The following is a 56260-nucleotide window of genomic DNA, read 5'->3' as shown; positions in this document are numbered from 1 at the left end:
TCCTGGTTGAGAACGCGCTGTTCGCCACCCTGGACCCAACAGTCCGCAAGGCCGAAACCTCCGACGGGCTGGGCTACACCCTCGCCGACACCGTGGGATTCGTCCGCTCGCTGCCCACCCAGCTGGTGGAAGCCTTCCGCTCCACCCTGGAAGAAGTCGCCGACTCGGACCTGATCCTGCACGTCGTCGACGTGTCCCACCCCGATCCGGAAGGCCAAATCGCCGCGGTCCGGGAGGTCTTCAGCGAAGTCGACGCCCGCAAGGTGCCCGAAATCATCGTCCTGAACAAGGCCGACGCTGCCGATCCGTTCGTGATCGAACGGCTAAAGCAGCGCGAGCCGCGGCACGTCGTGGTCTCGGCCCGCACCGGCGAAGGCATTCCGGAACTGCTGAAGGCCATCAGCGAGGGCATCCCGCGGCCCAGCGTCAAGCTGGAGCTGTTGATCCCGTACAACCGGGGGGACCTGCTCAGCAAACTGCACGAGACCGACGCCGAGATCATTAGCCTGGACCACGAGGAGACCGGCACCCGTGCCGTGGTGATGGTGCGCGAGGGACTCGCGGCCGAACTGGACTCTTTCGTCAGCAATGACTGAACCGGCGGAAGACAGCCCGTCCGGCGAGCAGTTCGTGGTGGAACTGCTCGACCGGGCGGTCGCGGGCATGGGCGGCCAGAGCCGCGACGGCCAGCACGAGATGGCCCGGCAGGTGGCCCGGGCGATCGAAACCGGCGACCACCTGCTGGTCCAGGCAGGCACCGGCACGGGCAAGTCCCTGGCCTACCTGATTCCGCTGATCGCCCATTCGCTGGTCAGTGACAAACCGACCCTGGTCTCCACCGCCACCCTGGCACTGCAGACCCAGATCGTCGGCCGGGACCTGCCGCGGCTGCTCAAGACCATCACCCCGGCGTTGGACCGGCCCGTGAAGGTCGCGCTCGTCAAGGGCCGCTCCAACTACGTGTGCCGGCACAAACTCGACGGCGGCTTCCCGTCCGAGGAACCGTCCGAGGGCCAGCTGTTCTCCCTCGGCGAGGACACCTCTGTGCCGCACTTCGCCGCCGCCATGGGCGGCCCGTCGTCCCAGCTCGGCAAGGAGGTGGTCCGGCTCCGCGAATGGGCCGAGGACACCGTGACTGGGGACCGCGACGAGCTCATGCCCGGCGTAACCGACCGCGCCTGGCGGCAGGTCTCCGTCACTTCGATGGAATGCCTGGGCGCGCAAAAGTGCCCGTTGGCCGCCGAATGCTTCAGCGAACTGGCCCGGCAAAACGCCGCCGACGCCGACGTCGTCGTCACCAACCACGCCATGCTGGCCGTCAGCGCGTTCGAAGGCCTGGCGGTGCTGCCAGAGTACGACGTCGTCGTGGTGGATGAAGCGCACGAACTGCAGGACCGCGTCACGGGCGCCGTGTCCGGGCAACTGTCCGTGGCCATGGTGCACGCCGCAGCGTCCGGCGCCCGCAAGCACACCGGAATCACCGTGGACGCGCTCAACAACGCCGCGTCCAACCTTGAACTCGCCATTGAGGGCGTGCCCAGCGGACTGATGCCGAACGGCCTGAACAGCGAGCAGCTCGACTGCGTGGACCAGTTGCGCGACGCCTGCCGCGCCGCGCTCTCCGACTCCAAGGGGGACAGCGCCAGCACGGCCGACGGCGGGCGCCAGCTCGCTCGGTCCCGCCTGATGGTGATCCTGGAACTGTGCGAACGGCTGCTCGCAGCCAAGGAGAACCGCGAAGTGGTCTGGTTCTCCCGCAACAGCAGCTTCGACCCGCAACAGGGCTACTCGCAGCCGGACGACTCGGCGCCAGCGCTGATCAACGTGGCCCCGCTCAGCGTCGCCGGGCGGCTGCGGGAGGGATTGTTCGCCGACCATACCGTCGTCCTGACCTCGGCAACGCTGGCGATCGGTGCGGCCTTCGAACCGGCCGCCGGAGGCCTCGGCCTGGTGGGGCCGGGGGCTCCCAGCTGGACCGGCGTCGACGTCGGGTCCCCGTTCGAATACCCGAAGCAGGGGATTCTCTACGTCGCCAAACACCTGCCCAAGCCCGGCCGCGGAACATCCCCGGAGGCCCTCGACGAGCTGGAGAAACTGATCCGCGCCTCCGGCGGTGGGGCCTTGTGCCTGTTCTCTTCCCGGCGCGCCGCCGAAGAGGCTGCCGATGCGATGCGGCCCCGGCTGGGCCTGCGCATTCTCTGCCAAGGCGAGTCGACCATGACCGGGCTCGTGAAGCAGTTCGCCGACGAACCGGATACCTGCCTCTTCGGCACCATGTCGCTCTGGCAGGGCGTGGACGTCCCCGGAAACTCGTGCCGCCTGGTGGTGATCGACAGGATCCCGTTCCCGCGCCCCGACGACCCGCTGATGACTGCCCGGTCCCGCGCCGTGGCCCAGTCCGGCGGAAACGGCTTCATGAGTGTTTCGGCCACCCACGCTGCGATCCGGCTCGCCCAGGGCGCCGGGCGGTTGATCCGCTCGACGTCGGACCGGGGCGTCGTCGCGGTCCTGGACTCGCGGCTGTCCACCGAGCGCTACGGCGGGTTCCTCCGGGCCGCGCTGCCGCCGTTCTGGCCCACCACCGACCAAGCAGTAGCCCTCGCCGCCCTCGAACGCCTCGGCTCCGAGGCCCCTGCCCCGCAGCCCGCCACGTAGGGTACGCCAAAGGCCCCGCCCGGTTTCCGGAGGGGGCCTTTGTGGCGGTGCGGCGGGGGAGTGCTACAGGGAGCGCAAGACCGAGACGACCTTGCCCATGATGACGGCATGGTCGCCCAAGATCGGTTCATACTGGGTGTTCTGCGGAAGCAGCCAGGTGTGGCCGTCGCGCTGCCGGAACGTCTTGACTGTGGCTTCGTCATCGAGCAGCGCGGCAACGATGTCGCCATTGATGGCGTCGTTCTGGCGCCGGACCACCACCCAGTCACCGTCGCAAATGGCGGCGTCGATCATCGAATCGCCGGCCACCCGAAGCATGAACAATTCGCCGTGGCCCACCAGCTGGCGCGGCAGGGGCATCACGTCCTCCACCACCTGGTCGGCAAGGATCGGACCGCCGGCGGCGATCCGGCCCACGAACGGCACCATTGCGGTGTCCGTGGCGCTGGCAAGCTCCGAGACGGCGAGGCCACCCACAGCCCGCAGGCCGCCGGGCTTCCCCACTCCGGAAATCTTCGTGCTGCCCTCATCGAGCGTCAGCGGCATCAGCACTTCCATGGCACGGGGCCGCTTAGGGTCACGCCGCAGGTAACCGAGCTTCTCCAGCTGGGAAAGCTGGTGGGTGACGCTGGAGAGGCTGGCCAGCCCCACCGTGTCGCCGATCTCCCGCATCGAGGGCGGGTACCCGTTGTCCGTGACGGAACGCTGGATGGTCTCCAGGATCTTCTTTTGCCGGACGGTAAGGCTCTTGGGCGCCCGGGCGGTCTGGGGGCTGCGCTGGGCGGCCCTCCCACGGGCGGCTTGTGCTGCCATCTTGGCCACGCCTTTCCATTTCCGCCCGGCCGATGTGGTGGCCGGAATCAGTGGGTCTGCAAAAAGTCAGACCCCGCTGGTCAACTGCTGTTGATCAACTCGAGTGGTTGTCCTGTGCTTCAAAAATAGGCCAGCCGCCAAGGTTTTTCAAACATTTGTTCTAGTGAGTCTCGACAATGTTCGTTCATAAGTGCTAAAACAGAACCAGCAGGGTTCGAAGATATGTTCGAATCTGAGTGCGGGGAGTGAACCGCGAGGTTCGGCCCTATGTTCGAAGTTTGCGATGAATGAATATGTTTCGAAGGTTTGCGTTCGATGGTTCGGTCGGTTGGCGGCAGGTAAGTGGAGTACGCCGGGCGGCACAGATAAGTCCAGGAGGGCTCAGTTCATGTCAGCAGTAAGCGCAATTCCCGGTTCGCTGGTATCCGCTCCCGTCCGTGCCGCCCATCCCAAGGCGGTCAGGGTCCAGGCGGCCCCATCCGATCAAGCCCCATCCGACCAAGGCCCATTCGATCAGGCCCGGTCCACGAGGGCGCAGTTCGAGTCGTTCGGCCCGCATAACATTTTCGATCGCGATACCGACCGCCAGCGTGCCGTCCGCCACGACGCAGGCAGCCTGGCCCTCGTCGGCCGGAAGCCTGCGCCCACTGCCATGGCACAGGCTCCGCTGCGGCTCACCCGCCGGGGCCGGTTCGTCTTTTTCGGATTGCCGCTGATGCTGCTGGCGGTCCTCCTGCTTTCACTCGCCGGCTTCCTGAATGCTCCGGCCAAGGCCGCCGACTCGTCCGCAGGGCTCTCGCTCACGCCGACGGTCACGGTCACAGTCCAGCCGGGGGAGTCACTGTGGGCGATTGCAGGCGCCGTGGCCCCGGAGCGTGATCCCCGCGACGTCGTGGCGGACATCGTGCAGCTGAACAACCTCGGCGATCCCCGCGTCATCTCCGGACAGCAGCTCTTTGTGCCCACCAAGTAGGCGGCGCCCGGACCGGGATTCCGGGCGAGCCGCCCCGGCCGGCGTGAGTCGGCCGCGCACGTCGGGCGCTGCCGGTCACAGTTTCGGGTCCGGCGCCGTACACGCTTAAACTGGGACGGTGACTGACCAGCTAGAGCGACTCAACCGACTGCCCCTCCGGACGAATCTGCGCGGGTTGCGCCCTTATGGCGCACCCCAGCTGGATGTCCCTATCCTGCTGAACGTCAACGAGAACACCCATGGCGTTCCGGCGGACGTCCGCGCCGCCATCGTCGCGGCCGTCACCGAAGCCGCAACCGGGCTGAACCGGTACCCCGACCGCGAGTTCACCGAACTGCGCGAAGGCCTCGCCGAATATCTCGGCCACGGACTGGACGCCACCAACATCTGGGCAGCGAACGGCTCCAATGAAGTCCTCCAGCAAATCCTCCAGGCCTTCGGCGGCCCGGGCCGCACCGCTCTCGGATTCCCTCCCACGTACTCCATGTACCCACTGCTGGCTGCCGGCACGGACACCGAATACATCGTCGGCGTCCGGGCCGAGGACTACGGTCTGAGCGCCGAATCGGCGGCACGCCAGGTCCGTGAACTGAAGCCCAACGTCGTATTCCTCTGTTCCCCGAACAATCCCACCGGCACCGGCCTGGGGATTGACGTCGTGGAGGCCGTCTATGAGGCCGGAGAAGCCAGCCAGAGCATCGTGATCGTCGACGAGGCCTACCACGAATTCGCCCACGATGGGACCCCCAGCGCCCTCACGCTGCTGCCCGGCCGCGAGCGGCTGATCATCTCGCGCACCATGAGCAAGGCCTTCGCCCTGGCCGGCGCGCGGCTGGGCTACATGGCGGCAGCACCGGAGGTCACGGATGCCCTCCGGCTGGTCCGGCTCCCGTACCACCTGTCCGCCATCACCCAGGCCACGGCACTGGCCGCCCTGCGACACCGCGTTGCGCTGATGGCCGACGTCGAGGACATCAAGCGGCAGCGGGACCGGATTGTCGCGGAGCTGATCCGGCTGGGGCTCAAGCCGGCCGCCTCCGATTCCAACTACGTGTTCTTCGGCGGCCTCGAGAACCCGCATGAGGTCTGGCAGGCACTCCTGGACGCCGGCGTGCTCATCCGCGACGTCGGCATCCCCGGCCACCTGCGGGTCACGGCCGGGACTGAGACGGAAACCACAGCCTTTCTGCAGGCGCTCGAACGGATCCTGACCAGCCGGGATGTACAGTCCGCCTAGACTTAACGCAGGACCCACGCACTGCGCCCTGTTCGCCGGGCGCCAGCCTTCATCCAAAGGACACCCCCACATGAGCAACACCGGATCAGCCGCTGCCGAGGCCCGTACAGCCCGCCTGGAACGGACCACCAGCGAGTCCTCCGTGCTGGTCGAAATCAACCTGGACGGGACCGGCGTCTCGGACATCAGCACCTCCGTGCCGTTCTACGACCACATGCTGACGGCCCTGAGCAAGCACTCCTTGATCGACCTCACGGTCAAGGCCACCGGCGATACCCACATCGACGTCCACCACACCGTCGAAGACGTTGCCATCACCTTTGGCGAGGTCCTGCGCACGGCGCTGGGAAACAAGGCGGGCATCCGCCGCTTCGGCCAGGCCTCGATCCCGCTCGACGAGGCGCTGGCGCACGCCGTCGTCGACGTGTCCGGCCGCCCCTACCTGGTCCACGCCGGCGAGCCGGCGGGTCAGGAGTACCACCTCATCGGCGGCCACTTCACCGGGTCGCTGACCCGCCACGTCTTCGAGGCCATCACGCTGCACGCCGGCATCTGCCTGCACATGAACGTCACCGCCGGCCGCGACCCGCACCACATTGTCGAGGCCCAGTTCAAGGCCTTCGCCCGGGCGCTCCGGGCCGCCGTGGAGCCGGACCCCCGGGTCGAGGGCATTCCCTCCACCAAGGGTGCCCTGTGACCGGCAAGGTGCTCCAGGACGGCGCCGTCATCAACCCGCATGCCACCCGGAAGCCGGCATCGCCGGATGGCAAGCCCACCGTGACCGTGCTCGACTACGGTTCCGGTAACGTCCGCTCGGCCGTCCGCGCGCTCGAACGCGCCGGGGCCGAGGTCATCCTCAGCGCCAAGCCCGCGGACGTGCTCAATGCCGACGGGCTCGTCGTGCCCGGCGTCGGGGCCTTCGAAACCGTCATGAAGGAACTCAAGGCCGTCGACGCCTTGCGGATGATCGGCCGCCGCGTTGCCGGCCACCGGCCCGTGCTCGCGATCTGCGTCGGGCTGCAGGTCCTCTTCGAAACCGGAGTGGAACACGGCACCGTCGCCGAGGGCATGGGGGAGTGGCCCGGCACCGTCGAGCTCCTGCCGGCCGAGGTCGTGCCGCACATGGGCTGGAATACTGTCACTGTGCCCGAGGGGTCCCGGCTGTTCGCCGGCGTTGAAAACGAACGCTTCTACTTCGTCCACTCCTACGGCGTCCAGCACTGGGACTTCGACGTGGTCCAGCCGCGCATGGCTGCCCCGCTCGTCACCTGGTCCGAGCACGGCGCGCCGTTCATCGCCGCGGTGGAAAACGGCCCGCTGTGCGCCACGCAGTTCCACCCGGAGAAATCCGGCGACGCGGGCGCGCGCTTGCTCCGCAACTGGGTGGACAGCCTGCGGGCGGGCGCCAAGGACGGCGCCGCCGCGGGCGCCGCCCCGGAAGAGACCGCCTAGATGTGGTCCTTGGTTCTGATGGGCCTTGCCGGCCTGCTGGTTGGCGGCGCCCTGTCCTTCCGGCAGCAGAAGAGCCCGCTGTGGGTCCAGATCGCGTTCTATGTCCTGGCCGGGATGTCGTTGCTGGCCGCCTATCTCCTGACGCTGCCGGCCAATTGAGCCCGGTACACTCCTGACCGCCCAACACCATGAGGACCCCACGATGACCACCGAAACCCCGCTTCCGGTACTTGAGCTGCTCCCCGCCGTCGACGTCGTGAACGGGCAGGCCGTCCGCCTGGTCCAGGGCGAAGCCGGCAGCGAAACGAGCTATGGCACGCCGCTGGAAGCCGCACTCAACTGGCAGGACCAGGGTGCCGAATGGGTCCACCTGGTCGACCTGGACGCCGCCTTCGGCCGCGGCTCCAACGCCGACCTGCTCCGTGAGGTCGTGGGCCGGCTCGACATCAAGGTAGAGCTCTCCGGCGGGCTCCGGGACGACGAGTCCCTCGAAAAAGCCCTGGACCTCGGCGTGGCCCGCGTGAACCTGGGCACCGCGGCGCTTGAAAATCCCGAATGGACCGCCCGGGTGATCGAGCGCTTCGGCGACAAGATCGCCGTCGGCCTCGACGTCCGCGGCACCACCCTCGCCGGCCGCGGCTGGACCCAGGAGGGCGGCGACCTCTGGGACGTCCTCGGCCGACTGGAAGAGGCCGGCTGTGCCCGCTACGTCGTCACCGACGTCACCAAGGACGGTACCCTGCAGGGGCCCAACGTCGAACTGCTGCGCCAAATGGTGGAACGCACCGGCAAACCCGTTGTGGCGTCCGGCGGCATCTCCAGCCTCGAGGACCTCCTGGTCTTGCGCTCTCTGGTCCCGCTCGGCGTCGAGGGGGCCATCGTCGGCAAAGCCCTCTACAACGGCAACTTCACCCTCCCCGAAGCCCTCGACGCCGCCGGCCGCCGCTAGGCCCGCCGCCGCCATGGAGCACAGTACCCCGCCCGGTGGGCGCCCGCTGCCCGGCCACATCGCCGCCGCCCTCGCCGGCGCCGGAGGAGCGACGGACTCGGCCGGCCAGCCTTGGGCCGGCCGGAGCCTTAGCGGCGAAGACGCCAAGATCCACAACTTCGAGGACGACGACGGCGCCCCCGACGCCGGCTACCTCGCGGCGCTGGCGGCCCTGGAAACCGGCGGCGGTGACGAGGCTGCGGTGGTTGCTTCGTTGGCCACCGCTCGCGTCTTCGTGCCGATCCTTGCCCGGCTCGCCGAAGAAGGCGATGCCGTCGCAGGCACCCACGGCGAGGAGTTGCACGGCGACAAACAGGCCGACATGGCCCTTGTAACACTCCGGTCCGCCGACGGCCGGACGGTGCTGCCGGTATTCACCTCGGCCGCGGCCCTCGCCGCCTGGCACTCGGAGGCCCGGCCCGTCGCGGTGTACGCTGCGCGCGCTGCCCTTTCCGCCGTCGCCGAAGGCGCCGAACTGCTCGTCCTGGATCCTGGTTCCGCAGCCACTTTCGTGGTGCGCCGGCCCGCCGTCTGGGCCTTGGCGCGGCAGCAGGAGTGGACACCTAGCTACAGCGACCCGGCGGTGGAAGAAGCCGCACGGGCCGCGACGGCCGGCTTTCCGGTGCTCCGGCACGTGGAAATCCGCCCTGGCGGCGGAGTGGCGTCGGCGCAGGCCGGCGGCAGGCATCTGCCCGGCGGCGGTGCGGGCCCGGAACTGCGGCTGGTGCTGTACCTTGAGGACGGGCTCGATGCCGCCGCGGTGCAATCCCTGGTGGCGGCACTCAACAACGACTGGGCCCGGAATGAGATCTTCGCCGAACGGGTTGACTCGATCGAAATCAAGTTGCAGCGCGCAGCACCATAGCCTCCGGCCGGCACGGAGACCGGCCGGTGCTGTCGCGGGCAGTACAAGAAGGAATGCAGTCCCGTGAATTTCGCGCTATACCGTGACCTGCTGGCAGTCAGGCCCATCAGGAACCTCCTGCTCGTCGGCATGGTCGCCCGGATCCCGCACTCAGTCGCGGGCGTGCTGCTGACCCTGCACATCGTCCTCACCCTGGGTCAGGGCTACGCCGCGGCCGGTGCGGCCGCCGCCGTCATGACGATCGGCATCGCCGTGGGCGCCCCCTGGCGCGGTCGCCGCGTAGACACCGTGGGGCTCCGCCGGGCCCTCATCCCGTCGGTTGTGTCCGAGACCGTCATCTGGTCGATAGTGCCGCACGTCAGCTACGAACTGTTATTGCCGCTGGTCTTCGTCGGCGGCCTGCTCACGCTGCCGATCTTCAGCGTCGTGCGCCAGTCCTTGGGCATCCTGGCCCGCGGTGAACAGCGCCGGACGGCCTTCGCCCTGGACTCAATCAGCACCGAACTGGTGTTCATGATCGGCCCTGCAGTGGGCGCCATCGTCGCCACCGCGGGCTTCTCCGTGCTGGGACTGACAGTGGTGGGCGTCGCCACCTCCCTGGCGGGCCTGTTCTTGATCTGGATCAACCCGCCCACCCGCAGCGCCCAACCCGACGCCGAGTCGGAGGCCGAGTTCGAAGCGGCCCAGCAGGAAGGCGCGGAGGCCGCCATTGTTGCCGCGGCGCCCGCCAACCTGCAAGAGGCAGCGGCAGAACTGGCCCCGCTGGCGGCCGCAGAACAGCGGCGGCAGGCCCGCCTCGGCCTGCGGCACAAGGTAGCCCGCAACTTCAGCTGGTTCACGGCCGCCGTGGCGGCGGTCTTCGCCGTGGCGGCCGGTGCCGGCATGGTGCTCAGCGGCAGCGACGTCGGGATCGTCGCCGCCCTCCAGACCGGCGGCCACCAGTCCGAAATCGGCATCGTTTTCCTCTTCTGGTGCGGGACGTCGGTGCTGGGCGGCCTGGTCTACGGGGCCATGCACCGGCCCGTCTCACCGATCCTGCTGCTGCTCGGCATGTCCGCGCTGACCATCCCGATGGCGTTCGCGCGGGACACCTGGACGCTCGCACTGCTGTCCCTGCTGCCGGGCCTGCTGTGCGCCCCGGTACTCTCGGCCGCGTCGGAAAAGGTGGCGGCACTGGTCGAAGAGGGCCGCCGCGGCGAGGCGATGGGCTGGTACGGCTCGGCCCTCACCGGCGGGGTCGCATTCGGCGCCCCGCTGGCCGGGCTCTTCATCGACGGCGTCGGCCCGGGGGCAGGTTTCGTCTCGGTGGGGGCGGCCGGCGTCGTACTCTGCCTCGCGTGTCTCGTGCTGCAGCGCCGCCGCCGGAGCCGACTCGCCGCAGCCTGAGCAGCACGGCGCGGGGCGCGCTGCGGGGCGGCAGGCCAGTTAACGACGGCGGCGGGCGGACCGATCCGGTCCGCCCGCCGCCGTTGTCTGCCGCTATTAGTTGACGGCGCCCGTGTACTTCTCGCCTGGACCCTTGCCGGGCGCGTCCGGGATGGCGGATTCTTCGCGGAAGGCCAGCTGCAAGGAGCGCAGGCCGTCACGCAACGGCCCCGCGTGCTGGGAGCCGATCTCGGGGGCGGCCGCCGTGACCAGCCCGGCCAGCGCGGTGATCAGTTTGCGGGCCTCGTCCAGGTCCTTGAGTTCCTCGGCGTTGTCCTCGGCGGCGAGGCCGAGCTTCACCGCGGCGGCGCTCATGAGGTGGACGGCAGCGGTGGTGATGACCTCGATCGCGGGGACCTCGGAGATGTCCCGGATCTGCTGGGAAACGTCGCCCTGGGCGTCGGCAGGCTGGTAAACGTGTGAATTACTATCTGTTGTGCTCATGCTGGTAAGCTTGTCACAGACCGACTGGATGTCGTTATTCTGCTGGAAGCAAAAGCTCAGCGTTGAAGCCAAACGTTGAACCGCTCACGCACCTGTGCGTTGAACGGGCTTTTTTCTGTAGAATAGTTTTCCAGTTCGCAAGCGGAGTTCTCTCCCACCCGCGTCAGCCGCGAGTATTCCTCAGGAATCAAGGTTGCCGGGTACTGGTCGGGCATTCGCCCCGGGCATCATGCCTGGCGGTGGACGCATGCCGCCTCGTCAAGAGGCCGGCAGTTCCGATCTTCGAGGCCTCCGATTGCACCGGCAATTGGGGGCCTTCTTCATTTGCCGGCTGAGCACCCCTCACGAACACAGGAGCTTTAACATTAGCGAGCCAAGAATCAATGAGCGTATCCGCGTCCCCGAGGTGCGGCTGGTCGGCCCTGCAGGTGAACAAGTGGGAGTTGTCCGTATCGAGGATGCCCTGCGTTTGGCTGCCGAATCCGACCTTGATCTCGTTGAAGTTGCACCGCAGGCAAAGCCTCCGGTGTGCAAGCTGATGGACTTCGGCAAGTACAAGTACGAAGCCGCCGTCAAGGCACGCGAGGCCCGGAAGAACCAGACCAACACGGTCCTGAAGGAAATCCGGTTCCGCCTGAAGATCGACACCCACGACTACGAGACCAAGCGCGGCCACGCACTCCGCTTCCTCGGCGCCGGGGACAAGGTCAAGGCCATGATCCAGTTCCGCGGCCGTGAGCAGCAGCGCCCCGAGATGGGCATCCGCCTGCTCCAGCGCTTTGCCGACGACGTCGCCGAAGTGGGCGTCGTGGAGTCCAGCCCGCGCATCGATGGCCGCAACATGGTCATGGTCGTGGGTCCGCTGAAGAACAAGGCCGAAGCCAAGGCAGAGGCCCGCCGCGCCACGCAGCGGGCAGAAGCCAAGGCCGAGAACGAAGCCAAGGTAACGGGCCGCATCGACACGGCAGGCGGCGACGCGCCCCTGACGCAGTCGCTCGCCGACCTTCTTCCGGAAGGCTTCCAGGTCCGGACCGAGGCCGAAACGCCGGCGGCAACTGAGACGGAAGCGCCGGAAACTGCTGCTCCCGCCGCAGAGACGCCCGAGGCCGAGGACGCGGTAGCCGAAAAGGCTCCGGCCGAAGCCGCCCCGGAACAGCCGAAGCAGGAAGCCCCCAAGGCTCCCAAGGCGGCTGCTCCGAAGCAGGAGGCTCCGAAGGCCGCGGCTCCCAAGGCTGCTGCTCCGAAGCAGGAAGCCCCGAAGGCCGCGGCTCCCAAGGCTGCTGCTCCGAAGCAGGAAGCCCCGAAGGCAGCCGCTCCCAAGGCTGCTGCTCCGAAGCAGGAAGCCCCGAAGGCAGCCGCTCCGAAGGCGCCTGCGGCGGAGGCAACGCCGGCGGCAGAGAAGCCGGCTCCAAAGCCGGTTGCGGCACCGAAGCCGGTTGCCCGGCCTGCGGCTCCGAAGCCTGCGGCACGGCCGGCGGCCCCCAAGGCCGCCCCGAAACCGGCCAGCAAGAAGACCAACTAGTTCACGGCTGCCGGACAGAAATGTCCGGCAGTAAGCAACCAGCACGCCGCCCGCAGGGGTGGCTGCGCGAAAGACTGCAGACCTGGTCTGCGGATACGTAAGGAGATCGGTTCCCATGCCGAAGATGAAGACCCACAGCGGTGCTAAGAAGCGCTTTAAGCTGACCGGTAGCGGCAAGCTGCGCCGCCAGCAGGCCAACCGCCGCCACTACCTCGAGCACAAGTCCTCCAGGCTGACCCGTCGCCTCGCCGGCGACAAGATCGTCTTCAAGGGCGACGCCAAGGTCATCCGGAAGATGCTCGGCATCTAAGTTCCAAGTTCGGGATTGCTTGCCATCCGGCAGCGGTCCACTACCAAAACGGCTTCTCAGGCCAGCCGGTTATCCGGCAGTAGACGCTTGGGATCAGATATTTTCGAAGGAGTACGCACGTGGCACGTGTGAAGAGGGCGGTCAACGCCCACAAGAAGCGCAGGGTTATCCTCGAACGCGCAAAGGGCTACCGGGGACAGCGTTCACGCCTGTACCGCAAGGCGAAAGAGCAGCTGCTGCACTCGTTTGTGTACAGCTACGGCGACCGCAAGAAGAAGAAGGGCGACTTCCGCCGCCTGTGGATCCAGCGCATCAACGCTGCATCCCGCGCCAACGGCCTGACCTACAACCGCCTGATCCAGGGCCTCAAGGCCGCTGAGGTCGAGGTTGATCGCCGTATGCTGGCCGAGCTGGCCGTCTCCGACGCCAACGCCTTCGCCGCGCTGGTCAAGGTCGCCAAGGACTCGCTGCCGGCCGACACGTCCGCTCCGGCCGTCCAGGCCGAGGCTGCCGCGGCCCCGAAGGCTGCGAAGAAGCCCGCCGCGAAGAAGCCGGCTGCCGCAAAGGCCGCCGAGTAGCAACGGACTCAAAGCTAGGCCGTTCTAGAACCGCTCGCGAGAGCAACTAAGGTTCTACTATGAACGAATCCGGGCGCCCGCAAGACTTTCCACTCTCCAACCCCCGAGCCGATCGGGTGAGGAAGGTGGCACAGCTTGCCGGGCGCCCGGCCCGTTTAAAGCGCCGCGAATTCCTGGCGGAGGGCCCGCAGGCTGTACGTGAGGCCCTGAAGCTGCATCAGAAGCGGCTCGCCGCGGGGGAACCCGGGATCGTCTACGAGGTGTACGCCAGCGAGTCCTGCCTGGACCGGCACCCGGAACTGGAGACCCTCGCAGAAGGCACCACGGCCTACCTCGCCACCGACGAGGTACTCGCCGCGATGGCGGACACGGTCACCCCGCAAGGCATACTCGCGGTCTGCGGTTTCCTGGACGTCGGCCTCGATCAGGTGCTGGACGCGGCTCCGCAGCTGGTCGCGGTCCTGTGCCAGGTCCGGGATCCCGGAAACGCGGGAACGGTGCTGCGTGCCGCCGACGCCGCCGGCGCCGGCGCCGTGGTCCTCACCGGGTCCAGCGTGGACATCTACAACCCGAAGGCGGTGCGTTCCACCGCCGGCTCGCTCTTCCACCTCCCCGTTGTCCTGGGCGCAGACCCCGCGGAAGTCGCGGCACGGTGTAAGGAGCGGGGGATCGGCGTCCTGGCGGCGGACGGTTACGGCCAGTTGAACCTGGACCGGTTGCAGGACGAGAACACAGCGCGGCGCCTGGGCCTATCCGACGCCGGCTCCGTTTACGCACTGGAGCAGCCGACGGCGTGGCTGTTCGGCAACGAGGCGCAGGGCCTGTCGGAGGAGGAACTTGCCCTGGCAGACCACCGGGTGGCTGTTCCGGCTTACGGGGATGCGGAAAGCCTCAACCTCGGTACTGCGGCGACGGTCTGCCTCTACGCCAGCGCCCGGTCCCAGCAACGCCCGGCTCAGGCTTAGGGCCAAGAATTAAGCAGGAACGGCAGCGGGGCCGCACCAATCGGTGCGGCCCCGCCGTCGTTCCTTCACCGTTGCGGCACTGCTGCCGGGGCGGTGACTTGGGAGATTATGTGGTCTTGTTACGTCCGGTCACGGCGCCGTAGATGCCGGCGACTACCAAGCCGCCAACAATGGCCAGGATCCAGGAACCGAGATTCCAGAATTCCATCTTGCCGCCGCCGAAGAGCAGGTCGCCGATCCAGCCGCCGACAATGGCTCCGACGACGCCGAGGATGAGGCTGGTGACCCAGCCGCCGCCGACCCTGCCGGGCATGACTGCCTTAACAATTGCACCTACTATGAGTCCGAGAATGATCCAGCCTAGAAAGCCCATGTCTCCTCCTACATATTCTTCGGCATTCACCTTAGGAATCCCGAGTATGGCTTCAAGCTAACACACGGCGTTGGCCCATGTCAGCAACATCACACTCAATCGTTACCTGCCGCGGGGGCCCCGCCGCGGTGCGGTGCCGGGCCGCGAAAGGGTACGGTATTCCTTGCGGTCCCGGGCATCCCACGGTGACCGCGGCCATCCCGAAAAATCTCCAGAGGAGAAGCTCTCTTGTCTGCAAACGGCGGTACCAAGGCGATTGTCGCGGCGCTAACCGCCAACCTGACAATCGCCGTCCTGAAGTTCGTCGCGTTCGTCCTGACGCTGTCCTCGTCCATGCTCGCCGAGGCCATCCACTCGGTCGCCGACTCGGGGAACCAGCTGCTGCTGCTGGTCGGCGGCAAGCGCGCCACAAAGGAAGCGAGCGCGGAGCACCCCTTCGGCTACGGCCGGGAGCGGTACATTTACGCATTCATCGTCTCGATCGTGCTCTTCAGCGTCGGCGGCCTGTTCGCGCTGTACGAGGCTTGGGGCAAGCTCCAGGACCCGCACGGCATCGAAGGGGCCTTCTGGTGGGTTCCGCTGGCGGTGCTCCTTGGCGCGATCGTCGCCGAATCCTTCTCGTTCCGGACCGCCATCAAGGAGTCCAACCCGCTGCGCGGCAAGCAAAGCTGGATCCAGTTCATCCGCAACGCCAAGCAGCCCGAACTGCCCGTCATCCTGCTGGAGGACTTCGGCGCCCTCCTGGGCCTGGTCTTCGCGCTCTTCGGGGTGAGCCTGACACTGGTCACCGGCAACGGCATCTGGGATGCCCTGGGCACCGGCATGATCGGCCTGCTGCTCGTGGCGATCGCCGCGGTGCTGGCAGTGGAAACCAAGTCCTTACTCCTCGGGGAGTCCGCCACCAAGGCGGACGTCGCCCGGATCCGCGGTGCCATCGAATCCGACGGCACCCGCATCATCCACCTCAAGACCATGCACCTGGGCCCGGAGGAACTACTGGTGGCGGCCAAGATCAGCATCGGCGCCGCCGACTCGGGCCGGCAGATCGCGGCAGCCATCGACGCCGCCGAGGTCCGCATCCGCGAGGCCGTGCCGACGGCACGAGTGATCTACCTGGAACCCGACCTGGAACGCGTCAGCGCAGGCTAAGAAACCAGGACCTACAGGGGCCGCCGGGCCGGGGGCGCGCCGTGCGGGCTACCCGACCAGCGGCCTCCGGCGTTCCACCGCACCGCTGAGGAACGCGACGCCGAGGCCCAGGATGGCGAGCACCGCCCCCACCAGGGCCGGGGCCACGTAGCCCCAGCCCCAGGCGATGACAAGGCCGCCGAGGAATGCGCCCAGGGCGTTTGCGACGTTGAGGGCCGCATGGTTCAGCGACGAGGCCAGCGACGGCGCACCGGGGGAGGCATCCAGGAGCCGGGTCTGCAGCGCCGGAACCAGCATGGAGCCGGCGGCGCCCACGACGAAGACCATCACGTAGGCGGACCAGGGCCAGTGCACGGCCACCGCGTAGACCACCAGCGCCACGGCTACCCCGGGCAGGACCCAGTAAATGGTGCCCATGACGGACTTGTCCGCGATCCGGCCGCCGACGATGTTGCCTACCACCATGCCGACGCCGTAAAGCGCGACGACAAGCGGCAGCCATTCGGCGGGAATGCCGGCCACCGAGGTCATGGTGTGGGCGATGTAGGTGTAGGTGGCGAAGAATCCGCCGAAGCCGACCACGCCGATCAGGACGGCGAGCCAGACCTGCAGCCGCTTGAGCGCCGCGAGTTCTCGGCGGATGCTGGCGTCTGCGTGCGGCTTCTGGAACGGCACGAACTTCCAGAGCATGGCCATGGTCGCGATGCCGATCAGGGCAACCAGCAGGAACAGCAGCCGCCAGCCGAAGCTCTGGCCCAGCCAGGTCCCGAACGGCACGCCGACGACGTTGGCGACGGTCAGGCCAGCCATCACCATCGAGATGGCCCAGCCGCGCTTGGTGGGGGCCACCAGGGAGGAAGCAATGACCGCGGCGACACCGAAGAAAGCGCCGTGGGGCAGGCCGGCGGCGAAGCGGGACACCAGCATGGTGCCGTAGTCCGGGGCGAGGAAGGAGCTGAAGTTGGCGAGGCTGAAGAACAGCATGAGGCCCAGTGCGAGGTACTTGCGCGGCAGCTTGGCGCCGACGGCGGCCAGCACCGGGGCGCCGACCACGACGCCCAGGGCGTACGCGGAAATCAGGTGCCCGGCCTCCGGCGTGCCGATGYCGAGGCCGTGCTCCACCTCCGGGAGCAACCCCATCATGGTGAATTCCGTGGTGCCGATGCCGAATCCGCCCATGGCGAGCGAGATGATGGCGAGGGCGAGGTGGCGGGTGCCGGTCTGGGGCGTCGCGGGGGCGTCTTTGGTGGTGGTCATCCGTCTGCTTTTCGGAAGGATCCCGGCTGGAGCCAGGAGAAGGTCGCTTCCATTGTCCCCCAAGGTCCCCCTCCGGTACCGGCCGGAGCGCCCCTAGACTGGTGGACGTGACTGAACTTATCAACGTTGTTGGCGGCGCCGTCGTGGATTCGCTGGCCGCCCCCCGGGCGCTCCTCGCGGCGAGGAGGACGGCGCCGCCCCAGTTTGCGGGCATGTGGGAGTTTCCCGGCGGCAAAGTGGATCCCGGCGAAACCCCGGAACAGGCCCTGCACCGTGAGTTGCGGGAAGAACTCGGCGTCGAGGTCGTACTGGGGTACGAGCTGACGGCCACCGACCCGGCGGGATGGCCGCTGAACGGGCGGGCTGTGATGCGGGTGTGGTTCGCCGAGCTGACGGCCGGCACCCCGAGGCCGCTGGAGGACCACGACGAGCTGCGTTGGGTGGCGCTCACGGATCCGGCGGAGGTCCTCGGCCTGCCTTGGATCCCTGCCGACCTGCCGATCGTGGAGGCACTGTTGGCGGCCGTCTCGGCGCAATCCTCGCCAAACTAAGCGGTCTGTGGCTACGCTGGGGCCAATCGGGAGGAGCTGGGCGTGCGGGTCGGTGTCAGACGGGAACAGCGTGCGGGGGAACGCCGGGTTGCGGCGACACCGGAAACGGTGCGGCAGCTGACCGGCCTTGGGCTGGCGTTAATCGTGGAATGCGGTGCCGGCGTCGAATCCGGATACGCCGACGCGCACTACGAAGCCGCCGGTGCCAGCCTCGTCCCGGAGCTTCCGCTGGGGGCCCTCGATGTCCTGCTGCACGTGCGCCCGCTCGCGCCGGAAACCGCCGACGCGCTGAGACCCCGGACAATCACCATCGGTTTTGCCTCCCCGGCGTCGGAACTGCAGACAGTGGGCTCCCTCGCCGCCGCCGGCGTGACCTCTTTTGCCCTCGAGCTGGTTCCGCGGATCTCCCGCGCCCAGTCAATGGACGCGCTCAGCTCGCAGTCCCTTGTGGCCGGCTACCGGGCCGTGCTGGAGGCGGCCATGCGCTACCCGCGGTTCTTTCCGCTCTACATGACCGCCGCCGGGACCATCCCGCCGGCCCGGGTGCTGGTCCTGGGCGCCGGCGTCGCGGGGCTGCAGGCGATCGGCACCGCCAAGCGGCTCGGCGCGCGGGTGTCGGCCAACGACATCCGTGCGGCCTCGGCCGACGAGGTTGCCTCGATGGGCGGGACCTTCATCAATCTGGAGCTGGACAGTCACGCCGCGGACGCCTCCGCTGAGGGCGCCGGCGGCTATGCCCGTGAGCTCGGCGAGGACCGCGCGGTCCGGCAGCGCGCCCTGCTGGCCCCGCACGTTGCCGCCGCGGACGTGCTCATCACGACGGCGGCGATTCCAGGCCGGGCGGCCCCGCTGCTCGTCACCACGGCGATGGTGGCCGGCATGCGGCCAGGCTCCGTCGTGGTGGATCTCGCCGCTGAGTCCGGCGGCAACGTCGAGGGCGTCGTCGCCGGCCGGGACGTCCTGGTCCCGGTGCCGGGCGGCGCCGTGACGCTCGTGGGGTTGCAGGACGCGGCGTCGTCGGTGGCCTCGGACGCCTCCCGTTTGTACGCCAAGAACGTCGCGAACCTGCTCGCCCTGATGACGGCCGACGGCACGGTGACGCCGGATTTCGACGACGACGTCGTCGCCGGTGCCTGCCTGACCCACGACGGCGCCGTCCGGCACGCCGGCACGGCGGCAGCTATGGAGGCCCACAAGTAATGGATACGGTCACGCTCCTCACGGTGGTGGTGCTCGCCGTCTTCGTCGGCTTCGAAGTCGTCTCCAAGGTGACCAGCAAACTGCACACCCCGTTGATGTCGGGCGCCAACGCGATCCATGGCATCATCCTCGTCGGCGCGATCATCGTGGCGGGCCAGGCCGCCGATCCGTGGCTGCTTGCCGTTGCACTGCTCGCGGTAGTCCTCGCTACCGTCAACCTGGTCGGCGGCTTCGTGGTCACCGACCGGATGCTGGAAATGTTCGGCCCGCGAAGAGCGGCCCCTCCGGGGGCCCCTGCCGGGACCGGCCGGGAAGGGGAGCGGCATCCATGAGCATCCTCGAGCCGGGCTGGACGGCGCTGCTCTACTTGCTGGCCGCGGTCTGTTTTATTCTCGCGTTGAAGGGTCTCAGTTCGCCGCGGACCGCGCGGCGCGGCAACGCGATCGGCGCTGCCGGCGCGGTGGTGGCCGTGCTGACGGTGTTCCTGTCCGCCCGGTTGGAGAACGTTCCGCTGATCCTTGCAGCCATCGCCGTCGGCACCGCCCTGGCCGTTCCGGTGGCCCGGCGCGTGCAGATGACCCAGATGCCCCAGCTGGTCGCCTTGTTCAACGGGGTCGGCGGCGGCGCCGCCGCGCTGGTCGCGGTCCTGGAGCTCGGGCATAGCGGGGATTCCTGGGTGCGGCTGGCGATTGCGTTTACGATGCTGGTCGGTGCCGTCTCCTTCGCCGGCTCGGCCGTCACGGTAGGGAAGCTGCAGGAGCTGATCAGCAGCCGCCCGCTGTTGTTTCCAGGCATGCCCGCGGTGATGCTGCTGGTCCTGGCGGGCGCGCTGGCCACGGGCGGCGTCGTCGTGCTGACCGGTTCGTCCGGCTGGGCCGTCGGACTGCTGGTTCTTGGCCTGGCCGCCGGGCTGCTGCTCGTACTCCCGGTCGGCGGCGCGGACGTGCCGATTGTGATCTCGCTGCTGAACGCCTTCACCGGCCTCGCAGTCGCGTCGTCCGGCATCGTGCTGGGCAACGTGCTGCTGCTGGTGGCCGGTACGCTGGTCGGCGCAAGCGGCACCATCCTGACCAAGGTGATGGCCTCCGCCATGGGGCGGGGCGTGGCCGGCATCATGTTCGGCGCCTTCCGGGGCGGGTCCACAGCAGGCTCCACCACGCTCAGCGACCGGCCCGTGCGCTCCGCCTCGGCGGAGGATGTGGCCGTCCAGCTCGGCTACGCCCAGCGTGTGGTGATCGTGCCGGGCTACGGCCTCGCCGTTGCGCAGGGCCAGCACACCGTGGCCGAGCTCGCCGCCGCCCTCACCGCCAGGGGAGTCGACGTCGTGTTCGCCATCCACCCGGTCGCCGGCCGGATGCCGGGGCACATGAATGTGCTGCTGGCGGAAGCGAACGTGCCCTACGAAACGCTGCGGGAACTCGACGAGGTCAACCCGGAGTTCGCCAACACGGACGTTGCCCTCGTGGTGGGGGCGAACGACGTCGTCAATCCGGCCGCGAAAACGTCACCGGGGTCACCGATCTACGGGATGCCGATCCTGGAAGTAGTCCAGGCCCGGCAGGTGGTCTTCCTGAAGCGCTCGATGCGCCCCGGATTTGCCGGCATCGAAAACGAACTCCTGCACGACGCGCGGACCACCCTTTTGTTCGGAGACGCCAAAGATTCGCTCTCTAAGGTACTCGGCGCCGTCAAGATCCTCTAGGGCACGAAGCCGCGGTGCTCAGAACAGGGTGGGCTGAGCGGCCCCCGTGCCGGGGGCGGCATGGGCCGCAGGCACCTTGCCTGCGAACTCTCGCTGCGCGGCCGGGTCGGGGATGCTGCCCGCAGGGTACTGGGCTTCCTCGTCGCGGGGATCATCGTTCAGGTCCCGGTGGCTGAAACCGGCGGAGCCGAGGAAGCCGTCCCGGGACTTGAAGAACCGGATCCGGCCGGCGAGCCAGGCCCGGTATTCCTTGGAGGCGTAGGAACCGCTGCCGTACAGCCGCCGGTACTTGCCTTCGAGCTGCGGGTGCTCCTTTGCGATCCACTGCATGAACCACTCCCGGGTGCCAGGCTTGAGATAGAGCGCTCCGGCCGTGACGCCGGTGGCACCGGCCGCCGCGAGCGCGCCGAAGAGCGAATCCAGCGCCTCGTCGGAGTCGGAGAGCCAGGGCAGGATGGGCATTGCCATCACCCCGCAGGGAAGCCCTGCTTCACGCAGCCGGGACACCAGCTTCAGCCGGGCTCGAGGCCCCGGAGTTCCGGGCTCCACCGCCTCGGACAGCCCTTCATCGGTCATCGCCAGCGAGATCCCCACACCCACCGGGACCTGGGCTGCCGCGTGCTTGAGCAGCGGGATGTCACGGGCCAGCAGCGTGCCCTTGGTGAGGATGGACAGGGGAGTGCCGGAATCCGCCAGGGCGCCGATGATGCCGGGCATCAGTTGGTACCGGCCTTCGGCGCGTTGGTACGGGTCCGTGTTGGTGCCGAGGGCGACATGCCGGCGCTGCCAGGAGGGTTTGGCGAGCTCCTTGCGCAGGACCTCGGGGGCGTTGATCTTGACCACCACCTGGCTGTCGAAGTCCAGGCCGGCGTCGAAGTCCAGGTAGGTGTGGGTTTTGCGGGCGAAGCAGTAGACGCAGGCGTGGCTGCAGCCGCGGTACGGGTTCACCGTCCACTCGAACGGCATCCGGGAACCGGCGGCCACCTTGTTGAGCACCGATTTGGCGGTGACCTCATGGAAAGTGACCCCGGTGAACTCGGGGGTGGAGACGGAGCGCACCAGTCCGGCCAGTGGCAGCAACGCGGGAGCGGCCGGGCCCGCTCCGGAGGGCGAGCCGCCTGCGGGGGGCTCGCCAGCCACGGCATCGGCTGGTTTGAGTGCCTGCGCGTCCCATCTCATGACTATATTCGAATATATGTTCGATCATAAGTCAAGGACCTCAGGTCGAAGTGGCGGTGCCGGCGCAGAACGTGGCGTTGCTAGGCTGGGCCCATGATTCTCCTGACCGGGTTCGAACCGTTTGGCGGCGAAACCACCAATCCCTCCTGGACGGCGGCGCGCGGAGCCGCGGCCTTGCTTCAAGCCGAGGGGCACGAGGTCGCGGCGGTGGAGCTGCCCTGCGTCTTCGGGGACGCCATCGCCGTCCTGCAAACGGCCTTGTCGGAGCACCACCCGGAGCTCGTCGTCTGCGCGGGCCAGGCCGGGGGCAGGGCCCGCATCTCGCTGGAACGGATCGCGATCAACTGCGATGACGCACGGATCCCGGACAACGCGGGCAACGCCCCAGTCGACGAGCCGGTGGTCCCAGGCGGACCCGCGGCCTACTTCAGTACTCTGCCGGTGAAGGCGGTCCTGGCGGCGCTGGGCTCGGCCGGCATTCCCGCCGAGGTCTCGCAGACAGCCGGGACCTACGTCTGCAATCATGTCTTCTACGGCCTGATGCACGCCCTCCGGCTCGCTCCCGCCACCCGCGGCGGCTTTGTCCATGTCCCGTACGCGCCGGACCAGATCCCGCCGGATAGCGGCCTGGCCTCGCTGCCGCTGGAGCAAATGACGCAGGCGCTCGCCGTCGTCGTCCGGGCCGCGCTGGCGACGACGGCGGACCTCAAGCTCGCCGCCGGCGCGACACACTAGGGCGATCCGCGGGGCTGCAGCTCAGTCGAACAGCTCCCAGACGACGGCGACGGCAGCGGTGACGCTGGAGCCGCCCGCTTCGACGGTCAGCGGCTCCGATGCCACGGCGCGCTGCATCGCGGCGAGCGGAACCGGCGGCCCCATGCAGGACTGCTGGGTTACCGAGAGGGCGCTGCCCAGCCGGGCACCGGCCAGCGAGGCGAAGTGTTCGGCGGCCGTGCGGGCGTCGTGCCATGCCGCCTCCCGGGCCTGGGCTTGGACCGCAGTGGGATCCGCAAAGCCGAACTCCAGTCCGTTGAGGCGTACGTCGTCCCCGCCGGCGGCCACCGCGGCGGCAATGAGCCCGGAGGCTGCAGGCAGGTCGCGAAGCCGGACGGYGAGCGTGCTGGAGGCTACATATCCGGAGATCAGCTGGCCGCGGCCTTCCTGCCAGCTGACCTCGGCCCGGACGTTCAGCCCGGAGGTGGTGATGTCTGGATTTCCGACGCCGTGATCCCGGAGGACGGCCGTGATCGCGGACGAGGCGCGGGCGGCATCCCGGTACGCCGCGTCCACGCCCGGGCGCCGGCATTCGACGCCGAGGGAAAGCGTCAGCAGATCCGGCGCGGCCTCCGCAGTGCCGGAGCCGGTAACCGAGATGGACCTGGGATTTTCCGTCATGTTATGCCTCGTTCCGTTCGGCGGCCGTGCCTGGCCGTGCCTGCAGTGGGCGTGGGCGAGTGTCCGGATGACTTCCTGGGTGGGCTGGCGGGTAGCCGCCGGCCTGGAGCCCGGCGTGCCGCTCAAAGAAATTGGCCGATCCGGGGTTGCCTGTCCGCACCAGGGACCAGGCCGCCGCCAGGAAGTACAACGGAAGAAACGGCACCCCGAGGCACCAGGCGTACTGGGTGGCGTGCCGATCTTCGTGTCCCAGCAGTTCCGGGTTGCCCATGGCCTCCGCCGCCCCGGCGCGGAAGATCACCACATTGCCCACGGTGAACGCCGCCGCGAACGGCAGGCGCCAGCGGTAGCCGGCGGCCAGGAGCAGGCCGCGCGGACCGGGGCGGAGCCCGGTCCGGGCGCAGGCGGCCAGCAGCAGCCCCAGCGGCGTCGATGCGTTCAGCAGGTTGGCAAGCTGCCGCAGCCGCTGTCCGGGAGTCATGAGGCCATGCTAGCGGGGCACCTGCCCGCGGGATACGACGCGGGCCGGTCCGGCAGGCACGTCGTTCCTGTCCGACGGCGCAGGCACGAAAATTGCGCTGCCATGCACGACCCAGGACCGTCCGGGACTGCTTGGAGGAATTCTCAGGGGTGTGCGGCGCGCAGATGGCTCAGAACCAGTCCGACGGGGACACTTACGACCAATACAACGTAGAAAGCCCGAAGGAGTGCGGCCCTCATTGGCCGTTGGGCGTGGCGTGTTCGGGCCCCGGCGAGGACCAGCCCTGCGACAAGCAGGAGGCCGCCGGCATCTGTGATGAGCGGGATGGAAAGGAGCGCTCCGACGATGACCAGGGCGTTGCCGGTGTTCCAGCAGCCGAACAGCGCCCACCCCTGTGCCGGTCGAACCGGTTCCGCACCGAGGAACCGGCGTTGGTTGCTGATGGCGCATTGGGCCACGCCGCAGACGAGCACGAGGTAGGCGGCAAGCCAGCTGCCGCGGTCGAAGTGCAAGGGGCCCGCGATTGCGGCGACCAGACCGCCGAGCACGATGAAGCCAACGCCGGCTGCATGGCCGACTCGCTCGGGGACCCCGTTCATGCCAGGGACGCGGCCGAGATTTGGAGCCGCAAGGTTTCCGGACGACGGTCGAGGCAGCTGACCATAAGGCGTGCCGGGGTCCCTCGCAGTCATTGTTCATCCTCCGTGGTCTTGAATGTGCTTTAAAAGTAACATCATCATTTCTATTCGCTACACTGGTCCCATGAACGGAGACCTGAAGGATCGGTCCGATGTCGCCCGGCTGGTCGAGGAGTTCTACCGACGCGCCTTTGCCGACCCGCTGATCGGGCCTATCTTCACGGATATCGCCAGGATGGATCTCGATCATCACCTGCCGCTCATGTGCGACTTCTGGGAGACCGTGCTGTTCCGCGCGGGCCTCTACCGCCGCAACGCCCTTCAGGTGCATCTGGTGCTTAACGCCCGTTTTCCGTTGCAGCAGGAACACTTCGAACGGTGGCTCGTTCTGTGGGTTGCGAACGTCGACGAGCACTTCGCCGGTGCGAAGGCTGACCTCGCTAAGGTCCAGGCCAGGCGCATTGCCGGGTCCATCCACCGGCGGGTTCAGGGCCGTCCCGGCAGCGATTTCGAGACCCTGAAGCCGCGCTGGGCCCACGAGGAGGAATCGGCGCATGCCCGCGGGAACTGAAGCGGAGGAACAGCCCGGGCGTTCAGCGCCGGGCAGCAACCGGAGGAATGAGACCTACCACGCCGCGTTGGCGTCGCACACGCGGCGGCGTGTCCTCGATGCCTTGGCCGGTTCGCCCGGGCCAGTGGACGCGCAAGCCATCGCCGGCGTACTGGAACTGCACGTTTCCACGGTCCGGTTCCACCTGGACCACCTCGAGGAGGTGCGCCTTGTCCGGCGCGAATCCGGCGGCGACCGGCGCCGCGGCCGCCCGCGTGTGCTGTATACGGCCGTCCTCGAGGCCGAAAGCGACGGGGATTCGCGGGAGCAGTTGATCGAGGTGCTTGCCGGAGCCCTCGCACACAGCGACGTGGACCAGGGACGGGGCCGCGCCATTAGCGCCGGCCGTACCTGGGCACGCGGACTCGTGCCCGAACGCTCCGATTCCGACAATCCACGTAGCGGGCTCATTGAGGTTCTTGGCAGGCTCGGTTTCGACCCGGCGGCAGACGGTGACGTCATCCAGCTGCGGGGGTGCCCGTTCCGCGACGCCGCGAGGCGGCACCCGCACGTTGTCTGTTCGGTCCACCTCGGACTCGTGCAACAGTTACTCGACGGAGACGGCGACGGCGACGGCCACGCGCCGCCGGACGTGCGTCTGCTCCCTTTCGTTCAGCCTAATCTTTGCCTCATCACCCTGCCCTGAGCCCGTTCGGGCTGCCGGACGGCTTCAACTAGACTGAAGGGGAGCGCCCGCCGGAACGATTTTGGCGAGCCCTGCCCTTTGTCAACGCACTGGTCCCTGCCCCTGTTGAAGGTCCTGTGCCGTTGGCATGAACCGACTCGTAGCTAAGAACAGTAGATGACTGAAACTTTGCCGGGCGCAGCCGTCCCGAACCCTCTGGATGAAGCCGCCATCACCGCCGCCGTAGACCAAGCCGTCGCCGCCATTGCCGCGGCCTCGACGCTCGATGAACTCAAGGCCGTGCGGCTCGCCCACGCCGGGGAAAAGTCCGCGCTGAGCCTGGCCAACCGCGAAATCGGCGGCCTGCCCAAGGACCAGAAGGCCGCCGCCGGCAAGCTGATGGGCGCCTCCCGCGGACGCGTCAACAAGGCGCTCGCGGACCGCACCGTCGAGCTCGAAGCGGAGAACGACGCCCGCATCCTGGTCGAGGAAACCGTCGACGTCACGGCCGCCCCGCGCCGCCGCCGTGCCGGCGCCCGGCACCCGCTGTCCACGCTGCAGGACCGCGTCGCAGACATCTTCGTCGGGATGGGCTGGGAAATCGCCGAGGGTCCCGAGGTCGAGTCGGAGTGGTTCAACTTCGATGCGCTGAACTTCAAGCCGGACCACCCGGCCCGCGAAATGCAGGACACCTTCTTTGTGGAGCCGCCCGAGGCCCACCTGCTGATGCGCACCCACACCTCCCCGGTGCAGGTCCGCTCGATGCTGGAACGCGAAGTCCCGATCTACGTGCTGTGCCCGGGCAAGGTCTTCCGCACGGACGAGCTTGACGCCACCCACACCCCGGTATTCCACCAGTTCGAGGGCCTGGCGATCGACAAAAAGCTCAGCATGGCGGACCTGCGCGGCACCCTGGAACACTTCGCCCGGCAGATGTTCGGTGACGAGGCCCAAATCCGGCTGCGCCCCAACTACTTCCCGTTCACCGAGCCGTCCGCGGAGCTGGACATCTGGCACCCGGGCGCCAAGGGCGGTCCTCGCTGGATCGAATGGGGCGGCTGCGGCATGGTCAACCCCAACGTGCTGCGCGCCGCCGGCATCGATCCGGACGTCTATTCAGGTTTTGCCTTCGGCATGGGCATTGAACGCACCCTTATGTTCCGCAATGAGGTCGGCGACATGCGCGACATGATCGAAGGCGATGTACGTTTCAGCGAGCACTTCGGGATGGAGATCTAACCGTGCGTATCCCACTTTCCTGGCTGCGTGAATTTGCAGCCGTACCGGCCGGAGCGACGGCCGAAGACGTGATGGAAGACCTGGTCAAGGTCGGCTTTGAAGAGGAAGCGGTCCACCGTCCCACGGACGCCCTCCAGGGCCCGATCGTGGTGGGCCAGGTGCTGAGCCTGGTGAAGGAGCCGCAGTCAAACGGCAAGACCATCAACTGGTGCCAGGTCCGGGTCGTCCCGGAAGGACAGCAGCAGACCAAGACGGGCGAGGGCATTGATCCTTCCGGTGTCCAGGGCATCATCTGCGGCGCCCACAACTTCGTGGAAGGCGACAAGGTGGTGGTCACCCTGCCCGGGGCCGTGCTGCCCGGGGACTTCCGCATTTCCGCCCGCAAGACCTACGGGCACCTCTCCGCCGGCATGATCGCCTCCGTCCGTGAGCTCGGCATCGGCGAAGACCACGACGGCATCCTGGTCCTGTCCCGGATCGGCCTGGACCCGGAAATCGGCACCGACGCCATGAACCTGCTGGACCTCTACGACCAGGCCGCGGAAATCAACGTCACGCCGGACCGCGGCTATGCGTTCTCCATCCGCGGCGTGGCCCGGGAATACGCCCACGCCACCGGCACGCCCTTCACCGATCCGGCGTCCCGGGTACAGCCGCCCGCGGAACTGTCGGGCGGCTACGGCGTGAAGCTCAACGACGACGCACCGATCTACGGCAAGGCCGGCTGCGACCGCTTCGTGGCCCGCACCGTCCGCGGCATCGACGCCACCCGGCCGACGCCGCCATGGATGAGCTCCCGGCTCCGGCTCGCCGGCATCCGGTCCATCTCGCTGCCGGTCGATATCTCCAACTACGTCATGCTGGAACTGGGCCAGCCGCTGCACTTCTACGACCAGGACAAGCTCTCCGGCGAGATCGTGGTCCGCCGCGCCGTCGCCGGCGAAACGCTCAAGACCCTCGACGGCAAGGAACGGACGCTCGACGTCGAGGACCTCCTGATCACGGACGGCTCCGGCCCGATCGGCGTCGCCGGCGTGATGGGCGGCGCCGCCACGGAGGTCAGCGACGCGACGTCGACCATCCTGATCGAGGCGGCGCACTTCGAGGAAGTCTCGATCGCCCGCTCGCGCCGCCGCCACAAGCTCCCGTCCGAGGCGTCCAAGCGCTTCGAACGCGGGGTTGACTGGCACGTCGCCCACGTGGCCGCCCAACGCGCCGTCGACCTGCTGGTTGAACTCGCCGGCGGCACCGCCGTGGCCGAGGGAACCGACGTCGGTACCGCGCCGGACGTGGCCGCCGTCGAGCTGCCAGCAGCCTTCGCCGCGGAGCGCATCGGCATCGACTTCACCGAGGAACAGATCCTCACCTCGCTGCAGGACCTGGGCGCCGTCGTGGAAAGGACCGCCGGCGGATTCAGCGTCACGGCGCCGAGCTGGCGCAACGACCTGGAAACCAAGGAAGACCTCTCGGAGGAAATCGCCCGGCTGGTCGGCTACGACCAGATCCCCGCGACGCTGCCGGTAGCACCCCCGGGCCGGGGCCTGACCCGCGTGCAGCAGCAGCGCCGCCGGCTGATCCAGGCGCTGGCCGACGCCGGCCTCACCGAGGTGATGGCGTACCCGTTCGTTTCCAAGGACGCCAACGACACCTTTGGCGCCGCGGCGGCCGGCTCGGAGCGGAAGGCACTGAAGCTGGCCAACCCGATCAGCGAGGAGCACGGCTACCTGCGGACCTCCGTCCTGCCGGGCCTGATCGAGGTCGCCAAGCGCAACCACTCCCGCGGCTTCCGCGATCTCGCGCTCTTCGAAACCGGGCTGGTCTTCCTGCCCGGCGCCACGCTGGGCACCGGCTCCATCCCGCCGCTGGGCGCCAAGCCGTCCGAGGACGTGCTGGACGCCCTGTACGACGGGGTCCCGGAGCAGCCGCTTCACCTCGCCGCGGTGCTGACGGGCCACGATTCACCGGCCGCGCCGGCGCACACTCCCCGTGCCTGGGATTGGGCCGACGCGCTGGACATCGCCCGGCTCGCCGGTGACGTCCTCGGCGTCGAACTGGTGGTCAGCCAGGGCCAGCACCAGGCGTTCCACCCGGGACGGGCCGCGCAGCTGGCGCTGCGCAGCGGCGAAGTGGTGGGCCATGCCGGCGAACTGCACCCGAAGCTGCTCGCGGCGCACGACATGCCGGCCCGCTCGGTGGCGCTGGAACTAAACGCGGACGCCCTGTTCGACGCCGCCGCCGATGTGATCGTCGCCCGGCACATCTCCAGCTACCCAGTCGCCACCCAGGACGTCGCCCTCGTGGTGGCTGCCGACGTCGCCGCGGATGAGGTACTGGCTGCCCTGCGCGACGGCGCGGGGGAGCTGCTCGAGGAGGTGTCCCTGTTTGATGTCTACGCGGGCAAGGGCATCGAGGACGGCAAGAAGTCGCTCGCGTTCAACCTGCGCTTCCGCGCCGAGGACCGTACCTTGACCGCGGACGAAGCCTCGGCCGCCCGCGACAGCGCGGTCGCCGCCGCCCACGAGCGCTTTGGCGCCGTGCAGCGCTAGCGCCCTGCAGTACGCAGTACGCAACACCGGAAGGGCGGGACCATGGCATCGCAACTGATCGTGCGGGCCGTCCCGCCCTTCCGCGTATCCGGGACCCCCGGTGCCGCGGCCCGCGAGCTGCCGGACTCGGCCCGTGAGCTGCTGGACTCGGCCCGTGAGCTGCTGGACGACGTCGAACTCCGCCGTGCCCGGGAACTGGAACCTCTTCCGCGGGCGGCGTTCCTGGCCGGCCGGCTGGCCCAGCGGCGTTTCGCCGCGGAACTGCTGGACGTACCGCCGTCGGACCTCACGGCCGCGTACGACTGCCCGGAGTGCGGCCCCGGCGTCGCGCACGGCCGGCCGGGATACACGCTCGGCGGTACGCCGGCGCCGTTACTGCTGAGCCTTTCGCGCAGCGCAGGCTGGGTCCTGCTGGCAGCCGTGCAGCACCCGGCTCCCGGACAAGGCCTCGGCGTCGACGTGCAGGATCCGGCGGGCACGGATTTCGACGGCTTCAACGAGGTAGCGCTGGGGCCGGCGGAACGTGAGAGCCTTCGAGGCCTCGCCGGGGCGGAGCTGATGACCGGACGGGCCCGGCTCTGGGCCCGCAAGGAGGCCTGGCTCAAGCTGCGCGGCACCGGGCTGAGGGTCGCTCCGGACACCGTGGAAGTGCTGGACCGCCCCGGCATCCGGGACCTGTCGTCCGCCGAATCCGGCCTGCCGGCACGATTTGCCGCCGCAGTCGCCCTGTCCCGGCTTCCGGGACAGACGTAGCGTCCCGGGGGTCAGCCGGCCGGCAGCGGCGGCAACGCCTCTTCGTACAGCCAAGGGTGCAGCACGGCCTCGGCGTCCATCCCGGTGGCCCGGTCCGCGGCCAGAATGAAATCCTCGGTGCTGACCGAGCCGTGCCGGTGGCTGCCGGTCCAGTCGTGCAGGAGGGCGAAGAAGGCCAGATCGCCGCACCGGAGGCGTACCGCGTGCAGGGCGAGGGCGCCGCGCTTGTAGACGCGGTCATCAAACATTAGTTCCGGCCCCGGGTCGCCGATCAGCAGGTCCTGGTCCTCCCGGTTCAGCGTCCGCCAGGCCGCCTTGGCCCGGTCGGCCACGGACATCACTCCGGCCTCCTCGGACCAGATCCACTCCGCGTAGCAGGCGAAGCCCTCGTGCAGCCAGATGTCCCTCCACGAGGCCGCCGTCAGCGAATTCCCGAACCATTGGTGGGACAGCTCGTGGGCGATCAGCCGTTGCGATTCCCAGCCGGTGCTCAGGTGGTTGCGGCCGAAAATGGACAGGGACTGGGCTTCCAGCGGGATTTCCAGGGCGTCCTCGGTCACCACCACGGTGTACCCCGGAAACGGGTACGGTCCGAAGCAGTTGGTGAAGGTGCGCATCATCTGGGGCTGTCGGGCGAGCCCGGCACGGGCCTCGGCGGCCAGCTCGACCGGCACCGCTGCGGTCTGGGCGACGTCGCCGGCGGGCCGGCCCGGGTTGAGCTGCAGCAGTTCGTACCGGCCGAGCTGGACCGTGGCGAGGTAGCTGGCCATCGGCTCGGCCTGTTCATAGACCCAGGTTTCGCGGCTGGACCGGGCCTGGTGCGAGACGAGGACGCCGTTGCAGACGGCCCGGTAGTTGGCGTCGGTGGTGACTGAGATGCGGTAGCTGGCTTTGTCCCGCGGGTGGTCGTTGCAGGGGAACCACGACGCCGCGCCGTTGGGCTGGCCCGCGACCAGGACACCGTCGCTCAGCTCCTCCCAGCCCACCTCGCCCCACAGCCCGCGGCGGGGTGCCGGATTGCCGTCGTACCGGATGTCCAGGGTGAATTCGTCTCCAGGCAGCAGCGCCGTGTCCGGGACCACGACCAGCTGCTCGGCCCGCTGGGTGAACTTGCGCACCTTCCGGCCGGGCATCAGCACCTTGGTGGCCCGCAACCCGGTCAGGTCCAGGACTATGGCCGAGCTCTGGCGCCGGGCGACCGCGTGCAGTGTCGCCCGGCCGCTGAGGTGGTTGCTGTTGATCCGGTAATCGAGCTCCAGTTCGTAGCGCGTGACGCGGTAGACGTCGGTGCCGTGGCCGGGCATGTACGGATCGGGGGCGGCCGCGGGTATTTCTGCGGGCAGCTCCTCGGCGGCGGCTGATGCGGTTTGACTCATGGTCGGCCTTCGGTGGTAGCGGTTAGCGTGGGGGGGTGCCTTCCCGATTGTGCGCGGACGCTGGCTTACTTTGGCTTGGGCGCCGGGACAGCGGGTCCGCCCCACGGCCTGACCGGGTTTCCCATCCAGTACGTGGCGGCGGGTACCGTTTCGCCCCTCATGACCAGGGACGCCGGCCCCACGGTCCCGCCGTTGCCGATCCGGGCCCGCGGCAGGATGACCCCGTGCGGGCCCATCGTGGACCCGTCTTCGAGCGTAACAGTGTCGATGCTCATGACCCGGTCGTGGAAGAGATGGGTCTGGACCACGCAGCCGCGGTTGACGGTCGCGCTGCGTCCCAGGGTGACCAGGTCCGCCTCCGGCAGCCAGTAGCTTTCGCACCACGTGCCGGCGCCGATTTTGGCGCCGAGGGCGCGCAGCCACCAGACGAGCGCCGGGGTGCCGGAGGCCGAACGCGCGAACCAGGGGGCGCTGACCATCTCGATGAAGGTGTCCACCACCTCGTTGCGCCAGATGAAGGAGCTCCACAGCGGGTGTTCGCCGGGTCGGATGCGTCCCACCAGGAGCCATTTGGCGACGACGGCGCTGCCGGCGGCCACCGCACCGGCCAGCAGGACGACGACGCCGCCCAGCAGGGCCGCCACGGCATAGTTGAAGGTGCCGGCGAGCCAGTCCAGAGCCACGAGGACACCCGCGGCGACGGCGACGGTGAGCACCACCGGGACGAAGCGGCAGAGCTCCCACAGGGTGCGGGCCAGCCTTAGCCGCAGGGGCGGCTGGAAGGTGCGGGTGTCATCGGACGCGACGGCGGTCCGCCGCAGCCGGACCGGCGGGCTGCCCAGCCAGGAGGTGCCGGACTTGGCCTTGGCAGGGGTGGCGGAGAGCACTGCGACGAGGGAATTCTTGGGCACGCTGCGGCCCGCGGCGGTCATGCCGGAGTTGCCCAGGAAGGAGCGTTTGCCCACCTTGGCCGGCGCGATCTTCATCCAACCGCCGCCGAGCTCGTAGGACGCGATCAGGGTGTCATCGGCCAGGAAGGCGCCCTCGCCCACGGTCGTCATCTTCGGGATCAGCAGCACGGTGGAGGCCTCGACGTTCCGGCCGATCCTGGCGCCGAGCAGGCGCAGCCAGACGGGGGTGAAGAGGCTCGCGTAGACCGGGAAGAGCAGGTCGCGGGCCAGATCCAGGACCCGCTCCGTCGCCCAGACCTGCCAGCCGATCCGGCTCCGCACCCGGTAGTAGCCCGCGCGCAGCCCGACGCCGAGGAGGCGCGTGACGGCGAGGACCAGGACCAGGTTCGCGCCGAACCACACGAACGCGGCCAGCGGGAGCGAGAGGGCAAGCTGCGGCAGGGCCACGAGCAGCGATTCGCGGCCCTGGATGAAGCGGAAGACCACCAGCCCGGCTGCCACGGCGGACAGGTAGGGGATGAGGGCCAGCACGGCTGAAGCGGAGGCGAAACCGGCGAACCACAGCCGGCCGATCAGCCGGTGCTCCGGCGGAGCGTCCGGCCAGCCCTGTTTGGCCTTGCCGCGGCGTTCGGCCGGGGACCCGGCCACCAGGTGGCCCGCCTTAACCCGGCCGAGGACGGCGGACCCCGGCTCCACCTGCGCCCCGGCGCCAATGCTCGCCCCCGGCATGAGCGTGCTGCGGGCGCCGACGACGGCCTCGGCACCGATGTGGATCGCGCCGATATGCACGGAGTCGCCGTCGATCCACCAGCCGGAGAGATCGACCTCGGGCTCGATGTTGCAACCGGTGCCCAGGGACAGCAGGCCGGTAACGGGCGGCAGCGAGTGCAGTTGCACGTTCGTGCCGATCTTGGCGCCGAGCGCCCGGGCGTAGTACGGCACCCACGGGGCGCTGGCGAGGCTGACAGCGCCGGCCAGGTCCTGGATTTGTTCGGCCAGCCACAGGCGCAGGTGCACGCGGCCGGAGCGCGGATAGCTGCCCGGGGTCACCCCGCGCAGCAGCAGCCGGGCCGCCGCCACGGAGATCGCCATCCGCCCGGCCGGGCTGACGAACACCAGCCATGACGCCGCCACCCACCACCAGGACAGCGTCGGGGCCGCCGTGAAGCCGGCGACGGACGCCAGCAGGTTGTTGGCCGCCATCAGGTAGGTCAGCCAGCGCATCCCCACGAGGATATGCAACGGAATGCCCAGCAGCGTCTGCGCCCACTGGGCGCGGCGGGACGTGGGGCGCACCGACCGTTCGCGGGGCGCGACGGCGCCGCCTTCCGGCAGGGACTGGCGTGCCGTGTCGATCAATGCCCCGATCCGGGGGGTGGCGTAAATATCGGCCACGGTGATGGTGGGGTAGCGGACGCGCAGGGCGGAGACCAGCTGGGCCGCGGCCAGTGAACCGCCGCCGAAGGCGAAGAAGTCGGCGTCGAGGTCCGCCACGGTGCCGCCCAGGACCGCGCTCCATTGCTCAACGATCCAGGCGGCGTCATCGGGCAGGTTCAGCGGCGCCGCGGCCGCGTCGGCGGCGCCCGCGCCGGCCAGCGGCCAAGGGAGTGAGTGCCGGTCCACCTTGCCGCTGGTCTTGGTCGGCAGGGCGTCCACGACGGTGAGCATCGGAATCAGCGGGGCGGGCAGGCTGGCGCCGAGCAAGGCCCGCGCGGCCGCGAGGTCCAGCTCCCGGCCGTCGACCGGCGAGAGGTAGCCGACCAGCACCTGGTTCCCGGCCGCCGTCGTCCGCACCGCCGCCGCAGCGCCGGCCACACCGGGCAGCGCCTGGAGCGCGGCGTCGACTTCGCCCAGCTCGATCCGGCGGCCGCCCAATTTGACCTGTTCGTCCGCGCGGCCGACAAAGAGCAGCCCCTCCCGCTCGTAGCGGACCAGGTCGCCGGAACGATAGGCCCTGGACCAGCCCAGGGCCGGCAGCGGAGCGTACTTTTCGGCGTCTTTGGCCGGGTCGAGGTACCGGGCAAGCCCGACGCCGCCGATGATCAGTTCGCCGATCCCGCCCTCCGCGACGGGCGTCCCGTCGGAGCCGACGACGGCGAGGTCCCAGCCGTCCAGCGGCAGTCCGATCCGGACCGGGCCCGGACCGCCGAGCGGCGCCGCGCAGGCGACTACGGTGGCTTCGGTGGGTCCGTAAGTATTCCAGACCTCCCGTCCGTCCACGGCCAGCCGTTCCGCGAGTTCCGGCGGACAGGCCTCGCCGCCGAAGATCAGCAGGCGGACGCTTTCCAGGGCTTCGACGGGCCACAGGGCCGCGAGGGTGGGCACCGTGGACACCACCGTGATGCCGTGGTTGATGAGCCAGGGGCCCAGGTCCATGCCGGTCCGGACCAGGGCGCGCGGCGCCGGAACCAGGCAGGCCCCATGCCGCCAGGCGAGCCACATTTCCTCGCAGGAGGCATCGAACGCCACCGAGAGCCCGGCCAGCACCCGGTCCTGGGGCCCGACCGGCTCGGCCTGGAGGAAAATCCGCGCCTCGGCGTCGACGAAGGCGGCCGCCGAGCTGTGCCGCACCGCAACGCCCTTCGGCGTGCCGGTTGAGCCGGAGGTGAAGATGACCCAGGCGTCGTCGCCCGGGACCGGCTGTCTGGCTGCCGGGAAAGGCCGGGGATGGGCGGCATCCGTCACGATCGTGCCGCCGGCGCGCAGGATGCCGGAAACCCGGGCCTCGCTGAATACCAGTTTGGCGCGCTCATCGGGGTCGTCGGCGTCCACCGGAACGTAGGCGGCTCCCACCAGCAGCACCGCCAGGATCGACACGTACAGGTCGTTGGTCCCCGAGGGGATCCGGATGCCGATCTTGTCGCCGGCGCCGAGTCCGGCCAGGTGCAGCTGTTTGGCGGCCGCGCGGACCTCGCCCATCAGCTGGGCATAGCTGAGCGACCGGTGGCCGTCGTCGAGCGCGGACGCGTCCGGGAAGCGGTCGGCGGTCTCCTGCAGGATATCGATCAGGGTCCGCTCCGGCGGGGCCGCGAAGGCGCCCGGCAGTTGCGGCTGATACACGGGGTTCGCCGGGGCGGCAGGGTCCGCCGGGGTCCCGCTGCCGGCCGGGGTTCCGCTGCCGGCCGGCGGCTGCTGCTCAATCACGGGGTGATTCTCCTCGCAGCAGATGAACGGGGGATTGCGGCGCTTCCAGGCACGATCAGGGAACCAGGATGACCTTGCCGGTGGTGCGGCGCTGCTCCAGGTCCGTGTGCGCCGAAGCGGCGTCCGCGAGGTCGTAGCGGGCCCCGATCCGGACCTTAAGTCTGCCGTCCGCCACGGCGGCGAACAATTCGCCGGAGCGCCAGCGGCGTTCCTGCGCGTCGCGGAGGAAGTGGGTGATGGTGGGCCGGGTCAGGTAGAGCGAGCCGCCGGCGTTGAGCCGCTGCGGGTCGACCGGCGGAACCGGGCCGGAGGCGGCGCCAAACAGGACCAGGGTGCCGCGGATTCGCAAAGCGGACAGGGATTCGTCGAAGGTGTCCTTGCCGACGCCGTCGTACACGACGTGGGCACCGGCGCCGTCGGTCAACTCGCGCACCTTGGCGGCGAAGCCTTCGTAGCGCAGCACATGGTCCGCGCCGGCTCCGCGGGCCAGCGCCTCCTTCTCATCGGTGGAGACGGTGGTGATGACGTGCGCGCCCCTGGCCTTGAGCAACTGGATCAGGAGCAGGCCGACGCCGCCCGCGCCGGCGTGCAGCAGCACGGTGTGGCCCGGTTCGACCTTGAAGGACGAGTTGATCAGGTAATGCGCGGTGATGCCCTGCAGGGGGAGCGCGGCCGCGGTGAAGTCGTCGACGCCGTCGGGTACCGGCAGCGCCTTGTCCGCGTCCACCAGGGCGTACCCGGCGTAGCAGCTGACACCCTCGGCGGTAGCAACCCGGTCCCCGGCCGAGAATCCGGTCACCCCCTCGCCGAGCTCCTCCACGGATCCGGAGGCTTCGGACCCGGGGGTGAAGGGGTAGGAAACTTTGTAGACGCCGCTGCGCTTGTAGGTGTCAATGAAGTTCACGCCCACCGCGGCTACCTTGATGAGCAGCTGCCCCGGTCCCGGGACCGGACGGTCGACTTCCGCGAGTTCGAGTACCTCGGGGCCACCGGACTGCCGGGCGACGATTGCGTGTGTCATGGGACTCCTTGCTGAAATGTCTCCGTTCCGGGGAGGATCATTCCTGGCCCGGACCCTGAGACCATCCTAGGGACACCCAGGCGTCCGGCGCAGCGTTGCCGGGCGTGATGCTAGTAACGGCGCGTAACGGTGGCCATGGGGCATTCGAAGTGGCGGCCCGCCGCGAGGCCGACGTCGTTGAGGTAGCGGACGATGATGCCGTAGGACTGCAGCAGCGTGGTCTCGGTGTACGGGACCTGGTGCTTGGCGCAGAATTCGCGCACGATCACCGCTGCCTTGTCCAGCTGCGGGCGGGCCATGTCCGGAAAAAGATGGTGCTCGGCCTGGCGGTTGAGGCCGCCCAGGAGGATGTCCATGAAACGTCCGCCGGAGATGTTGCGGGAGGTCAGGACCTGGCGGCTGAAGAAGTCCACCCGGCTGTCCGCGGGGAGCACCGGCATGCCCTTATGGTTCGGCGCGAACGAGGCGCCCATGTAGAAGCCGAAGACGGCCAGCTGCACGCCGATGAAGGCCAGCGCCATGCCCCACGGCAGGAAGGTGAAGGTGAGGACCGGCAGCAGGCTCAGGCGCGCCAGCAGGATCGGAAGCTCAACCCAGCGGTGCGTGACCTTGGCGCGGCGGAAGACGAACTTGACCGAATCGATTTGCAGGCCGAGGCCCACCAGGAACAGCAGCGGGAAGAAAAACCAGCCCTGCTTACGGGTGAGGAACGCGAACCGACCCTGCCGGTCGGCAACCGCCTCGGCGTGGAAGGCGATGGGCCCGGGCGCAATGTCGGGATCCTTGGAAATGACGTTCGGGTGGTTGTGGTGGGCGCCGTGCTTCTGCTCCCACCAGGAGTAGCTCATGCCGGCCACCGAAGTGGCGAGCAGCCTTGCGGCCCAGTCGTTGGCCCGGCGGGAGGCAAAGATCTGGCGGTGCCCGGCCTCGTGGGCCAGGAAGCTCAGCTGGGTGCAGAGGATGCCCAGGGCGGCCGCGATCAGGAGCTGGAACCAGCTGTCACCGATCAGCGCGAAGCCGAACCAGGTGGCGGTCATCAGCAGGAGCAGGACGGAAAACAGGGTGACGTAGAAACCCACCCTGCGTTCGAGGAGGCCTGCGGCCTTGACGCTCTTCAGTAGTTCCGAATAGCTCAGGACGACGGCGTTGGGCTGCCGGACCCGCGCCTGCGGGCGCGGCGGCGTTGCGGGGGAAAGAGTGGTGGTCGGGGTCATGAAACGCATGCCTCGTAACTGTTACGGGCAACGCTGCGGCTAACATTTTCAACCGCACGGTCTGGATCACCCTTAACCAAGCATACGCCGGGCAACTGCTTCGGGACGATGCGGAGCCGGACGCGGGGCAGTGCATGCATAAATATCGGGTTCTATGCATAGTCTTGCTGTATACTCGTGGCTATGACTATTTCTGTTGCCGTCTCCGGTGCCAGCGGCTACGCCGGCGGCGAGGTCCTCAGGCTCCTGGCGGGTCATCCCGACGTCACTATCGGTGCCATCACGGCTCACAGCAACGCCGGTTCCAGACTAGGGGAATTGCAGCCACACCTCCATGGCTTGGCGGACCGGATTCTCGAGGACACCACGGTGGAGAACCTCGCCGGGCACGACGTCGTGTTCCTCGCCCTGCCGCACGGGGCCTCCGCGGAGATCGCCGCGCAGCTGCCCGCCGGGACGCTCGTGATCGACGCCGGTGCGGACCACCGGCTGGCGGACCCGGCGGCCTGGGAGAAGTTCTACGGCTCACCCCATGCCGGCACCTGGCCCTACGGCCTGCCGGAGCTGCCCGGCCAGCGCGAGGCGCTTCGCGGCGCCACCCGCATCGCCGTCCCCGGCTGCTACCCGACGTCGGCCCTGCTGGCCCTGACACCGGGGTTCAGTAACCACCTGCTCCAGGCCGACGACGTCGTAATCGTCTCGGCCTCCGGCACCTCCGGGGCGGGCAAGGCCGCGAAGGTGAACCTGATCGGCTCCGAGGTGATGGGGTCGATGAGTCCCTACGGCGTGGGCGGCGGACACCGGCACACCCCGGAGATCGAACAGGGGTTGTCGAAGGCGCTCGGGGCTCCGGTCACCGTGTCCTTCACGCCCACCCTCGCGCCGATGAGCCGCGGCATCCTCACCACGGCCACTGCCAAGGTGCGCGCCGGTGTCACGGCTGAGGAACTGCGCGCCGCTTGGTCCGAGGCATACGACGAAGAACCCTTCGTCCACCTGCTGCCGGAAGGCCAGTGGCCCGCCACCAAATCCGTGCAGGGCTCCAACCATGCCGTGATGCAGTTGGCCCTCGATGCGCACACCGGCCGCGTCGTCGTCACGTGCGCCATCGACAACCTCACCAAGGGGACCGCCGGCGGCGCCGTGCAGTCCATGAACATTGCCCTCGGCCTGGCGGAAAATGCCGGCCTCGAACTCCAGGGAGTCGCACCGTGAGCATCACCGCCCCCAAAGGATTCCGCGCCGCCGGGGTCAAGGCCGGCCTCAAGGCCTCCGGCAACCCGGACCTTGCCCTCGTAGTCAACGACGGGCCCGCCAAAGCGGCTGCCGCCGTGTTCACATCCAACCGGGTGGCCGCGGCGCCGGTGCGCTGGTCCCGCGAAGTCATCAAGGACGGCCGGGTCGACGCCGTCGTCCTGAACTCCGGGGGCGCCAACGCCTGCACCGGGCCGCAGGGCTTCCAGAACACCCACACCACGGCGGAAAAGACGGCCGAGGCGCTCGGCGTCTCGGCGACGGACGTCGTCGTCTGCTCCACTGGCCTGATCGGCGAACAGCTGCCGATGGACAAGATCCTCGCCGGGATCGGATCCGTCACGGCTGCCCTGGCGGACGACGGCGGGCCGGCGGCGGCCACCGCGATCATGACCACGGACACGGTCTCCAAGCAGGCGGTCTTCACCGGCACCGACGCCCAAGGCGCCGGATTCACCATCGGCGGCATGGCCAAGGGCGCCGGGATGCTCGCCCCGGGCCTGGCCACCATGCTGGTGGTCCTGACCACCGACGCGGAGGTACAGCCCGAACTGCTCGACGTCGTGCTCCGGGACGCCACCCGCGTCACCTTCGACCGGGCGGACTCGGACGGCTGCATGTCCACCAACGACACCGTGGTCCTGCTCGCCTCCGGCGCCTCAGGTTCTGTGCCGTCAGCAGTCGAGTTTGGCAAGGGCCTGACCCAGGTCTGCGCTGAGCTCGCCCGCAAACTGATTGGCGACGCCGAGGGCGCCAGCCACGACATCGCCATCCGCACCTTCAACGCCGCGAGCGAAAAGGACGCCGAACTGGTCAGCCGCGCCGTGGCACGCTCAAACCTCTTCAAGGCGGCCATTTTTGGCAAGGACCCGAACTGGGGCCGCGTGCTGTCCGCCGTCGGCACCACCGACGCGGCCTTCGACCCGGACCAGCTGAACGTCTCGATGAACGGCGTGCAGATCTGCCGCAACGGCAGCATCGGCGAGGACCGCAGCCTGGTGGACCTCGAGCCGCGCGACGTCCGCGTCGAGATCGACCTGCAGGCCGGCGCGGCCGAGGCCACGATCTGGACCAACGACCTCACCCACGACTACGTCCAGGAAAACAGCGCCTACTCCAGCTGATCCCCCGCAAGGGACGACCAGAGGGACGAACAGTAGGGACGAAGGGAAGGACGAACGCCCATGAACACGCAGACCCGCGAGACCACCTCCATGTCCGACGCCCAGGACAAGGCCGGCACGCTGATCGAGGCGCTGCCCTGGATCCAACGCTTCGCCGGAACCACCATGGTGATCAAGTACGGCGGCAACGCCATGGTCAACGACGAGCTCCGCCGCGCCTTCGCCGAAGATGTCGTCTTCCTGCACCACGTCGGCATCCACCCCGTGGTGGTTCACGGCGGCGGCCCGCAGATCAACGCCATGCTCGGCCGGCTCGGCATCGAATCCGAGTTCAAGGGCGGCCTGCGCGTCACCACCCCGGAGGCCATGGACGTGGTCCGGATGGTCCTGACCGGCCAAGTGGGCCGCGAACTGGTCGGTCTGATCAACTCGCACGGCCCCTACGCCGTCGGAATGTCCGGCGAAGACGGCGGCCTGCTGCGCGCTGTGCGCACCGGCACCGTCGTAGACGGCGAACAAGTGGACCTGGGCCTGGTCGGCGAAGTCGTCGGGGTGAACCCGGACGGCATCCTGGACATCGTCGCGGCCGGCCGGATCCCCGTGATTTCGACCGTCGCCCCCGAAATCGAGGACGACGGCAGCGGCGATCCCGGGGCTAAACAGGCGCAAACCACCGGCCAGGTGCTCAACGTCAACGCGGACACGGCCGCCGCGGCCCTCGCCGAAGCCCTCGGCGCCTCCAAACTCGTGATCCTGACCGACGTCGAAGGCCTCTACGCCAACTGGCCGGACCGCTCCTCGCTGATCTCCTCGCTCACCGCCTCGGAGCTGCGCGAACTGCTGCCGGGCCTGGAATCGGGCATGATCCCCAAGATGGAAGCGTGCCTCAAAGCCGTCGACGGCGGCGTGGAACGCGCGCACATTGTGGACGGCCGGCTGCCGCACTCGATGCTGCTGGAAACTTTCACCACCGCAGGCATCGGCACTCAGGTGGTCCCGGATGAGGAAAACAAATGAGCCAGATTGAAGCGTCACCCGAACTGACCGAAATCGTGGAGCCGCACGGCCACGCCACCGGCGCGCAGTGGCTGTCCCGCTACTCCGCCTCGCTGCTCGGCGTCTTCGGCACCCCGCAGCGCGTGCTGGTTCGCGGCGCCGGCTGCCTCGTCTGGGACGCCGACGGCAAGGAGTACCTGGACCTGCTCGGCGGGATCGCGGTGAACGCGCTGGGCCATGCCCACCCCTTCGTCACGTCGGTGATCTCCAGCCAGCTGGCCACCCTGGGCCACGTCTCCAACTTCTTCACCAGCCCCACCCAGGTCGCCCTGGCCGAGAAACTGCTGGACCTTGGCCTCGCCCCGGCCGGGTCCAGGGTGTTCTTCGCCAACTCCGGTACCGAAGCCGTCGAGGCCGCCTTCAAACTGGCCCGGCGCAACGGTGGTTCCAGCCCCAACAACACAGCGAAGCCGCGCACCAAGATCATCGCCCTCGACGGCGCCTTCCACGGCCGCACCATGGGTGCCCTGGCGCTGACCTCCAAAGAGGCCTACCGGGCGCCGTTCGCGCCGTTGCCCGGCGGCGTCGTGCACGTCCCCTTCGGCGACATCGAGGCGCTCCGCGCCGCGATTGACGACACCACCGCCGCCGTCTTCCTCGAACCGATCCAGGGCGAGGCGGGCGTCCGGCCGCTGCCCGCCGGCTACCTGCGGGCGGCCCGCGAAGCCACCAGCGCCGCCGGTGCCCTGCTGATCCTGGACGAGGTCCAGACCGGCATCGGCCGGACCGGCAAGTGGCTGGCCAGCGAAGACGCCGGGATCGTCCCCGACGCCGTCACCCTGGCCAAGGGCCTGGGTGGCGGCTTCCCGATCGGCGCCCTCATCACCTACGGTCCGGAGGTGTCCGCGCTGCTCTCCGCCGGCCAGCACGGCACGACGTTCGGCGGCAACCCGGTGGCCACCGCGGCCGCCCTGGCTACCCTGCACGTGCTGGAAAACCAGCACGTGCTTGCCCACGTCCGGGAGGTGGGGGAGCATCTGCGCTCCGGCCTCGCCGGGATCGACGGCGTCACCGAGGTCCGCGGCGAAGGCCTGCTGATCGGCTTTGACCTCGACGCCGACGTCGCCCCAGCCGTCGTGGCCGCGGGACTCGATGCCGGGTTCATCGTCAACAGCCCCGGCCCGCACACCATCCGGCTCGCGCCGCCACTGATCCTGACCACGGACCAGGCCGACCGCTTCCTCGCCGCGCTGCCGGCACTCCTCCAGACCGCAAAGGACGCCCAGTGACCGCACCTGTGACAACCCGCCACTTCCTCAAGGACACGGACCTCACCCCGGCCGAGCAGGCCGAGGTGCTGGAGCTCGCGGGCCGGATGAAGGCCGCCCCGTACAGCGTCCAGCCCTTTGCCGCCGCGGGCAGCGGCCGCAAGACCGTTGCCGTCATCTTCGACAAGACCTCCACCCGCACCCGGGTTTCCTTCGCCACCGGCATCGCTGACATGGGCGGCAACGCGCTCATCATTAACCCTGGCGAGGCCCAGATCGGCCACAAGGAGTCCATCGAGGACACCGCCAAGGTGCTCGAACGCATGGTGTCCACCATCGTGTGGCGGACCGGTGCCCACGCCGGCCTGGTCGCGATGGCCGAAAACTCGGGCGTGCCGGTGATCAATGCCCTGTGCGATGACTACCACCCCTGCCAGCTCCTGGCCGACCTGCTGACCATCAAGGAGCACAAGGGCGCCCTCGCGGGCCTCACCATGAGCTACCTCGGCGACGCTGCCAACAACATGGCCAACTCCTACCTGCTGGCCGGGGTGACGGCAGGCATGAACGTACGCATCGCCGGCCCCGACGGCTACCTGCCGTCCCCGGAGATCGTCGCCGCGGCGGAGGAGCGCGCCGCCCAGACCGGCGGTTCGGTGCTGGTCACCGTCGACGCTGCCGAGGCCCTCCTCGGCGCCGACGTCGTCGCCACCGACACCTGGGTCTCGATGGGCCAGGAAGACGAAAAGGCGGCGCGGATGAACCTGTTCCGCAACTATTCCGTGGACGAGGACGCCATGAAACTCGCCGCCCCGGACGCCGTCGTGCTGCACTGCCTCCCGGCGTACCGTGGCTACGAAATTTCCGCCGGCGTGATCGACGGACCGCAGTCAGTGGTCTGGGACGAGGCCGAGAACCGGCTGCACGCCCAGAAAGCCCTGATGGCGTGGCTGATGCACCGTTCTGGCCTGGCCGTGGTTGAAGGACTCGGATAGTGTCCGTCCAGCCCGCCGCCCAGGGGGCCAGCCCGGCCACCAAGACGGCACGGCAGGCGCGGATCACCGCGATCCTGACCGGCGAGTCCGTCCGTTCGCAGGCCGAACTGGCCGCCCTGCTCGCGGACGACGGCGTGCAGGTCACCCAGGCCACGCTCTCCCGCGACCTCGTCGAGCTCGGCGCCGTCCGGGTCCGCGGCAAGGACGGGGTACTCGTGTACGCCGTGCCGGGGGAGGGCGGCGAACGGGGGGCCAAGAGCGGCGTGACCCAGGAGATCCTCGATGCCCGGCTGGCACGGCTCTGCGGGGAACTGCTGGTCACGGCCGAGGCGTCCGCGAACCTCGTGGTGCTGCGCACTCCGCCGGGCGCAGCGAACTTCCTGGCCCTCGCGATCGACCACTCGGTGATGCCCTCGATCCTGGGCACCATCGCCGGGGACGACACCGTGCTGCTGGTCACCCGCGACCCGGCCGGCGGCGCCGCCGTCGCCGCCCGCTTCCTGCAACTGGCCGAGGAAGCCGGCCAGTGAACTTTCAGCAGTGAACTTTCAGCAGTGAACTTTCAGCAGAGAACTTGCACCAGAGACCCCAAGAACCCAACAACTAAGGAGCATTTGAAGTGACTGAGCGTATTGTGCTGGCCTACTCCGGTGGCCTGGATACTTCCGTAGCCATCGGCTGGATCGGTGAAGCGACCGGCGCCGAGGTCATCGCCGTGGCAGTCGACGTCGGACAGGGCGGTGAGTCGCTGGAGACCATCCGGCAGCGCGCCCTCGGCTGCGGCGCCGTCGAGGCCTATGTGGCCGACGCGTCCGACGAGTTCGCCAACGAGTACTGCGTGCCCACGCTGAAGGCGAACGCCCTCTACCAGGGCCACTACCCGCTGGTTTCCGCGATCTCCCGCCCGGTGATCGTCAAGCACCTGGTCAAGGCCGCCCGTGAATTCGGCGCCACCACCGTCGCCCACGGCTGCACCGGCAAGGGCAACGACCAGGTCCGCTTCGAGGTCGGCATCCAGACTCTCGGTCCGGACCTGAAGTGCATCGCACCGGTCCGTGACCTCGCCCTGACCCGCGACAAGGCCATCGCCTTCGCCGAGGAAAAGGGACTGCCGATCGAGACCACCAAAAAGAACCCGTACTCGATCGACCAGAACGTCTGGGGCCGCGCCGTCGAAACCGGCTACCTCGAGGACATCTGGAACGCGCCCACCAAGGACATCTACGACTACACCGCCACGCCGGAATTCCCGCCGGCCCCGGATGAGGTCACCATCTCCTTCGAAGCGGGTGTGCCGGTCGCGATCGACGGCGTCAAGGTCACCCCGCTGCAGGCCATCAAGGAACTGAACCGCCGCGCCGGCGCCCAGGGCGTGGGCCGGATCGACGTCGTCGAGGACCGCCTGGTCGGCATCAAGTCCCGCGAAATCTACGAGGCCCCCGGCGCGATGGCGCTGATCACCGCGCACAAGCACCTCGAGGACATCACGATCGAGCGCGAGCAGGCCCGCTTCAAGGCGACCGTGGGCCAGCGCTGGGCCGAGCTGGTCTACGACGGCCAGTGGTTCTCCCCGCTCAAGCGCTCCCTGGACGCCTTCATCGAAGACACCCAGCGCTACGTCTCCGGCGACATCCGCATGGTCCTGCACGGCGGCCAGGCGATCGTCAACGGGCGCCGCTCCGAGACCTCGCTCTACGATTTCGACCTCGCCACGTACGACACCGGCGACACGTTCGACCAGTCGATGGCGCGCGGCTTCATCGAGCTGTGGGGCATGTCCGCCAAGGTTGCCTCCGGCCGCGACATCCGCGTCGCAGGAAAGTAGCCCGCGTGGCTGATCAAAAGGCTGAAGCCACCAACACCGGCGCGCTCTGGGGCGGCCGGTTCGCCGGCGGCCCCGCGGACGCCCTCGCGGCGCTGAGCAAGTCCACGCATTTTGACTGGCGGCTGGCCCGCTACGACATTGCCGGGTCCCAGGCGCACGCCCGCGTGCTGCACAAGGCCGGGCTGCTGGACGACGCCGAACTGACCGGCATGCTTGCCGCGTTGACGCAGTTGGACGAGGACGTCGCCTCCGGCGCCTACCTCCCTGCGGAGTCGGACGAGGACGTGCACGGTTCGCTGGAGCGCGGCCTGATCGAGCGCGCCGGCACCCAGCTGGGCGGCAAGCTCCGCGCCGGCCGGTCCCGCAACGACCAGGTGGCCACCCTCGGCCGGATGTTCCTCCGCGACCACGCCCGGATCATCGCCCGCGGCGTCCTCGCCACGATCGACGCGCTGGTCGGCCAGGCCAAGGCGCACCAGGGGGTGGCCATGCCGGGGCGCACGCACCTCCAGCACGCCCAGCCGGTGCTGCTCAGCCACCACCTGCTGGCCCACGCCTGGGCGCTGCTGCGCGATGTGCAGCGGTTCCAGGACTGGGACAAGCGCGCGGGGGTCTCGCCTTACGGTTCCGGCGCCCTCGCCGGATCGTCGCTGGGCCTGGACCCGGAGGCCGTCGCGGCGGATCTCGGCTTCAACTCCGYGACGCACAACTCCATCGACGGCACCGCCTCCCGCGACGTCTTTGCCGAGTTCGCCTGGGTGTCGGCCATGATCGGCGTGGACCTGTCCCGGGTGTCGGAGGAGGTCATCTTGTGGGCCACCAAGGAGTTCTCCTTCGTGACCCTGCACGACTCCTACTCCACCGGCTCCTCGATCATGCCGCAGAAGAAGAACCCGGACGTGGCCGAGCTGGCCCGCGGCAAGGCCGGCCGGCTGATCGGCGACCTGACCGGGCTGCTTGCCACCCTCAAGGGCCTGCCGCTCGCGTACAACCGGGACCTGCAGGAGGACAAGGAACCGGTCTTCGACGCCGCCGACACGCTGGAAGTGCTGCTTCCGGCCGTTTCCGGCATGATTGCGACCCTGAAGTTCAACACCGAACGGATGGAATCGCTGGCGCCGCAGGGCTTCGCGCTGGCCACGGACATCGCCGAATGGCTGGTCCGGCAGGGCGTTCCGTTCCGCGAAGCGCATGAGCTCTCCGGTGCTGCGGTGAAGCAGGCCGAAAGCCGCGACGTCGAACTCTGGGACCTGACGGATGAGGAGTACGCGGCCATCTCGGAGCACTTGACGCCGGAGGTCCGCTCGGTCCTGTCCACCGAGGGCTCGCTGAACAGCCGGAACTCGCAGGGCGGGACCGCGCCGGCCGCCGTCGAGCGCCAGCTGCTGGCACTCGAGGCGGAGCTCGACGGCGTCCGCGGGTACGCCGGCTAGCACCAGACGCTCCCTCACGTCCTGCCGCATTTCTGCCGACGCTCCCGCACTGTCTGCGGGAGCGTCGGCGGATTTCCTGCCAAAGGTGAGGGAGCGTTCGGCCTTTGCCGCGGAATACTCCCGCTAGCATGGCGGCATGGGCGAATCCTTCCGCCGGATGCTGCGGGCCCTGCCCGACTTCCCCGAGCACCTGCCGGATTTCGACCCGGCCGCAGCTCCAGCAGACCCGGCCGAATTGTTCCGGCAGTGGCTCGCCGAAGCCCTGGACGCCGGGGTGCTGCAGCCGAACGCCTGCAGCCTGGCCACGGCGGACAACCTCGGACGGCCCTCCTCGCGGATGCTGATCCTCAAGGACATCGACGACGACGGCTGGCACTTCGCCACGTCCCGGGGCTCGCGCAAGGGCCGGGAACTCAGCTCCAACCCGCACGCGGCGCTGAATTTCTTCTGGCCGCAGCTGGGACGCCAGGTCCGCGTGGCCGGCGACGTCGTGGAACTCTCCGCGGAGGCCTCCGCCGCCGACTGGGATGCCCGGCCGGACGCCGACGGGAGCCCGAACCCCGGCTGGCAGCTCTACGCCATTCGACCCCGGGAGCTCGAATTCTGGCAGGCCCGGCACGACCGGCGGCACATCCGGCACCGCTACGGCCCGAACCGAACCGCCCAGCCCGGTTGATCCGGGCCCTCGGGCCGCTCCGTTAGGATGGGCGGCATGACCTCAATCACCCCTGAGAACTTGCTGGCCGAGCTCCGACGAGCCGCCGACGTCGTGAGCGGGATCACCGCGACACTGACCGAGCAGGACGTCGCTGCCGCGTCGGAACTTCCCGGCTGGACCCGCGGCCACGTCCTGGCCCACCTGGCCGGAATCGGCAACGCGATGGCCCGCCAGCTCGAGTATGCCGTCCGCGGCGAGACCGTCGAGCTCTACGATGGCGGCTTCGAGGGGCGCAACCGCGCCATCGAACTAGCGGCCGGCCACAGCGTTGAGCAGCATCGCGCGGCCGTGGCCGCCGCCTTGGACCGTGCGCTCAAGGCCTTCGGCGCGCTGGACGCGGCAGGCTGGCAGAAGCCGATCAGCTACCGCGGCGGCGTCGTGTTCGACGGCGGCCTGGCGCTGTGGCGCGAACTGACCATCCACGCCACGGACCTGGGCACCGGCCGCGGCCCGGAAACCTGGAGCCGGCCGTTCTGCGAGCACCTCTTCGATTTCCTCTCCGCGCGGGTGCCCGAGGGGGCGCGGTTCGTGCTCCAGCCCCTCGGCCTGCCGCCCGTCGCGATCGGTGCCGCGGGCGGTCGCTCGACCGTGATCAACGGCATGCTGACCGACATCGCGGCCTGGCTGGCCGGGCGCACCCCCACCCTGGGGAGCCTGCGTGCAACAGCCGCGGCCGACGGCGTCGAACTGCCCGCACTGCTGCCGTGGCCAGCGGGCGTACCCGTTTCCAATTAGGCCCGCGAAAAACCAGGCCCGGGACGAACTAGGCCTGCACGGCCAGAGCGAGCTGGCGTTCGCGGTCCAGCAGGCTTTCCTTGATGGTTAGTCCCCAACGGAAGCCGCCCAGGCTCCCGTCGGTGCGGATCACACGGTGGCACGGCACGAACAGCGCGGCCGCGTTGAAGGCGCAGGCGCTGGCCGCCGCCCGGACGGCCTTGGCGTTGCCGGAAAGTTCCGCGTATTCGGTGTAGGTCACCGGATGCCCTGGTGCCACGGTGCGGAGCATGTCCCAGGCATGGCTGCGGAAGGGGCCGGATTTCTGCAGGACCGGCACCTCCACGGCGGCGCCAGGGTCGCCCGCATAGAACTTCTCGACGGCGGCGGAGATGCCGCCGAGGTCCGCGACCGGTTCGTACCCGCCGGGCAGCAGCTCCGGGTGGATCTGTCCGGTGAGCTCGCCGGGCACGGCCGTCCAGCCGGAGGCCAGCACGGCGCCGTCCCGGGCAATGATGGTAAACGGGCCATCCGGGGTGGACATGGTCAGGAGTTGCGCTTTCATGGCGTCACTTTCTTCGGGAGTCTCTTCCTGGTGCGGGCCGCTGCCTGTGCGGCCGCGCGCCAGAGGTGCATGGTGGCGTAGGAGCGCCAAGGGCTGACCTCCCGAAAATCGGGAGAGAGCAAGCCGGGCACGCCGGCGTCCGCGGGTTCTGCCGCAGCAACCGGAGGCTGCGCCAGTGCACGGATGCCGTTGCGGACCGCGGCGTCGTTGGCCAGGAACACATCCGGGGCGCCGATCACGCGCATCGCGAGGTATCCCACGGTCCAGGGACCGACGCCGGGTAGCGGCAGGAGTTTGGCCTGCAACCCGGCCAGGTCATCGCCGTAGCCGAAATCCAGGCCGCCGGCGGCCATCGCCGCGGCCGCACCGCGGATGGAGTCGATCCGGCGCTGCGGCCCGCGGAGCAACCGGTACCCGGCATCCGCGATCTCGGCCGCCGTCGGGAAGATCCGCTGCAAACCGTTCGCCGGTACCAGGCTGTCACTCCCGGACTCGGACAGCTGAACCAGGGCCGTCCGCGCCGCCGCCACGGTGATCTGCTGGCCGACCATGGCACGGATCAGCAACTCTTGCGGGTCCACCGCGCCAGGCATCCGCATCCCCGGTGCGGCGGCAACGCTGGCCGCCAGCCGGGGATCGTCCCCGAGTGAAGCATCGATGGCGACCGGATCGGCGTCAAGGTCCAGCAGGCGGCGCACCCGGCTGAGCAGCGACGCCAGGTCCCGCAGGTCAACGGCTCCGATCGTCAGCGTCATTTCCCGCCCCGGCGTCCCGGCGTCGTAGTCCACCCGGAAGCGGGCGTCTCCGTGGGCCAGCCGCAGGGTCCGGGCGTAGGAGGCGGAGGTTCCCTCCTCGATCCCCGGGATAGCGCGGACCGCCAGGAAATCAAACACGCCCGGGTCAAACGGCTCCCGGTAGGGCAGGTTCAGCGTCAGGGCCGTGGCGGACACGGCGGTCCGGGGCGGTGCGTGCTGGTGCCGGGCCGTGGCCCGCAGCGCGGAGGGGGTCATGGCAAAGACTTCGGCGATGGTCTCGTTGAACTGTCGGACGCTGCTGAAACCCGCAGCGAACGCGACGTCGGCGGCCTTCATGGAGGTGGACACCAGCAGTGTCCGCGCGGTCTGGGCGCGGCTGGCCCGCGCCAGCGAGAGCGGACCGGCGCCGAGTTCGTGGCTGAGGATGCGGTTGAGCTGGCGGGAGGAGTAGCCCAGCCGGGCCGCGAGCCCTTCCACGCCGTCGCGGTTGATGACGCCGTCGTTGATCAGCCGCATGGCCCGGCCCGCGATGTCCGAGCGGACATTCCATGCCGGGGTGCCCGGCACGGCTTCGGGCAGGCAGCGTTTGCATGCCCGGTAGCCCGCGTCGTGCGCGGCGGCGGATGTTTCATAGAAGGTGACGTTGCCGGCTTTGGGGGTCCGGGCCGGGCAGGAGGGCCGGCAATAGATGCCGGTGGTGCGGACAGCGGTGTAGAACTGCCCGTCGAAACGGGTATCCCGGGCATCGATTGCCCGGTAGCGCTGCCAAAAGTCCATGGCTCCATCCTGCCAGCTTCCGGCGGCCGGCCGCTAGCGGAAATCGGACACCGCCGTGGAGGGGTGGGACGCGGGGGCCGTTGCGGGATTTGTTAAAGTCGGAGGATGGATTCACGCCGCACGCCCGATGCCGTGCGCGGCTTGCTCGCCGCCGACGCCCGCACCGTGGCCCCGCTGCTGCTCGGCGCCGTGCTCACGCACGAAAGCCACGGCGGGACGGTCGCGGTCCGGATCACCGAGGTGGAAGCTTACCTGGGGCCGGGAGACTCGCTGCACCCGGATCCCGGCTCGCACACTTTCCGCGGCCAGACCCGGCGAAACGCCCCGATGTTCGGGCCAGCGGGGCACCTGTACGTGTACTTCACCTACGGCATGCACCACTGCGCCAACATCGTCTGCGGCCCCGAGGGGGTCGCCTCCGCCGTCCTGCTGCGCGCCGGCAAAGTGGTGGCCGGAGAGGTGCTGGCGCTCGCGCGGCGGCCGACGTCGAAAGCCCCCAAGGACCTGGCCAGCGGCCCCGCCCGTTTCGCTACCGCCCTGGGCCTGACGACGGCGGACAGCGGCCGCGACGTGTTGGGCCAGCCGTTCAGGCTTGAGCTCCCGGACGAACCGGCATCGGAAATCAGTTCCGGGCCTAGGGTGGGCGTCTCCGGCGCCGGTGGTACGGACCAGTACCCGTGGCGCTTCTGGATCACCGGCGACCCGACAGTCTCCCGATACAAGGCGGCGAAGGTGCGGACGGCGTAGCCGGCAATCCTGGGTCTGGCAGCGGCAGTGGAGGAAAGATGGCTTCTCATGGGCGAAGGCAAACGCGGTAAACCGGGCAACGAACTCGAGAGGCTTGAGATTTTTGCGCAGCTGGCCGCCGAGTACTTCCGGATGGTCGCGCTGTTCCAAGCCGACGCGGAGCAGGCAGTGCACTCCATCGAGGGGGAGCGCAGGCATTGGATCGAGCTTTTCCGGGCCGCGATGCTGCGCAAATTCATCGTTCGAGATGAACACGTTTCGCTCAAGCTGGTGGTGAGGGCGCTCCGGCTCTGTAACTACTCGGCCGACCCCCGCATAGCTGACGGGACGCAACAAGTGGTTGAGCTGTTCACCGAGGAGATGGTCCAGGGCCGTCAGCCTGTGGGACCGGCGCCGGACGACGGTTCCGACCGCTTCGAGGACGTCCTCTACGGGCGGCTCCTGCACGGCGACGCTGACCGGTTCCACCGCTCCGGCTGGGCAACCGACTATGCCCGCCTGGGTGCGGCCGCGGCCAGGCGGTTTGACGCGGAGCGTGCACTCGAAAAGGCGTTGGACCTGGTCAGATACGGCTTCGCCAACGGCCTCCTGCGGGCCCCGGAAGCGGCGGACGAGGAAGCAGGGCGGGCTGCCGGCCGGTAGGCAGGCTGCTGCGACCCGGGCGGCGGTTTTCTACCAGCCAGTAAGATTGACGGGTGAAACAAAGCGAGCAGCACCTTACCCAGACGAGCAATGCAACCCCGGTGGACGAGCTGATCACCAGCCTCTGCGCGACCGTCCTGGACTACCCCAAGCCGGGGATCGTCTTCAAGGACCTGACCCCGGTGTTCGCCGACGGTGCCGCTTTCAAAGCTGTAGTCGACGCGCTGGTGGGTCCGTTCCTGGGCAGCTTCGACGCCGTCGCCGGCGTGGAAGCACGCGGCTTCCTGCTTGCCGCCGCCGCGGCCTATGCGACGGACACCGGCGTCGTCACCGTGCGCAAGGCCGGCAAGCTGCCCCGCGAGGTGATCTCGGAGGACTACTCGCTCGAGTACGGCACCGCCACGCTGGAGCTGCACCGCTCAGACCTGGCACCGGGCACCCGTGTGCTCATCCTCGACGACGTCCTGGCCACCGGCGGCACCCTCGGCGCAGCCGCCCGGCTGTTCGAACGGTGCGGTGCCGAGGTAACCGGCGTCGGCGTCGTCATGGAAATCGGCGAACTGAACGGTAGGACCGCCCTGGACGGACACCGGATCCACTCGCTGCTGAACCTGTAGCCGACCGTGGGCTTTGACCGTGGCCGGACCGTTGGCTGGAGGCCTGCGGCCGCCTCGGTAGAATGCCTGAAAAAAGGCGCGGCCCGCCGAAATTGGTAGAAATCTGACAAGTTTCGGGCGGACCGGCTGAAAAGGTTGTAGAATGGTGGGTCTGTCTTTTTCGATAGGGGAACGTTCGATGCACGACGCTGATTTGGCCCATGAACGCGACTACGTAGCCGGACTTTATGCCCGGCTGGACGAGTTGCGGGCGGAAAAGCGCGCCCAGCTTGCCCAAGTCCGCCGTGCCGGCGCCGTGGGCACGATGCAAAACGTCTCCGAGCGGGACGCCTTCGCGGCGCTCTACGAGGACCGGCTCGCGCAGCTCGACGCCGTCGACGACCGCCTTGTGTTCGGTCGCCTGGACCTGGACTCCGGGGATGCCCAGTACATCGGCCGCATCGGCCTCACCACCGAGGACCTGCAACGCCTGATGGTGGACTGGCGGGCGCCCGAAGCCGGCCACTTCTACCAGGCCACGGCCTTCGACCGGCAGGGCGTGCGCCGCCGCCGCCACCTGATCCTGCAGGGCCGTGAGGTCAAGGCGATCGAAGACGATGTGCTCGACGCCGACCTGCTGGCCGACAACGAATCGTTGCAGGGCGAAGGCGCACTCCTCGCTGCCCTGAATTCTAAGCGCACCGGCCGGATGTCGGACATCGTCGGCACCATCCAGTCCGAGCAGGACCGGATCATCCGCTCTTCCATCTCCGGCGCCCTCGTGGTCCAGGGCGGTCCCGGCACCGGTAAGACTGCCGTCGCCCTGCACCGGGCCGCCTACCTGCTCTACACCCACCGGGACCGGCTCAAGACCGCCGGCGTCCTGCTGGTGGGGCCGTCGTCGTCGTTCATGAACTACATCGAGCGGGTGCTGCCGTCCCTGGGCGAGACCGGCGTGGTGATGGCCAGCCTGGGGCGCCTGATGCCCGGCATTCACGCCGTCGCCGAAGACGATTCGGACGTTGCCGCCCTCAAGGGCCGGCTCGACATGGCCGAGGTGGTGGCGAACGCCGTCGCCAACCGGCAGCGGATCCCCGCCGAAAACCGCACGCTCGAGGTGGACGGCCGCAAGCTCGTGCTGACACCGCGCCAGGTCCGCCGTGCCCGGGAGAAAGCACGTGCCACCGGCAAGCCGCACAACGAGGCGAGGGTCTCGTTCGTCAAGATCCTGTTGCGGGAGCTCACCGAGCAGATGACCGAGCTGGTCGAAGCCGGCAGCATCGGCAACAACGCCGACCGCTCGTACCTCGCCGAGGACGTGCGCTCGGCCAGGGACGTCCGGGTGGCCCTGAACCTGTGCTGGATGCCGATGACGCCGGAAAAGCTGGTGGGTGAGCTGCTGAGCAAACCCGCCATCCTGGAGGCCTGCACCCCGGACCTGAGTCCGGCCGAACGGGCCCTGCTGCTGCGGCCGGCCGGTTCGCCATGGACCGAAGCCGACGTGCCGCTCCTCGACGAGGCCGCCGAACTGCTGGGCGAACTGGATCCAGCCGCCGGCCGGGGACTGGCCCAGCAGGAGCACGACCGCGCCCGGGACCTCGCCAACGCCAAGCAGACCCTGGTCAACATGGAAACGGCCGGGGTGGATGTCCTGATCTCCGCCGAGGAACTGGTGGACCAAAACCAGGAGCGCGAGGCCCGGCTGACCGCGGCGGAACGTGCCACGAGCGACCGCAACTGGGCTTTCGGGCACATTGTGGTGGACGAGGCACAGGAACTCTCACCGATGCAATGGCGGCTGCTGGTGCGCCGCTGCCCGCTGAAGTCCTTCACGATCGTCGGCGACATCGCCCAGACCAGCTCGGTGGCCGGCGCGAAATCCTGGCAGAGCGCCCTGGCTCCGATGTTCGGGGACCGCTGGCAGCTCGAAGAGCTCACCGTCAATTACCGCACCCCGTCACAGATCGCCGAGGCGGCCGCCCGGATGGCCAACGCCGCCGGACTCGTCGTCTCCGCGCCCAAGGCGGTCCGCGAGGGCCGCTGGTCGCCGGTGATCGACCGCGTCGAGCCCGGCGCGATCGTCGACAGGCTCCTTGCGATCATCCCCGAGGAACTGGACCTGCTCGAAGGCGGCCTGCTGGCGGTGATCGCCGACGGCGCGCTGCTGCCGGAGGCCACCGCCGCGCTGCGGGGCGCCTACGGCCGCCGCGTCGGCACCGGTGCCGGCAGCTACGAACAGGACATCGTCGTGATCAGCCCCCGCGAGGCCAAGGGGCTGGAGTTCGACGGCGTCGTGGTGCTGGAGCCGTCGGCGATGCTGAACCATGAGCACGGCAGGGTGGGGGACCTATACGTGGCGATGACCCGGCCCACCCAGCGCCTGCGCCTCATCGCGGCCGCCGGCGTGCCGGCGGGCATCGAAGAATAGGCCGTCCGGCCGCGCCGATCCTGCTAACTTAGATTCCGTGTCCCAGCTAAATGATCTTCAGTCCCAGCAGAACGACCCCAGCTTCGCCAACATTTGGCAGGAGCTAAAGTGGCGCGGCCTCGTGCACGTTTCCACCGACGAGGCAGAGCTGGAGAGACTACTCGCCGGCGACCCCGCAACGTACTACTGCGGCTTCGACCCCACCGCCCCGAGCCTGCACCTGGGCAACCTCGTGCAGTTGCTCCTGATGCGTCGGCTGCAGCTCGCCGGGCACAAGCCTTTGGGCCTGGTGGGAGGCTCCACCGGGCTGATCGGTGATCCCCGGCAGACCGCCGAGCGGGTCCTCAACACGCCGGAGACGGTGGCGGAATGGGTCGGCAGGCTGCAGGGACAGGTCCAGCGGTTCCTCAGCTTCGAGGGCGACAACGCGGCGCGGATGGTCAACAACCTCGATTGGACCGCGCCGCTGAGCGCCATCGATTTCCTGCGCGGGATCGGAAAGCACTTCCGCGTCGGCACGATGATCAAAAAGGACATCGTGGCCACACGCCTGAACTCCGACGAGGGCATCAGCTACACGGAGTTCAGCTACCAGATCCTGCAGGGCATGGACTACCTGCAACTGTTCCGCGACTACGGCTGTGTGCTGCAAACCGGCGGTTCCGACCAGTGGGGCAACCTCACCAGCGGCACCGACCTGATCCGCAAGGTTGAAGGCAAGCATGTTCACGCCCTGGGCACGCCGCTGATCACCAACTCGGACGGCACCAAGTTCGGCAAGAGTGAGGGCAACGCCATCTGGCTGGACGCCGACATGTGCAGCCCGTACGCGTTCTACCAGTTCTGGCTCAACACCACCGACGCCGACGTCGCAGCCCGGCTCAAGGTGTTCACCTTCCTCAGCCGCGCCGAGATCGAAGCCCTCGAAGCCTCGGTCGCCGAACGGCCGTTTGCCCGTGAAGGCCAGCGGAAACTCGCTTACGAGGTCACCTCGCTGGTGCACGGCGTGGAGGCCACCGAGAAGGTCATTGCGGCCTCGGCCGCGGTGTTTGGCGGCGGGGATTTGACCGTCCTGGACGCGTCGAGCCTGCAGGCCGCTACCGCGGAACTGCCCAGCGCCACCGTGGACAGTGCCGGCCTCGGCATCATCGATCTGCTCGTTGCCACCGGGCTCTCCGAGAGTAAATCGGCCGCCCGGCGCACCGTGGGGGAGGGTGGCGCCTACGTGAACAACACCAAAATCTCCGACCCCGACGCCGTAATCGCACCGGAGGAGCTTCTGCACGGGCGCTACCTGCTGCTGCGCCGCGGCAAGAAGAACCTGGCGACGGTCGAAGTTTCCGGACCGTAGCCGGCGCTCGTCTTAGCTATTCCGCCGTACTGCCGGCGCCGCCGGCGGGGCCATCCCGCGGGTCGCCTGTGGCGGCTCATTGCACGCTCCTTCTCGGCCGATTTGCGGTGTCGCGGGGGAGCGTGTATCGTTTTCTGAGTCGCCGCCACTGAGTGGCGACAGACCCCCAACAAAATGAAGTGATTCTTCCTGCGTCAAACGCTGGAAATCGAAATTGCTTCACATTTTGCTGGGCGGATTCGGTTCTACAGAGTGAATTTCGGAAGAATAACCGGGTTTGCAAAGTTGAAATGAATGAAATAAGCTAAGAACATAGCAGCGAAGAAAAGCGAAGCGAATAAATTTACCAAGTGAATTGTTTCGACAAGTATTCGAATGTGTCTGTTGTTTGAGAACTCAATAGTGTGCCAAGTTTGTTGATACCAATTTATTGTATTGAATTGGTTGAATTTGCCGGATCCGCCACCCCGTGGTGTGGTCT

General features: G+C 68.8%; 55 protein-coding genes (1 of these 55 cut by a window edge). 40 read left to right on the top strand and 15 right to left on the bottom strand.

Annotated features, from left to right (window positions below; genetic code table 11):
* Together hflX and AC1DGI_RS14380 are read left to right on the top strand one after the other, a co-directional pair.
* Positions 1 to 596, top strand: the 3' end of a protein-coding gene (hflX, locus tag AC1DGI_RS14385) for a GTPase HflX (protein WP_441399974.1). Its footprint begins 985 nt before the window's first position; 596 of the gene's 1581 nt are visible here — the last part of the coding sequence; the start codon falls outside the window, past its left edge; its stop codon occupies positions 594 to 596.
* A complete protein-coding gene (locus AC1DGI_RS14380) occupies positions 589 to 2655 on the top strand; it encodes an ATP-dependent DNA helicase (RefSeq protein WP_476899324.1) in 2067 nt (688 codons plus the stop codon). The genes hflX and AC1DGI_RS14380 overlap by 8 nt, the downstream gene beginning before the upstream one ends.
* A 63-nt stretch (positions 2656 to 2718) precedes the next feature.
* On the opposite strand, the gene lexA is transcribed toward AC1DGI_RS14380, so the two are convergent.
* Positions 2719 to 3468 (bottom strand): transcriptional repressor LexA, encoded by a 750-nt coding sequence (gene lexA / locus AC1DGI_RS14375; RefSeq protein WP_441399978.1) that lies wholly within the window; start codon positions 3466 to 3468, stop codon positions 2719 to 2721.
* Positions 3469 to 4120: 652 nt separating this feature from the next.
* Between lexA and AC1DGI_RS14370 the strand changes: the two genes are divergently transcribed.
* The 8 genes from AC1DGI_RS14370 (at position 4121) to AC1DGI_RS14335 (ending at position 10369) form a co-directional block, all read left to right on the top strand.
* Positions 4121 to 4441, top strand: coding sequence for a LysM peptidoglycan-binding domain-containing protein (locus AC1DGI_RS14370; protein WP_441399985.1), 321 nt, complete (start codon positions 4121 to 4123; stop codon positions 4439 to 4441).
* A 118-nt stretch (positions 4442 to 4559) separates the two neighbouring features.
* On the top strand, positions 4560 to 5678 hold the full coding sequence (locus AC1DGI_RS14365; RefSeq protein WP_441399979.1) for a histidinol-phosphate transaminase: 1119 nt from the start codon (positions 4560 to 4562) through the stop codon (positions 5676 to 5678).
* Positions 5679 to 5748: 70 nt separating this feature from the next.
* Positions 5749 to 6375 carry an imidazoleglycerol-phosphate dehydratase HisB gene (gene hisB / locus AC1DGI_RS14360; RefSeq protein WP_441399981.1) on the top strand — a complete coding sequence of 209 codons (627 nt, stop codon included), beginning with the start codon at positions 5749 to 5751 and terminating at the stop codon, positions 6373 to 6375.
* On the top strand, positions 6372 to 7130 hold the full coding sequence (gene hisH, locus AC1DGI_RS14355) for an imidazole glycerol phosphate synthase subunit HisH (RefSeq protein WP_476899323.1): 759 nt from the start codon (positions 6372 to 6374) through the stop codon (positions 7128 to 7130). Before hisB ends, hisH begins: the two co-directional genes overlap by 4 nt.
* Positions 7131 to 7289 (top strand): hypothetical protein, encoded by a 159-nt coding sequence (locus AC1DGI_RS14350; protein WP_441403195.1) that lies wholly within the window; start codon positions 7131 to 7133, stop codon positions 7287 to 7289.
* A 43-nt stretch (positions 7290 to 7332) separates the two neighbouring features.
* On the top strand, positions 7333 to 8079 hold the full coding sequence (priA, locus tag AC1DGI_RS14345) for a bifunctional 1-(5-phosphoribosyl)-5-((5-phosphoribosylamino)methylideneamino)imidazole-4-carboxamide isomerase/phosphoribosylanthranilate isomerase PriA (protein ID WP_476899322.1): 747 nt from the start codon (positions 7333 to 7335) through the stop codon (positions 8077 to 8079).
* 13 nt (positions 8080 to 8092) lie between these two features.
* On the top strand, positions 8093 to 8983 hold the full coding sequence (locus AC1DGI_RS14340; protein WP_476899321.1) for an SseB family protein: 891 nt from the start codon (positions 8093 to 8095) through the stop codon (positions 8981 to 8983).
* Positions 8984 to 9046: 63 nt separating this feature from the next.
* The gene (locus tag AC1DGI_RS14335; RefSeq protein WP_476899320.1) at positions 9047 to 10369 is read left to right on the top strand and encodes an MFS transporter; all 1323 of its coding nucleotides are present in this window, start codon (positions 9047 to 9049) and stop codon (positions 10367 to 10369) included.
* A 96-nt stretch (positions 10370 to 10465) separates the two neighbouring features.
* Here AC1DGI_RS14335 and AC1DGI_RS14330 read toward each other — a convergent pair whose 3' ends face one another.
* Positions 10466 to 10852, bottom strand: a complete 387-nt coding sequence (locus tag AC1DGI_RS14330) for a DUF1844 domain-containing protein (protein ID WP_441403325.1) — start codon at positions 10850 to 10852, stop codon at positions 10466 to 10468.
* Between the two features lie 295 nt (positions 10853 to 11147).
* Between AC1DGI_RS14330 and infC the strand changes: the two genes are divergently transcribed.
* From infC to AC1DGI_RS14310, 4 genes are all read left to right on the top strand, one after another.
* Positions 11148 to 12374: a translation initiation factor IF-3 gene (gene infC / locus AC1DGI_RS14325; RefSeq protein ID WP_476899319.1), complete on the top strand. Its 1227-nt coding sequence runs from the start codon at positions 11148 to 11150 to the stop codon at positions 12372 to 12374.
* Positions 12375 to 12489: 115 nt separating this feature from the next.
* Complete coding sequence (gene rpmI / locus AC1DGI_RS14320; RefSeq protein WP_009358635.1) at positions 12490 to 12684, top strand: 50S ribosomal protein L35; 195 nt, start codon at positions 12490 to 12492, stop codon at positions 12682 to 12684.
* Between the two features lie 119 nt (positions 12685 to 12803).
* On the top strand, positions 12804 to 13262 hold the full coding sequence (gene rplT / locus AC1DGI_RS14315; protein ID WP_476899318.1) for a 50S ribosomal protein L20: 459 nt from the start codon (positions 12804 to 12806) through the stop codon (positions 13260 to 13262).
* A 59-nt stretch (positions 13263 to 13321) separates the two neighbouring features.
* A complete protein-coding gene (locus AC1DGI_RS14310; RefSeq protein WP_441403649.1) occupies positions 13322 to 14227 on the top strand; it encodes a TrmH family RNA methyltransferase in 906 nt (301 codons plus the stop codon).
* A gap of 106 nt (positions 14228 to 14333) precedes the next feature.
* Here AC1DGI_RS14310 and AC1DGI_RS14305 read toward each other — a convergent pair whose 3' ends face one another.
* Complete coding sequence (locus AC1DGI_RS14305) at positions 14334 to 14600, bottom strand: GlsB/YeaQ/YmgE family stress response membrane protein (RefSeq protein ID WP_441403473.1); 267 nt, start codon at positions 14598 to 14600, stop codon at positions 14334 to 14336.
* A gap of 228 nt (positions 14601 to 14828) precedes the next feature.
* On the opposite strand from AC1DGI_RS14305, the gene AC1DGI_RS14300 reads away from it, so the two are divergent.
* Positions 14829 to 15749 (top strand): cation diffusion facilitator family transporter, encoded by a 921-nt coding sequence (locus AC1DGI_RS14300; protein ID WP_476899317.1) that lies wholly within the window; start codon positions 14829 to 14831, stop codon positions 15747 to 15749.
* Between the two features lie 48 nt (positions 15750 to 15797).
* Here the strand turns inward: AC1DGI_RS14300 and AC1DGI_RS14295 are convergent, their stop codons facing one another.
* Positions 15798 to 17006 carry an MFS transporter gene (locus AC1DGI_RS14295; RefSeq protein ID WP_476899316.1) on the bottom strand — a complete coding sequence of 403 codons (1209 nt, stop codon included), beginning with the start codon at positions 17004 to 17006 and terminating at the stop codon, positions 15798 to 15800.
* 107 nt (positions 17007 to 17113) lie between these two features.
* Here AC1DGI_RS14295 and AC1DGI_RS14290 point away from each other — a divergent pair, with 107 nt between their 5' ends.
* The 4 genes from AC1DGI_RS14290 to AC1DGI_RS14275 are packed head-to-tail and all read left to right on the top strand — an operon-like array spanning position 17114 to position 20459.
* A complete protein-coding gene (locus AC1DGI_RS14290) occupies positions 17114 to 17557 on the top strand; it encodes a (deoxy)nucleoside triphosphate pyrophosphohydrolase (protein ID WP_441399955.1) in 444 nt (147 codons plus the stop codon).
* A gap of 42 nt (positions 17558 to 17599) precedes the next feature.
* Positions 17600 to 18757 (top strand): NAD(P) transhydrogenase subunit alpha, encoded by a 1158-nt coding sequence (locus AC1DGI_RS14285; protein WP_476899315.1) that lies wholly within the window; start codon positions 17600 to 17602, stop codon positions 18755 to 18757.
* Positions 18757 to 19089, top strand: coding sequence for an NAD(P) transhydrogenase subunit alpha part 2 (locus AC1DGI_RS14280; protein ID WP_441399953.1), 333 nt, complete (start codon positions 18757 to 18759; stop codon positions 19087 to 19089). Before AC1DGI_RS14285 ends, AC1DGI_RS14280 begins: the two co-directional genes overlap by 1 nt.
* Complete coding sequence (locus tag AC1DGI_RS14275) at positions 19086 to 20459, top strand: NAD(P)(+) transhydrogenase (Re/Si-specific) subunit beta (protein WP_476899314.1); 1374 nt, start codon at positions 19086 to 19088, stop codon at positions 20457 to 20459. The genes AC1DGI_RS14280 and AC1DGI_RS14275 overlap by 4 nt, the downstream gene beginning before the upstream one ends.
* A gap of 18 nt (positions 20460 to 20477) precedes the next feature.
* On the opposite strand, the gene AC1DGI_RS14270 is transcribed toward AC1DGI_RS14275, so the two are convergent.
* Positions 20478 to 21638 carry an Rv2578c family radical SAM protein gene (locus tag AC1DGI_RS14270; RefSeq protein ID WP_476899313.1) on the bottom strand — a complete coding sequence of 387 codons (1161 nt, stop codon included), beginning with the start codon at positions 21636 to 21638 and terminating at the stop codon, positions 20478 to 20480.
* A gap of 93 nt (positions 21639 to 21731) precedes the next feature.
* On the opposite strand from AC1DGI_RS14270, the gene pcp reads away from it, so the two are divergent.
* Positions 21732 to 22373: a pyroglutamyl-peptidase I gene (pcp, locus tag AC1DGI_RS14265; RefSeq protein ID WP_441399950.1), complete on the top strand. Its 642-nt coding sequence runs from the start codon at positions 21732 to 21734 to the stop codon at positions 22371 to 22373.
* A gap of 21 nt (positions 22374 to 22394) precedes the next feature.
* On the opposite strand, the gene AC1DGI_RS14260 is transcribed toward pcp, so the two are convergent.
* From AC1DGI_RS14260 to AC1DGI_RS14250, 3 genes are all read right to left on the bottom strand, one after another.
* A complete protein-coding gene (locus tag AC1DGI_RS14260; RefSeq protein ID WP_476899312.1) occupies positions 22395 to 23033 on the bottom strand; it encodes an SIMPL domain-containing protein in 639 nt (212 codons plus the stop codon).
* 1 nt (position 23034) lies between these two features.
* The gene (locus AC1DGI_RS14255) at positions 23035 to 23514 is read right to left on the bottom strand and encodes an eCIS core domain-containing protein (RefSeq protein WP_476899311.1); all 480 of its coding nucleotides are present in this window, start codon (positions 23512 to 23514) and stop codon (positions 23035 to 23037) included.
* Between the two features lie 143 nt (positions 23515 to 23657).
* Positions 23658 to 24113: a hypothetical protein gene (locus AC1DGI_RS14250; RefSeq protein WP_476899310.1), complete on the bottom strand. Its 456-nt coding sequence runs from the start codon at positions 24111 to 24113 to the stop codon at positions 23658 to 23660.
* Positions 24114 to 24276: 163 nt separating this feature from the next.
* Between AC1DGI_RS14250 and AC1DGI_RS14245 the strand changes: the two genes are divergently transcribed.
* The 5 genes from AC1DGI_RS14245 to AC1DGI_RS14225 all read left to right on the top strand — a co-directional run bounded on the left by AC1DGI_RS14245 (position 24277) and on the right by AC1DGI_RS14225 (position 29925).
* The gene (locus AC1DGI_RS14245; protein WP_476899309.1) at positions 24277 to 24723 is read left to right on the top strand and encodes a group III truncated hemoglobin; all 447 of its coding nucleotides are present in this window, start codon (positions 24277 to 24279) and stop codon (positions 24721 to 24723) included.
* Entirely contained in the window at positions 24707 to 25408 is a 702-nt protein-coding gene (locus AC1DGI_RS14240; RefSeq protein ID WP_476899308.1) for a helix-turn-helix transcriptional regulator, read from the top strand. Before AC1DGI_RS14245 ends, AC1DGI_RS14240 begins: the two co-directional genes overlap by 17 nt.
* Before the next feature lie 156 nt (positions 25409 to 25564).
* Positions 25565 to 26626, top strand: coding sequence for a phenylalanine--tRNA ligase subunit alpha (gene pheS / locus AC1DGI_RS14235; RefSeq protein ID WP_441399944.1), 1062 nt, complete (start codon positions 25565 to 25567; stop codon positions 26624 to 26626).
* Between the two features lie 2 nt (positions 26627 to 26628).
* Entirely contained in the window at positions 26629 to 29172 is a 2544-nt protein-coding gene (gene pheT / locus AC1DGI_RS14230) for a phenylalanine--tRNA ligase subunit beta (protein ID WP_476899307.1), read from the top strand.
* Positions 29173 to 29214: 42 nt separating this feature from the next.
* Positions 29215 to 29925: a 4'-phosphopantetheinyl transferase family protein gene (locus AC1DGI_RS14225; RefSeq protein ID WP_476899306.1), complete on the top strand. Its 711-nt coding sequence runs from the start codon at positions 29215 to 29217 to the stop codon at positions 29923 to 29925.
* An 11-nt stretch (positions 29926 to 29936) separates the two neighbouring features.
* On the opposite strand, the gene AC1DGI_RS14220 is transcribed toward AC1DGI_RS14225, so the two are convergent.
* The 4 genes from AC1DGI_RS14220 to AC1DGI_RS14205 all read right to left on the bottom strand — a co-directional run bounded on the left by AC1DGI_RS14220 (position 29937) and on the right by AC1DGI_RS14205 (position 37591).
* The gene (locus AC1DGI_RS14220) at positions 29937 to 31301 is read right to left on the bottom strand and encodes a M1 family metallopeptidase (RefSeq protein WP_476899305.1); all 1365 of its coding nucleotides are present in this window, start codon (positions 31299 to 31301) and stop codon (positions 29937 to 29939) included.
* 65 nt (positions 31302 to 31366) lie between these two features.
* Entirely contained in the window at positions 31367 to 35272 is a 3906-nt protein-coding gene (locus AC1DGI_RS14215; RefSeq protein WP_476899347.1) for a Pls/PosA family non-ribosomal peptide synthetase, read from the bottom strand.
* A 139-nt stretch (positions 35273 to 35411) separates the two neighbouring features.
* The gene (locus AC1DGI_RS14210) at positions 35412 to 36377 is read right to left on the bottom strand and encodes a quinone oxidoreductase family protein (protein WP_476899304.1); all 966 of its coding nucleotides are present in this window, start codon (positions 36375 to 36377) and stop codon (positions 35412 to 35414) included.
* Between the two features lie 110 nt (positions 36378 to 36487).
* Complete coding sequence (locus AC1DGI_RS14205) at positions 36488 to 37591, bottom strand: fatty acid desaturase family protein (RefSeq protein WP_441402181.1); 1104 nt, start codon at positions 37589 to 37591, stop codon at positions 36488 to 36490.
* Positions 37592 to 37774: 183 nt separating this feature from the next.
* Between AC1DGI_RS14205 and argC the strand changes: the two genes are divergently transcribed.
* The 10 genes from argC (at position 37775) to AC1DGI_RS14155 (ending at position 47939) form a co-directional block, all read left to right on the top strand.
* Positions 37775 to 38806: an N-acetyl-gamma-glutamyl-phosphate reductase gene (argC, locus tag AC1DGI_RS14200; protein WP_476899303.1), complete on the top strand. Its 1032-nt coding sequence runs from the start codon at positions 37775 to 37777 to the stop codon at positions 38804 to 38806.
* Positions 38803 to 39969 (top strand): bifunctional glutamate N-acetyltransferase/amino-acid acetyltransferase ArgJ, encoded by a 1167-nt coding sequence (gene argJ / locus AC1DGI_RS14195; RefSeq protein WP_476899302.1) that lies wholly within the window; start codon positions 38803 to 38805, stop codon positions 39967 to 39969. Before argC ends, argJ begins: the two co-directional genes overlap by 4 nt.
* Positions 39970 to 40029: 60 nt before the next feature.
* A complete protein-coding gene (argB, locus tag AC1DGI_RS14190; protein ID WP_476899301.1) occupies positions 40030 to 40986 on the top strand; it encodes an acetylglutamate kinase in 957 nt (318 codons plus the stop codon).
* Positions 40983 to 42254, top strand: coding sequence for an acetylornithine transaminase (locus AC1DGI_RS14185; RefSeq protein WP_476899300.1), 1272 nt, complete (start codon positions 40983 to 40985; stop codon positions 42252 to 42254). Before argB ends, AC1DGI_RS14185 begins: the two co-directional genes overlap by 4 nt.
* The gene (argF, locus tag AC1DGI_RS14180; RefSeq protein ID WP_476899299.1) at positions 42251 to 43228 is read left to right on the top strand and encodes an ornithine carbamoyltransferase; all 978 of its coding nucleotides are present in this window, start codon (positions 42251 to 42253) and stop codon (positions 43226 to 43228) included. The genes AC1DGI_RS14185 and argF overlap by 4 nt, the downstream gene beginning before the upstream one ends.
* Entirely contained in the window at positions 43228 to 43758 is a 531-nt protein-coding gene (locus AC1DGI_RS14175) for an arginine repressor (protein WP_138769703.1), read from the top strand. Before argF ends, AC1DGI_RS14175 begins: the two co-directional genes overlap by 1 nt.
* Before the next feature lie 89 nt (positions 43759 to 43847).
* The gene (locus tag AC1DGI_RS14170) at positions 43848 to 45053 is read left to right on the top strand and encodes an argininosuccinate synthase (RefSeq protein WP_091249950.1); all 1206 of its coding nucleotides are present in this window, start codon (positions 43848 to 43850) and stop codon (positions 45051 to 45053) included.
* Between the two features lie 5 nt (positions 45054 to 45058).
* The gene (gene argH / locus AC1DGI_RS14165; protein ID WP_476899298.1) at positions 45059 to 46486 is read left to right on the top strand and encodes an argininosuccinate lyase; all 1428 of its coding nucleotides are present in this window, start codon (positions 45059 to 45061) and stop codon (positions 46484 to 46486) included.
* A gap of 136 nt (positions 46487 to 46622) precedes the next feature.
* A complete protein-coding gene (locus tag AC1DGI_RS14160; protein WP_476899297.1) occupies positions 46623 to 47162 on the top strand; it encodes a pyridoxine/pyridoxamine 5'-phosphate oxidase in 540 nt (179 codons plus the stop codon).
* A gap of 36 nt (positions 47163 to 47198) precedes the next feature.
* Positions 47199 to 47939 (top strand): maleylpyruvate isomerase family mycothiol-dependent enzyme, encoded by a 741-nt coding sequence (locus tag AC1DGI_RS14155; RefSeq protein ID WP_476899296.1) that lies wholly within the window; start codon positions 47199 to 47201, stop codon positions 47937 to 47939.
* 28 nt (positions 47940 to 47967) lie between these two features.
* On the opposite strand, the gene AC1DGI_RS14150 is transcribed toward AC1DGI_RS14155, so the two are convergent.
* A complete protein-coding gene (locus AC1DGI_RS14150) occupies positions 47968 to 48483 on the bottom strand; it encodes a methylated-DNA--[protein]-cysteine S-methyltransferase (protein WP_441403136.1) in 516 nt (171 codons plus the stop codon).
* On the bottom strand, positions 48480 to 50015 hold the full coding sequence (locus tag AC1DGI_RS14145; RefSeq protein ID WP_441403135.1) for a DNA-3-methyladenine glycosylase 2 family protein: 1536 nt from the start codon (positions 50013 to 50015) through the stop codon (positions 48480 to 48482). The genes AC1DGI_RS14150 and AC1DGI_RS14145 overlap by 4 nt, the downstream gene beginning before the upstream one ends.
* A gap of 105 nt (positions 50016 to 50120) precedes the next feature.
* Here AC1DGI_RS14145 and AC1DGI_RS14140 point away from each other — a divergent pair, with 105 nt between their 5' ends.
* The 5 genes from AC1DGI_RS14140 to tyrS all read left to right on the top strand — a co-directional run bounded on the left by AC1DGI_RS14140 (position 50121) and on the right by tyrS (position 55779).
* Positions 50121 to 50762 carry a DNA-3-methyladenine glycosylase gene (locus AC1DGI_RS14140; protein WP_476899295.1) on the top strand — a complete coding sequence of 214 codons (642 nt, stop codon included), beginning with the start codon at positions 50121 to 50123 and terminating at the stop codon, positions 50760 to 50762.
* 48 nt (positions 50763 to 50810) lie between these two features.
* On the top strand, positions 50811 to 51404 hold the full coding sequence (locus AC1DGI_RS14135; RefSeq protein WP_476899294.1) for a hypothetical protein: 594 nt from the start codon (positions 50811 to 50813) through the stop codon (positions 51402 to 51404).
* 53 nt (positions 51405 to 51457) lie between these two features.
* Entirely contained in the window at positions 51458 to 52021 is a 564-nt protein-coding gene (locus AC1DGI_RS14130; RefSeq protein WP_476899293.1) for an adenine phosphoribosyltransferase, read from the top strand.
* A 178-nt stretch (positions 52022 to 52199) separates the two neighbouring features.
* Positions 52200 to 54428: a HelD family protein gene (locus AC1DGI_RS14125; RefSeq protein WP_476899292.1), complete on the top strand. Its 2229-nt coding sequence runs from the start codon at positions 52200 to 52202 to the stop codon at positions 54426 to 54428.
* A 37-nt stretch (positions 54429 to 54465) separates the two neighbouring features.
* On the top strand, positions 54466 to 55779 hold the full coding sequence (gene tyrS, locus AC1DGI_RS14120) for a tyrosine--tRNA ligase (protein ID WP_476899291.1): 1314 nt from the start codon (positions 54466 to 54468) through the stop codon (positions 55777 to 55779).
* A 245-nt stretch (positions 55780 to 56024) separates the two neighbouring features.
* On the opposite strand, the gene AC1DGI_RS14115 is transcribed toward tyrS, so the two are convergent.
* On the bottom strand, positions 56025 to 56260 hold a 236-nt coding region (locus tag AC1DGI_RS14115), incomplete at its 5' end, for a hypothetical protein (RefSeq protein WP_476899290.1).

The organism is Arthrobacter sp. 05N428_2, assembly GCF_056397065.1.
This window is presented reverse-complemented; position numbering and strand designations above follow the sequence as displayed.

Excerpts from the sequence above, each read along its gene's own strand:
- AC1DGI_RS14145 (WP_441403135.1), bottom strand. The coding sequence starts at position 50,015 with ATGGACTTTTGGCAGCGCTACCGGGCAATCGATGCCCGGGATACCCGT.
- hisB (WP_441399981.1), top strand. The coding sequence starts at position 5,749 with ATGAGCAACACCGGATCAGCCGCTGCCGAGGCCCGTACAGCCCGCCTG.
- AC1DGI_RS14185 (WP_476899300.1), top strand. The coding sequence starts at position 40,983 with ATGAGCCAGATTGAAGCGTCACCCGAACTGACCGAAATCGTGGAGCCG.
- priA (WP_476899322.1), top strand. The coding sequence starts at position 7,333 with ATGACCACCGAAACCCCGCTTCCGGTACTTGAGCTGCTCCCCGCCGTC.
- AC1DGI_RS14370 (WP_441399985.1), top strand. The coding sequence starts at position 4,121 with ATGGCACAGGCTCCGCTGCGGCTCACCCGCCGGGGCCGGTTCGTCTTT.
- pheS (WP_441399944.1), top strand. The coding sequence starts at position 25,565 with ATGACTGAAACTTTGCCGGGCGCAGCCGTCCCGAACCCTCTGGATGAA.
- AC1DGI_RS14350 (WP_441403195.1), top strand. The coding sequence starts at position 7,131 with ATGTGGTCCTTGGTTCTGATGGGCCTTGCCGGCCTGCTGGTTGGCGGC.
- lexA (WP_441399978.1), bottom strand. The coding sequence starts at position 3,468 with ATGGCAGCACAAGCCGCCCGTGGGAGGGCCGCCCAGCGCAGCCCCCAG.
- AC1DGI_RS14210 (WP_476899304.1), bottom strand. The coding sequence starts at position 36,377 with ATGACACACGCAATCGTCGCCCGGCAGTCCGGTGGCCCCGAGGTACTC.
- AC1DGI_RS14280 (WP_441399953.1), top strand. The coding sequence starts at position 18,757 with ATGGATACGGTCACGCTCCTCACGGTGGTGGTGCTCGCCGTCTTCGTC.
- argC (WP_476899303.1), top strand. The coding sequence starts at position 37,775 with ATGACTATTTCTGTTGCCGTCTCCGGTGCCAGCGGCTACGCCGGCGGC.
- AC1DGI_RS14250 (WP_476899310.1), bottom strand. The coding sequence starts at position 24,113 with ATGAACGGGGTCCCCGAGCGAGTCGGCCATGCAGCCGGCGTTGGCTTC.
- AC1DGI_RS14225 (WP_476899306.1), top strand. The coding sequence starts at position 29,215 with ATGGCATCGCAACTGATCGTGCGGGCCGTCCCGCCCTTCCGCGTATCC.
- AC1DGI_RS14270 (WP_476899313.1), bottom strand. The coding sequence starts at position 21,638 with ATGAGATGGGACGCGCAGGCACTCAAACCAGCCGATGCCGTGGCTGGC.
- AC1DGI_RS14160 (WP_476899297.1), top strand. The coding sequence starts at position 46,623 with ATGGGCGAATCCTTCCGCCGGATGCTGCGGGCCCTGCCCGACTTCCCC.
- argB (WP_476899301.1), top strand. The coding sequence starts at position 40,030 with ATGAACACGCAGACCCGCGAGACCACCTCCATGTCCGACGCCCAGGAC.
- AC1DGI_RS14240 (WP_476899308.1), top strand. The coding sequence starts at position 24,707 with ATGCCCGCGGGAACTGAAGCGGAGGAACAGCCCGGGCGTTCAGCGCCG.
- AC1DGI_RS14310 (WP_441403649.1), top strand. The coding sequence starts at position 13,322 with ATGAACGAATCCGGGCGCCCGCAAGACTTTCCACTCTCCAACCCCCGA.
- AC1DGI_RS14305 (WP_441403473.1), bottom strand. The coding sequence starts at position 14,600 with ATGGGCTTTCTAGGCTGGATCATTCTCGGACTCATAGTAGGTGCAATT.
- AC1DGI_RS14380 (WP_476899324.1), top strand. The coding sequence starts at position 589 with ATGACTGAACCGGCGGAAGACAGCCCGTCCGGCGAGCAGTTCGTGGTG.
- pcp (WP_441399950.1), top strand. The coding sequence starts at position 21,732 with ATGATTCTCCTGACCGGGTTCGAACCGTTTGGCGGCGAAACCACCAAT.
- AC1DGI_RS14135 (WP_476899294.1), top strand. The coding sequence starts at position 50,811 with ATGGGCGAAGGCAAACGCGGTAAACCGGGCAACGAACTCGAGAGGCTT.
- AC1DGI_RS14140 (WP_476899295.1), top strand. The coding sequence starts at position 50,121 with ATGGATTCACGCCGCACGCCCGATGCCGTGCGCGGCTTGCTCGCCGCC.
- AC1DGI_RS14220 (WP_476899305.1), bottom strand. The coding sequence starts at position 31,301 with ATGAGTCAAACCGCATCAGCCGCCGCCGAGGAGCTGCCCGCAGAAATA.
- AC1DGI_RS14245 (WP_476899309.1), top strand. The coding sequence starts at position 24,277 with ATGAACGGAGACCTGAAGGATCGGTCCGATGTCGCCCGGCTGGTCGAG.
- AC1DGI_RS14205 (WP_441402181.1), bottom strand. The coding sequence starts at position 37,591 with ATGACCCCGACCACCACTCTTTCCCCCGCAACGCCGCCGCGCCCGCAG.
- AC1DGI_RS14330 (WP_441403325.1), bottom strand. The coding sequence starts at position 10,852 with ATGAGCACAACAGATAGTAATTCACACGTTTACCAGCCTGCCGACGCC.
- AC1DGI_RS14255 (WP_476899311.1), bottom strand. The coding sequence starts at position 23,514 with ATGACTCCCGGACAGCGGCTGCGGCAGCTTGCCAACCTGCTGAACGCA.
- AC1DGI_RS14125 (WP_476899292.1), top strand. The coding sequence starts at position 52,200 with ATGCACGACGCTGATTTGGCCCATGAACGCGACTACGTAGCCGGACTT.
- AC1DGI_RS14155 (WP_476899296.1), top strand. The coding sequence starts at position 47,199 with ATGACCTCAATCACCCCTGAGAACTTGCTGGCCGAGCTCCGACGAGCC.
- AC1DGI_RS14275 (WP_476899314.1), top strand. The coding sequence starts at position 19,086 with ATGAGCATCCTCGAGCCGGGCTGGACGGCGCTGCTCTACTTGCTGGCC.
- AC1DGI_RS14340 (WP_476899321.1), top strand. The coding sequence starts at position 8,093 with ATGGAGCACAGTACCCCGCCCGGTGGGCGCCCGCTGCCCGGCCACATC.
- AC1DGI_RS14150 (WP_441403136.1), bottom strand. The coding sequence starts at position 48,483 with ATGAAAGCGCAACTCCTGACCATGTCCACCCCGGATGGCCCGTTTACC.
- rpmI (WP_009358635.1), top strand. The coding sequence starts at position 12,490 with ATGCCGAAGATGAAGACCCACAGCGGTGCTAAGAAGCGCTTTAAGCTG.